The sequence below is a fragment of the Actinotalea fermentans genome, from assembly GCF_007991475.1.
GTDB classification, from domain to species: Bacteria; Actinomycetota; Actinomycetes; order Actinomycetales; family Cellulomonadaceae; genus Actinotalea; species Actinotalea fermentans.
Map to the genome: position 1 here is coordinate 1 of NZ_BJYK01000005.1, position 56,760 is coordinate 56,760.

54 protein-coding genes and 2 pseudogenes (1 of these 56 only partly in view) are annotated in these 56,760 nt (G+C 76.0%); 37 read left to right on the plus strand and 19 right to left on the minus strand.

Annotation, left to right across the window (positions count from 1 at the left end; all coding sequences use genetic code 11):
• Positions 1-27: 27 nt before the first annotated feature.
• Positions 28-1,095, plus strand: coding sequence for a PfkB family carbohydrate kinase (locus AFE02nite_RS09070; protein ID WP_146819499.1), 1,068 nt, complete (start codon positions 28-30; stop codon positions 1,093-1,095).
• A gap of 264 nt (positions 1,096-1,359) precedes the next feature.
• Entirely contained in the window at positions 1,360-2,979 is a 1,620-nt protein-coding gene (locus AFE02nite_RS09075) for an HNH endonuclease signature motif containing protein (RefSeq protein WP_146819500.1), read from the plus strand.
• A 69-nt stretch (positions 2,980-3,048) separates the two neighbouring features.
• Here the strand turns inward: AFE02nite_RS09075 and AFE02nite_RS17740 are convergent, their stop codons facing one another.
• The 4 genes and pseudogenes from AFE02nite_RS17740 to AFE02nite_RS09090 form a co-directional block, all read right to left on the minus strand.
• The gene (locus AFE02nite_RS17740; protein WP_261765559.1) at positions 3,049-3,171 is read right to left on the minus strand and encodes a hypothetical protein; all 123 of its coding nucleotides are present in this window, start codon (positions 3,169-3,171) and stop codon (positions 3,049-3,051) included.
• A 47-nt stretch (positions 3,172-3,218) separates the two neighbouring features.
• A pseudogene (locus AFE02nite_RS18005) lies at positions 3,219-3,776 on the minus strand (2-phosphosulfolactate phosphatase); the annotation flags it as partial.
• Positions 3,777-3,884: 108 nt separating this feature from the next.
• Positions 3,885-4,643 carry a class I SAM-dependent methyltransferase gene (locus AFE02nite_RS09085; protein ID WP_222594374.1) on the minus strand — a complete coding sequence of 253 codons (759 nt, stop codon included), beginning with the start codon at positions 4,641-4,643 and terminating at the stop codon, positions 3,885-3,887.
• A gap of 131 nt (positions 4,644-4,774) precedes the next feature.
• Positions 4,775-5,839, minus strand: coding sequence for an iron-containing redox enzyme family protein (locus AFE02nite_RS09090; protein WP_146819501.1), 1,065 nt, complete (start codon positions 5,837-5,839; stop codon positions 4,775-4,777).
• Positions 5,840-5,989: 150 nt separating this feature from the next.
• Between AFE02nite_RS09090 and AFE02nite_RS09095 the strand changes: the two genes are divergently transcribed.
• Both AFE02nite_RS09095 and AFE02nite_RS09100 read left to right on the plus strand, forming a co-directional pair.
• Entirely contained in the window at positions 5,990-6,256 is a 267-nt protein-coding gene (locus AFE02nite_RS09095; protein WP_146819502.1) for a CDGSH iron-sulfur domain-containing protein, read from the plus strand.
• A gap of 90 nt (positions 6,257-6,346) precedes the next feature.
• Positions 6,347-6,850, plus strand: coding sequence for an NUDIX domain-containing protein (locus AFE02nite_RS09100; protein WP_034247791.1), 504 nt, complete (start codon positions 6,347-6,349; stop codon positions 6,848-6,850).
• A 22-nt stretch (positions 6,851-6,872) separates the two neighbouring features.
• On the opposite strand, the gene topA is transcribed toward AFE02nite_RS09100, so the two are convergent.
• Positions 6,873-9,662 (minus strand): type I DNA topoisomerase, encoded by a 2,790-nt coding sequence (topA, locus tag AFE02nite_RS09105; protein WP_034247793.1) that lies wholly within the window; start codon positions 9,660-9,662, stop codon positions 6,873-6,875.
• A gap of 100 nt (positions 9,663-9,762) precedes the next feature.
• A complete protein-coding gene (locus AFE02nite_RS09110; protein ID WP_052113909.1) occupies positions 9,763-10,686 on the minus strand; it encodes a phosphatase PAP2 family protein in 924 nt (307 codons plus the stop codon).
• Positions 10,687-10,851: 165 nt separating this feature from the next.
• On the opposite strand from AFE02nite_RS09110, the gene AFE02nite_RS09115 reads away from it, so the two are divergent.
• The 4 genes from AFE02nite_RS09115 (at position 10,852) to AFE02nite_RS09130 (ending at position 16,500) form a co-directional block, all read left to right on the plus strand.
• Positions 10,852-11,628 carry a response regulator transcription factor gene (locus AFE02nite_RS09115; protein ID WP_052113910.1) on the plus strand — a complete coding sequence of 259 codons (777 nt, stop codon included), beginning with the start codon at positions 10,852-10,854 and terminating at the stop codon, positions 11,626-11,628.
• A gap of 1 nt (position 11,629) precedes the next feature.
• Positions 11,630-13,144 carry a sensor histidine kinase gene (locus AFE02nite_RS09120; RefSeq protein ID WP_034247794.1) on the plus strand — a complete coding sequence of 505 codons (1,515 nt, stop codon included), beginning with the start codon at positions 11,630-11,632 and terminating at the stop codon, positions 13,142-13,144.
• Positions 13,145-13,243: 99 nt separating this feature from the next.
• Positions 13,244-15,895 (plus strand): MMPL family transporter, encoded by a 2,652-nt coding sequence (locus AFE02nite_RS09125; RefSeq protein WP_146819504.1) that lies wholly within the window; start codon positions 13,244-13,246, stop codon positions 15,893-15,895.
• Entirely contained in the window at positions 15,892-16,500 is a 609-nt protein-coding gene (locus AFE02nite_RS09130) for a TetR/AcrR family transcriptional regulator (RefSeq protein ID WP_052114096.1), read from the plus strand. The genes AFE02nite_RS09125 and AFE02nite_RS09130 overlap by 4 nt, the downstream gene beginning before the upstream one ends.
• 10 nt (positions 16,501-16,510) lie before the next feature.
• On the opposite strand, the gene AFE02nite_RS09135 is transcribed toward AFE02nite_RS09130, so the two are convergent.
• Both AFE02nite_RS09135 and AFE02nite_RS09140 read right to left on the minus strand, forming a co-directional pair.
• Positions 16,511-18,079, minus strand: coding sequence for a DUF7059 domain-containing protein (locus tag AFE02nite_RS09135; protein WP_146819505.1), 1,569 nt, complete (start codon positions 18,077-18,079; stop codon positions 16,511-16,513).
• Positions 18,076-18,732, minus strand: a complete 657-nt coding sequence (locus AFE02nite_RS09140; RefSeq protein WP_146819506.1) for an endonuclease/exonuclease/phosphatase family protein — start codon at positions 18,730-18,732, stop codon at positions 18,076-18,078. The genes AFE02nite_RS09135 and AFE02nite_RS09140 overlap by 4 nt, the downstream gene beginning before the upstream one ends.
• A 104-nt stretch (positions 18,733-18,836) precedes the next feature.
• Here AFE02nite_RS09140 and AFE02nite_RS09145 point away from each other — a divergent pair, with 104 nt between their 5' ends.
• Positions 18,837-19,520, plus strand: a complete 684-nt coding sequence (locus tag AFE02nite_RS09145; protein WP_034248793.1) for a hypothetical protein — start codon at positions 18,837-18,839, stop codon at positions 19,518-19,520.
• Between the two features lie 89 nt (positions 19,521-19,609).
• Here AFE02nite_RS09145 and AFE02nite_RS09150 read toward each other — a convergent pair whose 3' ends face one another.
• Entirely contained in the window at positions 19,610-21,904 is a 2,295-nt protein-coding gene (locus AFE02nite_RS09150; protein WP_034248791.1) for a sodium-translocating pyrophosphatase, read from the minus strand.
• Between the two features lie 203 nt (positions 21,905-22,107).
• On the opposite strand from AFE02nite_RS09150, the gene AFE02nite_RS09155 reads away from it, so the two are divergent.
• The 23 genes from AFE02nite_RS09155 to AFE02nite_RS09265 all read left to right on the plus strand — a co-directional run bounded on the left by AFE02nite_RS09155 (position 22,108) and on the right by AFE02nite_RS09265 (position 41,990).
• The gene (locus AFE02nite_RS09155) at positions 22,108-22,680 is read left to right on the plus strand and encodes a sigma-70 family RNA polymerase sigma factor (protein ID WP_034248790.1); all 573 of its coding nucleotides are present in this window, start codon (positions 22,108-22,110) and stop codon (positions 22,678-22,680) included.
• A complete protein-coding gene (locus tag AFE02nite_RS09160; protein WP_146819507.1) occupies positions 22,677-23,594 on the plus strand; it encodes a hypothetical protein in 918 nt (305 codons plus the stop codon). Before AFE02nite_RS09155 ends, AFE02nite_RS09160 begins: the two co-directional genes overlap by 4 nt.
• Positions 23,570-23,977: a hypothetical protein gene (locus tag AFE02nite_RS09165; protein WP_146819508.1), complete on the plus strand. Its 408-nt coding sequence runs from the start codon at positions 23,570-23,572 to the stop codon at positions 23,975-23,977. Before AFE02nite_RS09160 ends, AFE02nite_RS09165 begins: the two co-directional genes overlap by 25 nt.
• Before the next feature lie 166 nt (positions 23,978-24,143).
• Complete coding sequence (locus AFE02nite_RS09170) at positions 24,144-24,686, plus strand: sigma-70 family RNA polymerase sigma factor (protein WP_052113856.1); 543 nt, start codon at positions 24,144-24,146, stop codon at positions 24,684-24,686.
• The gene (locus AFE02nite_RS09175; RefSeq protein WP_034247527.1) at positions 24,683-25,942 is read left to right on the plus strand and encodes a hypothetical protein; all 1,260 of its coding nucleotides are present in this window, start codon (positions 24,683-24,685) and stop codon (positions 25,940-25,942) included. The genes AFE02nite_RS09170 and AFE02nite_RS09175 overlap by 4 nt, the downstream gene beginning before the upstream one ends.
• A gap of 146 nt (positions 25,943-26,088) precedes the next feature.
• Complete coding sequence (locus tag AFE02nite_RS09180; protein ID WP_146819509.1) at positions 26,089-26,931, plus strand: hypothetical protein; 843 nt, start codon at positions 26,089-26,091, stop codon at positions 26,929-26,931.
• 26 nt (positions 26,932-26,957) lie between these two features.
• Positions 26,958-27,680: a hypothetical protein gene (locus AFE02nite_RS09185; protein WP_034247530.1), complete on the plus strand. Its 723-nt coding sequence runs from the start codon at positions 26,958-26,960 to the stop codon at positions 27,678-27,680.
• Between the two features lie 93 nt (positions 27,681-27,773).
• Entirely contained in the window at positions 27,774-28,352 is a 579-nt protein-coding gene (locus AFE02nite_RS09190) for a sigma-70 family RNA polymerase sigma factor (RefSeq protein WP_034247531.1), read from the plus strand.
• The gene (locus AFE02nite_RS09195; RefSeq protein WP_034247532.1) at positions 28,349-29,638 is read left to right on the plus strand and encodes a hypothetical protein; all 1,290 of its coding nucleotides are present in this window, start codon (positions 28,349-28,351) and stop codon (positions 29,636-29,638) included. Before AFE02nite_RS09190 ends, AFE02nite_RS09195 begins: the two co-directional genes overlap by 4 nt.
• A gap of 73 nt (positions 29,639-29,711) precedes the next feature.
• Positions 29,712-30,428 (plus strand): HAD family hydrolase, encoded by a 717-nt coding sequence (locus tag AFE02nite_RS09200; protein WP_034247534.1) that lies wholly within the window; start codon positions 29,712-29,714, stop codon positions 30,426-30,428.
• Positions 30,429-30,492: 64 nt separating this feature from the next.
• Positions 30,493-31,383 carry an SDR family oxidoreductase gene (locus AFE02nite_RS09205; protein WP_034247536.1) on the plus strand — a complete coding sequence of 297 codons (891 nt, stop codon included), beginning with the start codon at positions 30,493-30,495 and terminating at the stop codon, positions 31,381-31,383.
• Between the two features lie 122 nt (positions 31,384-31,505).
• Positions 31,506-32,054, plus strand: a complete 549-nt coding sequence (locus AFE02nite_RS09210; protein ID WP_034247538.1) for a sigma-70 family RNA polymerase sigma factor — start codon at positions 31,506-31,508, stop codon at positions 32,052-32,054.
• Positions 32,051-33,289, plus strand: a complete 1,239-nt coding sequence (locus tag AFE02nite_RS09215) for a hypothetical protein (RefSeq protein WP_146819510.1) — start codon at positions 32,051-32,053, stop codon at positions 33,287-33,289. Before AFE02nite_RS09210 ends, AFE02nite_RS09215 begins: the two co-directional genes overlap by 4 nt.
• A gap of 150 nt (positions 33,290-33,439) precedes the next feature.
• Positions 33,440-33,994 carry an RNA polymerase sigma factor gene (locus tag AFE02nite_RS09220; RefSeq protein WP_034249813.1) on the plus strand — a complete coding sequence of 185 codons (555 nt, stop codon included), beginning with the start codon at positions 33,440-33,442 and terminating at the stop codon, positions 33,992-33,994.
• Complete coding sequence (locus AFE02nite_RS09225; RefSeq protein WP_146819511.1) at positions 33,991-34,776, plus strand: hypothetical protein; 786 nt, start codon at positions 33,991-33,993, stop codon at positions 34,774-34,776. The genes AFE02nite_RS09220 and AFE02nite_RS09225 overlap by 4 nt, the downstream gene beginning before the upstream one ends.
• Positions 34,777-34,859: 83 nt before the next feature.
• Positions 34,860-35,420 (plus strand): SigE family RNA polymerase sigma factor, encoded by a 561-nt coding sequence (locus tag AFE02nite_RS09230; RefSeq protein ID WP_034249153.1) that lies wholly within the window; start codon positions 34,860-34,862, stop codon positions 35,418-35,420.
• On the plus strand, positions 35,417-36,658 hold the full coding sequence (locus AFE02nite_RS09235; protein ID WP_034249152.1) for a hypothetical protein: 1,242 nt from the start codon (positions 35,417-35,419) through the stop codon (positions 36,656-36,658). The genes AFE02nite_RS09230 and AFE02nite_RS09235 overlap by 4 nt, the downstream gene beginning before the upstream one ends.
• A 108-nt stretch (positions 36,659-36,766) precedes the next feature.
• On the plus strand, positions 36,767-37,366 hold the full coding sequence (locus AFE02nite_RS09240; protein WP_146819512.1) for a sigma-70 family RNA polymerase sigma factor: 600 nt from the start codon (positions 36,767-36,769) through the stop codon (positions 37,364-37,366).
• Complete coding sequence (locus AFE02nite_RS09245; RefSeq protein ID WP_146819513.1) at positions 37,363-38,499, plus strand: hypothetical protein; 1,137 nt, start codon at positions 37,363-37,365, stop codon at positions 38,497-38,499. Before AFE02nite_RS09240 ends, AFE02nite_RS09245 begins: the two co-directional genes overlap by 4 nt.
• A 73-nt stretch (positions 38,500-38,572) precedes the next feature.
• Positions 38,573-39,109, plus strand: coding sequence for an RNA polymerase sigma factor (locus tag AFE02nite_RS09250; protein WP_034248326.1), 537 nt, complete (start codon positions 38,573-38,575; stop codon positions 39,107-39,109).
• Entirely contained in the window at positions 39,106-40,329 is a 1,224-nt protein-coding gene (locus AFE02nite_RS09255) for a hypothetical protein (RefSeq protein ID WP_034248328.1), read from the plus strand. Before AFE02nite_RS09250 ends, AFE02nite_RS09255 begins: the two co-directional genes overlap by 4 nt.
• A gap of 81 nt (positions 40,330-40,410) precedes the next feature.
• Positions 40,411-41,121 (plus strand): hypothetical protein, encoded by a 711-nt coding sequence (locus AFE02nite_RS09260; RefSeq protein ID WP_034248331.1) that lies wholly within the window; start codon positions 40,411-40,413, stop codon positions 41,119-41,121.
• Between the two features lie 32 nt (positions 41,122-41,153).
• Positions 41,154-41,990 (plus strand): hypothetical protein, encoded by an 837-nt coding sequence (locus AFE02nite_RS09265; RefSeq protein ID WP_146819514.1) that lies wholly within the window; start codon positions 41,154-41,156, stop codon positions 41,988-41,990.
• A gap of 35 nt (positions 41,991-42,025) precedes the next feature.
• On the opposite strand, the gene AFE02nite_RS09270 is transcribed toward AFE02nite_RS09265, so the two are convergent.
• Positions 42,026-42,388: an STAS domain-containing protein gene (locus AFE02nite_RS09270; RefSeq protein ID WP_034248335.1), complete on the minus strand. Its 363-nt coding sequence runs from the start codon at positions 42,386-42,388 to the stop codon at positions 42,026-42,028.
• 112 nt (positions 42,389-42,500) lie between these two features.
• Entirely contained in the window at positions 42,501-43,139 is a 639-nt protein-coding gene (locus AFE02nite_RS09275; RefSeq protein ID WP_052113978.1) for an anaerobic ribonucleoside-triphosphate reductase activating protein, read from the minus strand.
• A 211-nt stretch (positions 43,140-43,350) separates the two neighbouring features.
• On the opposite strand from AFE02nite_RS09275, the gene AFE02nite_RS09280 reads away from it, so the two are divergent.
• Positions 43,351-45,756 carry a DEAD/DEAH box helicase gene (locus AFE02nite_RS09280; protein ID WP_261765560.1) on the plus strand — a complete coding sequence of 802 codons (2,406 nt, stop codon included), beginning with the start codon at positions 43,351-43,353 and terminating at the stop codon, positions 45,754-45,756.
• Between the two features lie 47 nt (positions 45,757-45,803).
• On the opposite strand, the pseudogene AFE02nite_RS09285 reads toward AFE02nite_RS09280, so the two are convergent.
• From AFE02nite_RS09285 to AFE02nite_RS09315, 7 genes and pseudogenes are all read right to left on the minus strand, one after another.
• Positions 45,804-46,271 (minus strand): annotated as a pseudogene (locus AFE02nite_RS09285) (Rv3654c family TadE-like protein); the annotation flags it as partial.
• Positions 46,256-46,633, minus strand: a complete 378-nt coding sequence (locus tag AFE02nite_RS09290) for a TadE family type IV pilus minor pilin (RefSeq protein ID WP_261765561.1) — start codon at positions 46,631-46,633, stop codon at positions 46,256-46,258. The gene AFE02nite_RS09290 and the pseudogene AFE02nite_RS09285, both read right to left, overlap by 16 nt.
• Complete coding sequence (locus AFE02nite_RS09295; protein WP_146819516.1) at positions 46,630-47,046, minus strand: DUF4244 domain-containing protein; 417 nt, start codon at positions 47,044-47,046, stop codon at positions 46,630-46,632. Before AFE02nite_RS09295 ends, AFE02nite_RS09290 begins: the two co-directional genes overlap by 4 nt.
• A gap of 148 nt (positions 47,047-47,194) precedes the next feature.
• Positions 47,195-47,650, minus strand: a complete 456-nt coding sequence (locus tag AFE02nite_RS09300; protein WP_146819517.1) for a type II secretion system F family protein — start codon at positions 47,648-47,650, stop codon at positions 47,195-47,197.
• A complete protein-coding gene (locus tag AFE02nite_RS09305) occupies positions 47,647-48,291 on the minus strand; it encodes a type II secretion system F family protein (protein WP_222594375.1) in 645 nt (214 codons plus the stop codon). Before AFE02nite_RS09305 ends, AFE02nite_RS09300 begins: the two co-directional genes overlap by 4 nt.
• 2 nt (positions 48,292-48,293) lie before the next feature.
• The gene (locus tag AFE02nite_RS09310) at positions 48,294-49,364 is read right to left on the minus strand and encodes a TadA family conjugal transfer-associated ATPase (protein ID WP_146819519.1); all 1,071 of its coding nucleotides are present in this window, start codon (positions 49,362-49,364) and stop codon (positions 48,294-48,296) included.
• Positions 49,357-50,034 carry a nucleotide-binding protein gene (locus tag AFE02nite_RS09315; protein ID WP_186814516.1) on the minus strand — a complete coding sequence of 226 codons (678 nt, stop codon included), beginning with the start codon at positions 50,032-50,034 and terminating at the stop codon, positions 49,357-49,359. Before AFE02nite_RS09315 ends, AFE02nite_RS09310 begins: the two co-directional genes overlap by 8 nt.
• A gap of 358 nt (positions 50,035-50,392) precedes the next feature.
• Here AFE02nite_RS09315 and AFE02nite_RS09320 point away from each other — a divergent pair, with 358 nt between their 5' ends.
• Positions 50,393-51,178, plus strand: coding sequence for an HAD family hydrolase (locus AFE02nite_RS09320; RefSeq protein WP_034249026.1), 786 nt, complete (start codon positions 50,393-50,395; stop codon positions 51,176-51,178).
• 325 nt (positions 51,179-51,503) lie between these two features.
• Here AFE02nite_RS09320 and AFE02nite_RS09325 read toward each other — a convergent pair whose 3' ends face one another.
• A complete protein-coding gene (locus AFE02nite_RS09325) occupies positions 51,504-52,601 on the minus strand; it encodes an NADH:flavin oxidoreductase/NADH oxidase (protein WP_034249027.1) in 1,098 nt (365 codons plus the stop codon).
• Positions 52,602-52,734: 133 nt separating this feature from the next.
• Between AFE02nite_RS09325 and AFE02nite_RS09330 the strand changes: the two genes are divergently transcribed.
• The 3 genes from AFE02nite_RS09330 to acs form a co-directional block, all read left to right on the plus strand.
• Positions 52,735-53,616: a formate/nitrite transporter family protein gene (locus tag AFE02nite_RS09330; protein WP_261765562.1), complete on the plus strand. Its 882-nt coding sequence runs from the start codon at positions 52,735-52,737 to the stop codon at positions 53,614-53,616.
• Between the two features lie 137 nt (positions 53,617-53,753).
• Complete coding sequence (locus AFE02nite_RS09335; RefSeq protein ID WP_146819521.1) at positions 53,754-54,704, plus strand: hypothetical protein; 951 nt, start codon at positions 53,754-53,756, stop codon at positions 54,702-54,704.
• 165 nt (positions 54,705-54,869) lie between these two features.
• Positions 54,870-56,760: the 5' portion of an acetate--CoA ligase gene (acs, locus tag AFE02nite_RS09340; protein ID WP_034249208.1), read on the plus strand. Its footprint extends 116 nt past the window's final position; only the first 1,891 of its 2,007 coding nucleotides appear in the window; it begins with the start codon at positions 54,870-54,872; its stop codon lies beyond the right edge, outside the window.

Consider the following 56,760-nt stretch of genomic DNA (forward strand, 5'->3'; position numbering starts at 1 on the left):
CGGGCGCGCCGGGCCTACCCTCGGCGCGTGGGCGAGCGTGCGGGCGGACGGGTGCTGGTGTGCGGGCTGGCGACGCTCGACGTCGTGCAGACGGTCGAGCGCGTGCCGACGGCGAACGAGAAGGTCGTCGCCGCCGGGCTGGCGGTCGCGGCGGGCGGGCCGGCCGCGAACGCGGCGGTGACCTGCGCCGCGCTGGGCGTATCGGCGCGGCTCGTGACGCGGATCGGCGGCGGGGCGCTCGGCGGCGTGGTGCGCGAGGACCTGGCGCGGGCCGGGGTGGAGGTCGTGGATCTCGCCGCCCCCGGGGCGAGCCCGCCCGTGTCGACGGTGCTGGTCACGCGCGCGACGGGCGAGCGGGCCGTCGTGTCCGTGAACGCGACGGGGGTCGCAGGCTCGGCCCCGCACCCCGTCGAGGTGCCGGCGGAGGTGTGGGACGGCGTCGGGCTGGTGCTCGTGGACGGGCACCACCTGGACCTGGGCGTGGAGGTCGCGGCCGAGGCGCGGCGGCGCGGGGTGCCGGTGCTGCTCGACGGCGGGTCGTGGAAGCCGGGGCTCGAGGCGCTGCTGGCGCGGGTGGACGTCGCGGTGGTGTCGGCGGACTTCGCGGTGCCCGACGGCGTCGCGGGGGGCGGCGATGTGACGGGGCCCGACGGCGTCGCGGGGGGCGGCGATGTGACGGGGCCCGGCGGCGGGACGCGGCCAGCGCTGGGTGACGCGCTCGACGCCGTGCTGCGGCTCGGACCGTCGGTGGGGGCGCGGTCGGCCGGGGGCGGGCCGATCGACGTGGCCGTGGGCGACGGCCGCGCGTCGGTCCGGGTGCCGGCCGTGCCGGTCGTGGACACGCTGGGGGCGGGCGACGTCCTGCACGGTGCGCTGGCCGCCTGGCTGGCGACGCGAAGGAGCGCCGACGGCGCCCCGGGCGGTCAGCTGGACGAGGTCGTGACCGCGCTGGCGTGGGCGGCGGGCGTCGCGTCGGCGTCGTGCGCGGCGGCGGGGGCGCGCGGGTGGGCGGCGGACGACGGGCTCGTGCAGCGGCTGCGGACGGAGCTCAGGGCGGAGCTCGGGGCGGAGCCCGGCGCGGAACTCGGGGCGTAGCTCGGGGCGGAGCCCGGCGCGGAGCTCGGGGCGTAGCTCGGGGCGGGCGCCGACCAGCGGTGAGGCCGCGCGCGCGGGAGGCCGCGCGGGCGGGGGCCGCGCGCGGCCCGTGGGAGGCCACGATGGCGGTGCGGACAACGCCGCCGGACGCGTCACGCCCGACGCAACGAGGCCGCCGGCGGCAAGCATCCGTGCAGGTCACGGCATCTGTGGACAACCCTTCCCCGGCCACCGCATGTCGGTGCCCGCCGATACTCTGTACTGGTGTTCGAACAGCGCGCGACCGTCCTGAGCCCCGAGGTGCGGCTCGACGTCCGTGCGCCCGGGCCTCGCGTGGAGAAGTCCTTCGCGGCTGCGGTCGAGCGCGCGGTCGCGGCCGCGGCGGAGGCGGACGACGCGCGTCGTGAGGCCCTCGACCGGGCGCCCGGGCCGGAGCTCGCCGGGCTCCTCGCTCGACTGGAGGTGCCCGTCGAGCCGGACGCCGTGCTGCTCGAGGCGATCGACGCGTTCGACCGGCTCGCCGCGTGGGCTGCCTCCCGCCAGGCGGTCGCGGTGAACGAGCTCCGCCGCCGGCGCCAGGCGCAGGGCCGGGCCGGCTTCGTGGCGGACGAGGTCGCCGCCCGACTGGGCACCACCCGCGCGGCCGGGCAGCGCCTCGTCGGCGAGGCGATGGGGCTCGAGCAGGTCCCGCAGGTCTGGGACGCGCTCGACCGGGGCGCCGTCGACCCGCGCAAGGCCGCGATGCTGTGCGACGAGCTGCTCGCACTGCCCGCGCTGCTGCGGTTCGACGTCGCGGCGGAGGTCGTGCCGCTGGCCGGCGGGCTGACGATCCCGGCGCTGCGGGGCCGGATCCGCCGGCGGGCTCTGGCCGCCGACCCGACCTCGGCCGCGCGCGCCCACGAGCGCGAGCGCCGCGGCCGCTACGTCTCCCTCGAGGCGGTGCGGGACGGCATGGCCTGGCTGCACGCGTACCTCCCGGCCCCTGACGCCATCGCGGTCCACGCCACGCTGACCGCGCTGGCCGACGCCACGGCGCCGGATGACCCCCGCGGCGTGGACGAGCGGCGGGCGGACGCGCTGGTCGACGTCGTGACGCGCTGGCTCGACGCCGGGACCTGCCCCGACGGCACCCCCCTGCCGCGCCGCCAGCGCCGCCGGCCGCACCTGCAGGTCACGGTGGCGGCGAGCACCCTCGCGGGCGACGACGACGCACCCGCCGACCTCGCGGGCTACGGCCCGATCAGCGCGGACATGGCCCGGGAGATCGCACGGGACGCGACCTGCACGGTCGTCGGCATCGACCCGCGCACCGGTGAGGCCCGGACGCGCGAGGGTCGCGACCACGGCTTGGGCCGGACGACGCGGGGCAGCGCACCGCCGGGCAACCGACCAGCGGACTCTCGACCAGCGGACTCTCGACCAGCGGACTCTCGACCAGCGGACTCTCGACCAGCGGACTCTCGACCAGCGGGCTACCGACCACCGGCAGCCCTCGCCGACGACGTCCTCGCCCGCGACCGCACGTGCACCTTCCCCGGCTGCCGCGTGCAGGCGATGCGGTGCGACCTCGACCACATCGAGCCCTTCGACCCGGCCCTGCCCGCCGACGACCAGACCGTCGGCGAGAACCTGCACGCCCTCTGCCGGCACCACCACAACCTCAAGACGCACGGCGGCTGGCAGGTGCGACGCGACGACGCCACCGGCCGCACGGTGTGGACCGCGCCGACGGGGCACGAGTACGCACGGGAGCCGGTGGAGGCGCCCGGCGCCGACACCTCGCTCGGCGGAGCGACGCTGACGGGCGAGTCGACAGCAGTCGGGGCGGCAGCCGAGCATGCGACCACCGGAGACGGTGGCGCCGAAGAGCCGCCGCCGTTCTGACGCCGTTCTGACGCGGTGCTGACCGACTGGTCACGCGCCGAGCCCAAGGCCGCTGCTGGGCACGTCGAGTCACACCTGCGCGACGAACGCGCCGTCCACCAGAACCGGCACGACCGGCGAGGCGTCCAACGCCGACGCGACCTCCACGTCGGCACCGAAGCCCGCCACCTGAAGCTCACGGCCGCCGAGCACTCGCGCAGGATCGCGGTCAGATCAGGCGCACAGGCGTCGAAGAGAGCGGCCGCGACCCTCGCCTCTGGGCTCGCGACGCCACCGGGGACGAGCCCACGGAGCCGGGACACGATCGCCCCGGCGCCGAGATGGTCCTCCAGCGCCGGGCGCAGCGACCCGTCCCCGGCCCGGCGCTCCCCGGCCGCGACGACGGCAACGGTGAGCCCCGCGTCGAGCCGCGGCGCGAGCCAGCGCGCGACCGCCCCGGAGTTCCGCAGGCAGCCGGCGACGACGACGGACCCGCTGGCCGCGGTCGCCGCGGCGATGGCGGAGCCGTTCGGCGACGGCAGGACCAACCGCTCGACCGGAGCCGCCTCGAGGAGGGTGGCCGGCGACAGTGACGGCGCGAGGACCGCACCCTCTCGCTGCGCCTCCGCGCGTCCGACGGCCAGGACCGCCTCCTGCTCAGAGGCGAGCGTCCTGGCTCGCTCGTCGTTCCACGGCGACGGGAAGACCCGCGTGCCGCGCTCGGCGGCGACCGTGACGGCCGTCGAGAAGCTCAGCACGTCGACGACCACCGTCACGTCGGCCAGGCACGCCAGGGCGCCCGCGCTCCCCCAGTCCATCCGGAGGGCGAACGCGGTCTGACCGAAGACGTCGTCCACGCACTCGAACGTATCGGCCGCAGGTCGAGGAGCGCGCGAACGGCCCGCTCTCGAGCACCGGCCTTCCGGTCACCCGCGCTTGCGCGCGAACCAGACCTCCTCGCACGGCCACTGCCGCGCCCACTCGGCGGTGACGTACGGGAACGACGTCTGCGCGTCCTCGGGCACCTGGACCTCGATGAGGTCCTCGAGCACCATCCCGCACGAGGCGAGCAGCCGGACCATCTCCCCGTGCGGGAGGTTGAACTCCACGCACCGACCCTCGGGGTCGTCCCACTCCAGGCGGTGCAGGCCGAACAGGGGCCGCAGCAGCTGCGCGGCCACCGTCCCCTCCTGCGGCTCGCAGAGCGACATGAGCACGCCGGTGCGCAGGAACACCAGGCGCCCGCCCGGCCGGAGCACGCGCACCGCCTCGGGGATCCACCGGTAGGGATCGCACCAGGTCACGGCCCCGTACTCGGTGATCGCCAGGTCGAAGGACGCGTCCGGGAAGGGCAGCTCCTCCGCGTTGCCGTGCACCAGGGGGAACTCCAGCCCGAACTCCTCCTGGAGCGCCCGCGCGGTCGCGAGCTGCTCGACCGACACGTCGATCCCCACGGGCCTGGCGCCCCGACGCGCGAGCCACGCGGACACGTACCCGGTGCCGCAGCCGAGCTCGACGACGTCCAGCCCGTCGACGTCCTCCGGCAGCACCGGCACCACCGACTGCGGGATGCCGAAGACGCCCCACTGCGGCTCCTGCGCCGCCCAGTTCACCCGCCCGGCGTCGACCCAGTGCGGGGCCCGTCCGTCCCAGTAGGCAGCGTTCGTCGCCACGTGCGTGTCCACGGGCAGGCAACCTATCCCCGTGCGCGCCCGCGGGCACGGGGATTGCGCGACCCTGCTTGCGACTGCGGCGACCCGGCCTCCGGCCGCAGCGCTCGCCGGGCACGGGGACGGCGCGACCCGCCGCTCAGCGCTCAGGCGGCGGCGACCGCCGTCGGCGTCCGCAGCGCGCTGCGCCCCGCCTCCCACGCGTCGAGCATCTGCGCCCCGGCCAGGCCGTCCACCGCGAGGTACGCGGCCGCGCCCCACAGGACGTCGTCGCGCACCTGCGGTTCGGCCTCCGCGAGCGCGCCCGCGAGGTCACGGCCGGCGATCTGCTCGTGCACCGCGTCCGCCTCGACGTGCTCGTCGAAGTACCGCGTGACGTCCTCGCCGTACCCGAGCCGGCGGAAGCCGTTGCCGTACATGCGGCACGGGATCGAGGACGTCATCTCGAAGGCCGCGAGGTGCCCCGCGATCGCCCCGCGCAGCCGCCGGTGCAGCCCGAAGAGGCTCATGAGGTTGACGTTCGCGAGCGTCGGCGCCGGCACCGCGTCGACGTACGCGCCGTAGGTGTCGTCCAGTCCCAGCGCCCGCATGGTCCCGGCGAACAGCTCGGAGTGGATGTACCCGGGCCGCCCGCCGCCGTACTCGTCGGCCTGCACCTCGATGAGCGCGGACTTCGCCCGCCCGGTCAGCCGCGGCAGCGCCCACGAGTGCGGGTCCGCCTCCTTGAGGTGGTAGATCGACCGGTGCACCACGAACTCGCGCAGCTGCTCGTCGCTGGCCCGCTTGGCGACGTACCCGGACAGGCTCGGCCCCGCGTCGTCGGAGGTGAGCTCGAACAGGGCCTCGGCGACCTCGTCCGCGGTCCGCGCCGCCGTGTCGGGCACGGGCACGAGCTCGCGCACCGCCGCCTCGAACGCCTCCTCGAGCACGGCGCGCGCCGCGAGCAGGTCGGGCGCCCACTCCCACGCCTCGTCGACGCCGTCGAGCCCGCGGTAGTGCAGCTCGTACATGCACAGCAGGGCGAGCTGGACGTCGTCGTCGGCGAGCACACCGCCGGCACGGGCATCGGCGCCCGCACCGGCCCGGCCGACGGCGGCCCGCGCGACGGCGGCCTCCGCAGCCGCGCGCACCTCGGGCACCGGCCCCGGGATGCCGCGCAGAGCGGTCGCCAGGGCCGAGCTCAGCGGGCCGCGTGCGGCGGGAACGCGCATGGTCCTCCTCGTCCGGGCGCGCGCTCGGCCGGTCGGGACGCCCCCGCGGCCGACGACGCGCGTCGCTCCGGCGAGGTTCGCACCTGCGGCCCACCCCCGCATCCGGAGGCCCGACGAGCGCCCCGGCCCGCCTCGGGTTTCACTGGCCTCATGACCGAGCCGCGCATGACCGAGCCGCGCACGACCGAGCCGCGCACGACCGACGGTCCGTGGGCCAGCGTCACCGCCTGCCCGCACGGTCCGCTGCTCGTCCGCGGCGACGTCGAGATCCTCCTGTCCGACGGCTCTCCCGCGCCCCGGCGGCGGTCCACGGTGGCCCTCTGCCGGTGCGGCGCGTCCGGCATCAAGCCGTACTGCGACGGCACCCACAAGGTCATCGGCTTCCGCACGGACGACGAGCAGCCGTCGGTCGCCTGACCCCCGCGCGCCAGCCCAGCACCCAGTCCAGCACCCCAGCCGAGCACCCGAGCCCAGCACCCAGCCCAGTACCCTCACTACCCTGGCCCGATGGCGTACACCGACGACCCGGCCGATCGCGCGCTCCTGGTGGCGGCCGCGTACGTCGTCCTCCAGCGGCGCGACCCCCAGCGGGGCGACGAGGTGCTCCTGCAGCTTCGCCGCGGCACCGGCTACATGGACGAGCACTGGGCGGTCCTCGCGGGCCACCTCGAGCCCGGCGAGACCATCACCGCGGCCGCCGTCCGGGAGGCCGCGGAGGAGTCGGGCGTCGTCGTCGCCGAGGCGGACCTCGAGCCGCTGACGACCCTGCACCGGTTCATCCCGGGCGGGCCGCCGATCGAGCAGCGCGCCGACTTCTTCTTCCGGGCCCGCCGCTGGGCGGGCGAGCCCACGCCGCTGGAGCCGGACCGCTGCGCGGACATGCGCTGGTTCCCGCTCGCCGCGCTCCCGACGCCCGTCGTCCCGCACGAGCTCACGGTCCTGCGCGCGCTGACCGACGGCGGTCGGCCGCCCGCCGTCATCGCGATGCCGCTGGTCACCGGCCAGCCCTGACCGGGCCGGACCAACCGCACGCCTACTTCTTCGCTGCAGGCTTCCGGGTCGTCTTCGCCGCGGGCTTCCGTGCCCCGCCGCGCGCCGAGGTCCGCTTGACCGGCCCGCGGGCCCGCTTCTCGGCGAGCAGCTCGGCCGCGCGCTCGAGCGTCACGGACTCGACCTCGTCGCCCTTGCGCAGGGTCGCGTTGGTCTCGCCGTCGGTGACGTACGGCCCGAACCGGCCGTCCTTGACGACGATGGGCTTGGTCGACACCGGGTCGGGCCCGAGCTCCCGCAACGCCGCCGCCGAGGCGGCCTGGCCCCGCCCGCGCTTGGGCTGCGCGTAGATGGCGAGCGCCTCCTCGAGCGTCGTGTCGAAGATCGCGTCCTCGCTCGGCAGGGTCCGCGAGTCGGTCCCCTTCTTCAGGTAGGGCCCGTACCGCCCGTTCTGCGCGGTGATCTCCTCACCCGTCGCCGGGTCCACGCCGACGACGCGCGGCAGCGAGAGCAGGCGCAGGGCGTCCTCGAGCGTCACGGTCTGCAGCTGCATCGAGCGGAACAGCGACCCGGTGCGGGGCTTGGGCGCGGCCGCGAGCCGCCGCTTCTTCTCGGCCGCCGACAGTCCCTCGGGGATCTCGGGCTCGGGCAGCACCTCGGTGACGTACGGCCCGTACCGGCCGCTGCGCGCCACGATCGTCGTCCCGGTCGCCGGGTCCTCGCCGAGGACGCGGTCGCCGTCGGGCTGGGTCTCGAGCAGCTCGCGCGCCTTCGCGACGGTCAGCTCGTCGGGCGCGAGGTCCTCGGGCACCGACGCGCGGCGAGGGCTGCCGTCGTCGCCCGTCGGGGCAGCGGCGTCCTCGAGGTAGGGCCCGTACCGGCCCACGCGCAGCACGATGCCGTCGCCGATCTCGATCGAGTTGACCTCGCGCGCGTCGATGTCCGGGTGGTTCTCCACGAGGTCGCGCAGGCCGAGCGCGTCGGCGGTCGTGGCCCCCTCGCCCCCGCCGAAGTAGAACCGGCTCAGCCAGGCGACCCGGTCCTTCTGCCCGGCGGCGATGGCGTCGAGGTCCTCCTCCATCGCGGCGGTGAAGTCGTAGTCGACCAGCCGGTCGAAGTTCTCCTCGAGCAGGCGCGTCACCGCGAACGCGAGCCAGCTCGGCACGAGCGCCTGCCCACGACCCGTCACGTACCCGCGGTCCTGGATCACGCCGATGGTCGCCGCGTACGTCGACGGTCGGCCGATCCCCCGCTCCTCGAGCGCCTTGACCAGGCTCGCCTCGGTGTAGCGCGGCGGCGGCGAGGTGCGGTGCCCGTCGGGCGTGAGGGCCACCGCCGTGAGCGGGTCGCCGGCGGCCATCTGCGGCAGCCGCGCCTCGCGCTCGCCGCGCTCGCCACCTGCGCCAGCGCCCGCGCCGCTGTCGTCCGCGTACCGCTCGGCGTCGCGCGACTCCTCGTACGCCGCGAGGAACCCGCGGAACGTGATGACGGTGCCCGACGCCGCGAACACGGCCCGCGTGGGCGCGTCGCCCGCCGCGAGCGCCGCGTCGGCGCCGAGCCGCACCGACGCGGTGGAGCCCCGCGCGTCGGCCATCTGGGAGGCGATGGTGCGCTTCCAGATCAGCTCGTACAGCCGGAACTGGTCACCGGAGAGCTCGCGCCCCACCTGGCCGGGCGTGCGGAAGTGGTCGCCGGCGGGCCGGATGGCCTCGTGCGCCTCCTGCGCGCCCTTGTTCTTCGCGGAGTACACGCGCGGGTGATCGGGCACGAACTCCGGCCCGTACAGGTCGGCGGCCTGCCGACGCGCGGCGTCCGTCGCCTCGCGGCTCAGCGCGGGCGAGTCGGTCCGCATGTAGGTGATGTAGCCGTTCTCGTACAGCGCCTGGGCGACGCGCATCGTCTGCCGCGAGCCCATCCGCAGCTTGCGCGCGGCCTCCTGCTGCAGCGTCGAGGTGGTAAAGGGCGCCGCCGGCTTGCGGGTGTACGGCTTGGTCTCGACCTCGAGCACCGAGAAGGCCGCCGCCTCGAGCGCCGAGGCCCACGCACGCGCCTCGGCCTCGCCCAGCTGCACGACGTCGCCGCGGCCACGCAGCGCTCCCCGGTCGTCGAAGTCGCGGCCGGTCGCCACGCGCGTGCCGCCCAGGGACAGCAGCCGCGCGTCGAACGCGGTGTCGTCGGCCGCCGCCGCCCCGTCGACCAGCCGGAACGTACCCTTGACGTCCCAGTACTCGGCCTCCCGGAACGCCATCCGCTCGCGTTCGCGCTCGACCACCATGCGCGTCGCCACGGACTGCACGCGCCCCGCCGACAGGCCCTGACGCACCTTGCGCCACAGCACCGGCGAGACCTCGTAGCCGTACAGCCGGTCGAGGATGCGCCGGGTCTCCTGCGCGTCGACCAGGCGCTCGTCCAGGTCGCGCGGGCTGGCCAGGGCCCGCTGGATCGCCTCGCGCGTGATCTCGTGGAAGACCATCCGCTTGACCGGCACCTTCGGCTTCAGCTCCGCGAGCAGGTGCCACGCGATGGCCTCGCCCTCGCGGTCCTCGTCGGTGGCGAGATAGAGCTCGTCGGCGTCCTTGAGGGCCTTCTTCAGGTCGGCGACCTTCTTCCGCTTGTCCGGGTCGACGACGTAGTACGGCTGGAAGCCGTTGTCGACGTCGACGGCGAACTTGCCGAAGGGGCCCTTCTTCATCTCCGCCGGCAGCTCGGACGGCTGCGGCAGGTCGCGGATGTGCCCGACGGACGCCTCGACGGTGAAGCCCTCGCCCAGGTACGCAGCGATCGTGCGCGCCTTGGCCGGCGACTCCACGATGACGAGCTTGCGACCTGGCACGGTGGTGGGACCTCTCCTCGGATGGTCGACGAACCGACCGGTCCGTCGGAGGCGCACTCTACGACCTCGCGTCAAGCCCGCGGGCGACGGGCCGTCCCGATCATGGCACCGGCGCGGGCTCCGTGATCCTCAGCACCACCAGCACGACGCCGAACACGGCGGCGCACACGGCCACGATGCCGAGGGACCCGCCGGCGTACGCGGTGAAGAGCGCCTCGCGCGTCTCGAGGCCCGTGCAGTGGTGCTGGCCCTCCACCTGGCCGAGGGCCTCGAGCGTCCGCATCAGCGCCAGTCCGGCAACGCCGGCCGCGACGACGCCGGCCCCCAGGAGCAGGCTCGCGGCCGTCGACTCCCGGCGGTGCTGGGCCCGGGTCCCGCGCGAGCCGCTCGGCCCGAGGGCCCGCGCCAGGCAGGTCCAGGCGAGCACCAGCAGCACCGCCGCGACCACGTCCCCCGGCCGGTGCCACGCCCCGATCAGCGTCGACACCCCGGTGCCCGCCGCGTACAGCCCGCCGACGACGGCGACCCCCGCCCGCCAGGCGCGCGGCACCACCAGCACCAGGGCGACGGCGCACGACGTCGCCGCGATGGTGTGCCCGCTGGGCAGCGTGTTGGCGAGCCGGTCGCCGACCTCGAGGTCGGGCCGCTCGAAGACCCCGTACTTCAGGAGCTGCCCGGACGCGTTGGCGCCCGCGATGAGGAGGACGACCTGCGCCGCCAGCAGCCACCGCCGGCGCACCAGCGCGACGATCACCGCGATCGCGAGCACGGCCGCGATGAACGGCACGGAGATCACGTCGAGCACCGGCTCGGCGACCCGCCAGAGCTGGTTGCGCCCCAGCTCCGCGCCCTCGAACGCGGCCTGGTCCAGCAGCTGCCCCTCGTACGTGCCGACGAACACGCGCCACGTCGCCCACACCGCCGCCGCCGCGAGCAGCCCGACCACGACGACGGCCGTCCGCACGACGACCTCGCGCCGCACCGACGTCGGCGGCGCGGGCGCAGGGTCGAGGTCGGCTGCCACGCGCCTTACGTTAAGCGACCGGCCCACGAGCCGCCGTGCGCCTGCGGTCGGACCACCGGGGCGCCGTCTCCATCCCAGGATGGGCTCGGCAGAAGGTCACCGACCCACAGGTCGCGCACAGGTTTCGCACAGCGCGCGGGCACGGCGCGGGCCGACAATGGCCGCATGGATCACGGCGCAGACCCGCGCACGACCGACCGGACGACGAGCCGCGCCGGCGGCCCGCCCCGCCTGGTCCGCGAGGACGGCTCGCCCGTGCGCGTCCTGGTGGTCGACGACGAGCCGATGCTCGGCGAGCTGCTCTCGACGGCCCTGCGCTACGAGGGCTGGCAGGTCGAGTCCGCCCTCACGGGCCGCGCCGCGGTGAAGACGGCCGCCGCGCTCGACCCCGACGTCGTCGTGCTCGACGTGATGCTCCCGGACATGTCGGGCTTCGACGTCCTGCGGCGCCTGCGCGACGCCCGCCCGCGCGTCCCGGTCCTCTTCCTCACCGCGCGCGACGCCGTCGAGGACCGCATCGCCGGGCTCACCGCCGGCGGCGACGACTACGTCACCAAGCCGTTCAGCCTCGAGGAGGTCGTCGCCCGGCTGCGCGCCCTGCTCCGGCGCGCGGGTGCCGCGACGGCCGAGGAGGACGCGCGGCTCGTCGTCGGCGACCTCGTGCTCGACGAGGACAGCCACGAGGTCTTCCGCGGCGGCGAGGAGATCCGGCTCACCGCGACCGAGTTCGAGCTGCTCCGCTACTTCATGCGCAACCCGCGCCGCGTGCTGTCGAAGGCGCAGATCCTGGACCGGGTGTGGCACTACGACTTCGGCGGGCAGGCGAACATCGTCGAGCTGTACGTCTCCTACCTGCGGCGCAAGATCGACGCCGGCCGCGCCCCGATGATCCACACGCTCCGAGGCGCCGGCTACGTGCTCAAGCCGGCCGACCAGGGCTGACGTGTCGGCGAACCAGCCGCAGCAGGCGCAGCCGCGCGCCCGCTGGAGCCTGCGCCAGCGACTCGTCGCGCTCGTGCTGGCGCTGCTCGCGACGGTTGCCACGGTCATCGGCGTCGCCTCGACGCTGGCGCTGCGCTCGTCCCTCGTCGACCGGCTCGACGCCGAGGTGTCAGCGGCGGCCGACCGCTCGCTCAGCTACTTCACGCGCTGGCCCCTGCCGGGCGGCAACCGCGGCGTCGACATCCCCGGCCAGGCCGCCGGGACCGTGACCCTCGCGACCGACGGCTCCGTCGGCGTGGCCTGGCACATCACCGACACGGGTGGCCGCGCCGCTCTGGACGACGAGCAGCGCGACGTGCTGCTCGACCTGCCGCTCGACGGCGCGGTGCACACCGCACGTCTGGGCTCGCTGGGCGAGTACCGCGTGACGGCGGTGGCGGGCGACGGCGTCGTGACGGTCGCCGGCCTCTCGCTCACCGAGGTGGCTGCGACGACCCAGCAGCACATCGCGACGACCGCGGCCGTGACGCTCGCGGGCCTCCTCATCGTCGGGCTCGCGGGCACCTGGCTGGTCCGCCGCGAGCTGCGTCCGCTCGAGCGCGTCGCCGGCACCGCGGCCCGAGTCGCGGCCACGCCGATGGCGCGGGGCGCCGTCGTGCTCGCCGACCGCGTGCCCGAGGCGGACACCGATCCCGGCACCGAGGTCGGCCGCGTGGGCGCCGCGCTCAACCAGCTCCTCTCGCACGTCGAGGACGCGCTCGCGGCCCGGCACCGCTCCGAGACGCAGGTGCGCCAGTTCGTCGCCGACGCGAGCCACGAGCTGCGCACGCCGCTCGCGTCGATCCGGGGGTACGCCGAGCTGGTCCGCCGGCTCGACAGGGGCCCCGAGGACGTGCCACCGGACGTCGTGCGGGCGATGGACCGCGTGGAGTCCGAGGCCCGCCGGATGACGTCCCTGGTCGAGGACCTGCTGCTCCTCGCGCGCCTCGACGCGGGCCGGCCGATCAGCCGCGGCCCCGTGGACCTGGCCTCCCTCGCGGCGGACCTCGTCGCGGACGCCCACGTCGCCGGCCCGGACCACGCCTGGCGCCTGGAGGTCCCGGAGACCGCGGACGACGTCGTGGTCACCGGCGACGACGGCGCCCTGCGACAGGTCCTCGCGAACCTCCTGTCCAACGCCCGCCTGCACACCCCGGCCGGGACCACGGTCACCACGTCGGTCACGTCGAGCGGCTCCGGCGGCTCGGGGAGCGTGACGATCGCCGTGCGCGACGACGGCCCCGGCATCGACCCGGAGCTCGTCGGCCGCCTCTTCGACCGCTTCGCCAGGGGCGACGCCGCCCGCTCCCCCGGCACGGGCACGGGGCTGGGCCTGTCCATCGCCAAGGCTGTCGTGGACGCCCACGGCGGCACGATCGCCGCCGACGGGACCCCCGGGGCCACGACGATCACGGTCACCCTCCCGGTCGCGGGCCCGGCGCCCCGGCCGCCGGACGAGGGAGACCCGACGGCCTGACGCGGAGCGCCCGCACGCATTGCCTGACAAGCAAAATTGCTCATTGCGCAAGATTCTGTCTACCGTGGTGACCTCACCACGACGGACGGAGCTCAGGACATGTCGCGTTTCCTCTACCGGTGGGGGCGTCTCGCCGCCACACGCCCGTGGCGCGTCCTGGGGGTCTGGGCCCTCGTCGTCGCCGGCGTCGCCGCCCTGCTCGCCACCCAGACGCCGTCCATCGCGACGACCCTGACGCTCGACGACGCGCCCGCCCAGGAGGTGCTCGACGACATCGCCGCCGCGCTGCCCGAGGCGGCCGGGACCCAGGGCGTGATCGTCTTCACCGCGACCGACGGCGGGCGCGTGGACTCACCCGCCCGGGCGTCCGCCATCGGCGCCGCCCTCGACGGCGCGCTGACCAGCGGCATCGTCGTCGACCGCGAAGCGCGGCTCGCCGAGGAGCGCGCCCGCGTCGAGGCGACCGTGCGCGCGCGGGTCGAGGCCGGCGTGGCCGACGAGGTGTCGGCCCGCCTGGAGGAGCTGCTCGCGGGACTGCAGCAGGCCCGGACCCAGGCGACCCCCCCGAGCGCCGACGTCCCCGCCGAGCGGCGTACGGCGCTCGCGGCGGCCTCCGCCCGCCTCGACGACCTGGCGGCACGCGCGGAGGCGCTGCTGGCCGCCGACGACCGGGCCCGCATCGAGGGCACGGGAGCGCTGTTCGCCGACGCCGGCACGCTCCAGGCCGACCTGGCCACTCTGGCGCCGACCGGTGTCACGCTCCCCCAGGCCGACCCCGCCATGTCCGACCCCGTCGCCGCCGTGGAGTCCGCTGTCGCGGAGGGCACGGCCACCGCGCTCGACCGCATGGCAGCGCTCACGGCCGGCACCTCGCCGCGGGGCGAGCCCCTGCGCACGCCGGACGGCCCCCGCCCGGGCGTCGTGGTCTCCGCGGACGGCACGACGGCGGTCGCGACCCTCCAGCTCACCGAGCAGGCGTCCGACCTGCCCGACGGCGCGCTGGACGACCTGCTCACCGGTATCGAGAACACCGTCGCACCCGCCGGTCTGGACGCCGCCGCGAGCAGCGCGCTCCAGCCGCTCGAGGCGCCCCTCGGCGGGACCGAGGTCATCGGCCTGGCCGTCGCGGCCGTCGTGCTCCTCCTGACCCTCGGCTCGCTCGTCGTCGCGGGCCTGCCCATCCTCACCGCGCTGCTGGGCGTGTTCATCGGCGTCGGCGGCGCCTACGCGCTGTCCGGCAACTTCCTCATGACCACGTCGACCCCGGCCCTCGGCCTCATGCTCGGGCTCGCGGTCGGCATCGACTACGCCCTGTTCCTCGTGCACAAGCAGCGCTCGCTGCGCTCCCGGCTCGGGCTCGACCCGGTCGAGGCCACCGCGCGCGCGACCGCGACGGCCGGCGGCGCCGTGCTGTTCGCGGGTTCCACCGTCGTCATCGCCCTGCTCGGCCTGCTCACCCTGGGCATGGGGTTCGTGACCACGATGGCCGTCACGGCGGCCGTGACCGTGGCGCTCGCGGTCGCCCTGGGGCTGACGGCCGTGCCGGCGCTCCTCGGGCTGGTCGGGTCCCGGGGCCGGGCGCCGTCGCACGCCCCGACGGCCGACGGCGCCGCCCACCACGGCCGGTTCGGGCGCGCGGCCGAGCGCTGGGTCAGGACCGTGACGGCGCGGCCCGCCGCCACGATCACCGCCGTCGTCATCGCACTCGGCGCGCTCGCGGTGCCCGCGGCCGCCATGGAGCTCGGGATGCCGTCGGGCGCCACCGCGGAGCCCGGCTCGCCGTCGCGCGTCGCCTACGACGGCGTCACCCGCACGCTCGGCGAGGGCGCGAACGCCCCGCTCGTCGTCGCGGTGACCCCCGCCGACCCCGCGGGCGGCAACCTGGACCAGCTCGAGACGTGGCAGGGCGAGCTCGGGGACCGGGCGGACGTCGCCGACGTGCGGCTCATGGGCAGCTCGCCCGACTCGGGCCTCGTCCTGTTCACCGTCGTCCCGGACGGCGGCCCCACCGACCAGGCCACCGCGGACCTCGTCACCGACCTGCGCGACGCCGAGCTGACCGGCGCCGACGCCGTGGGCGTGACCGGGCTCACCGCGCTGAACATCGATCTGTCGTCGGCGCTCGCGGCGGCGATTCCGGTCTACGTCGTGCTCGTCGCGGGGCTCTCGCTCGTCGTGCTGCTGCTGGTGTTCCGCTCCGTCGTCGTGCCGCTGGCCGCCACCGCCGGGTTCCTGCTGTCGATCGGCGCCACGATGGGTCTGGTCGTGGCCGTGTTCGGCCACGCGGACCTGTCCCGGCTCGTCGGCGTCGACCGCGCCGGGCCGATGCTCAGCTTCCTGCCGATCATGGCCACCGGGATCCTGTACGGCCTCGCGATGGACTACCAGGTGTTCCTCGGCACCTCCATCCGCGAGGAGCACGTGCACGGCGCGCCCGCGCGCCGTGCCGTCGTCGCGGGGTTCCACCACGCCAGCAGGGTCGTCGTCGCGGCGGCGGTGATCATGATCGCGGTCTTCGGCGGCTTCGTGCTGAGCACCGACACGACGATCCGCCAGTTCGGCTTCGCGCTCTCGGCCGGCATCCTCATCGACGCGTTCCTCGTCCGGATGACCCTCGTCCCCGCCGTGCTGCACCTGGCCGGCGAGCGGGCGTGGTGGCTGCCGCGGTGGCTCACGCGCGTGCTGCCCGAGGTCGACGTCGAGGGCTCGCACCTCGACCTGCCCGCCGCACGTGAGACGCTCAGGCCGTGAGCCCGGGACTGCGCGAGGCCAAGCGCGCCGCCATGGAGCAGCGCCTGGCGGCGATCGCGTTCGACCTCGTCCGCGAGCGGGGCTTCGCCGAGGTGACCGTCGACGACATCGTGCAGGAGGCGGTCGTCTCCCGACGGACCTTCTCCAACTACTACGCCTGCAAGGAGGCCGCCGTCGCCGCGGTCGTCGGACACCGCGCGCGGGCCGCGCTGGACTCCTGGGTCCCGCCCGACGGCGCGGACGTCCTGGAGGTCGTCGGTCACCTCGTCGACCACCAGGTCGAGCGGGGGACGCTCGAGGTGCTGCAGCAGGTCGCCGGCCTCGCCGTCGCGCACCCCCAGCTGCGGCCGTACGTGCACGAGGCGCAGTGGCAGGTCTGGGAGGGCGTCGGCGAGCGCGCCCGGGCGGCGACGGGTGCCCGGGACGCCGGCCGCGCCGAGACGGTGGACCTCGTCGTCGGCGCGCTGTTCGGCCTGGTCAGCGCCGGGCTCGGCGCCGATGGTCCCGCCGGGACCGAGGCGGCAGGTGACGCGGCGTCGGTCCACGACCGGGTCCGCGGCGCGCTGGGACGGCTCCGCGCCGGGCTGGAGGACCCGGCGGGCTAGGCGACGACGCTCAGGGCGCCCCCGCGTCGTCGGCGCGCACGAGCAGGCCGTCGCGGACGAGGTCGCGCAGCGGGCCCGTCACCTCGGCGGTGACCAGCTCCGCCGGGAGGTCGAGCAGGGCGGTCATCGCCGCGAGCACCTGGCCCACTGCGAACTCGCCGTCCAGCGCCCCGACCAGGGCGGCAACCGTCGGCGACACTGTGACCGCCCGCTCGAACCCGGAGTTCTGCCGCAGCCGGACCACCATCGGCTCGGCCGCGCCCGGGGTGTGGTGCCGGTCCTCGACGACGTCGGGCGCCGGGACCAGGCGGGTCCCGGCGAGCTCGGCGTCGTCGGCCACCGCGAGCCAGTCGTGCGCCGCGAGCGCCGCCGCCAGGTGCGCGCCGAGCGGCTGGTGCATCGGCCCGGTCTGCTCCTCCAGCCGGCGCAGGGTCGGCACGCCGCGCGTCGGTCGGCGCAGCACGACCAGCCCGAAGCCGACCGCCTCGACGTCGCGCGTCGCGAAGTCGTCGAGCCACGCGTCGACGCCCGCGCGCCAGGCCGCCGGGTCGCGGTCGGGCGAGGTGCCGCCGTCGCGCAGCCAGGTCTCCGCGTACTCGGCGGGATCCTGCACCTCGCGCTGGACCACCCAGGCGTCCAGACCCGCGCGGTCCACCCACTCCCCCACGCGCTCGCGCCAGTCCTGCCCGCGCCGGTGCTCCCAGTTGCCGAGCAGCTGCGCCACCCCGCCCGGCGCGAGCACGTCGCCGGCCCCGAGCACCAGGTCGCGCACGACGTCGTCCCCGCTCGCCCCGCCGTCGCGGTACACGTAGCGCTGGTCGGGCCCGGCGGCGTCGGACGAGCGCGGCGTGATGACGAACGGCGGGTTGGACACGACGAGGTCGAAGACGCCCGACCCCCGCACCGGCTCGAGCATCGAGCCCTCGCGCAGGTCGAGCGTCACCCCGGCGAGCGCGGCGTTGAACGCGGCGTAGGCCAGGGCGCGCGGCGCGAGGTCGGTCGCCACCACGGTCTGCGCGTGCCGGGAGGCGAGGAGCGCCTGGATGCCGCACCCGGTGCCCAGGTCGAGCACCCGGCGGCGCGGGCTGCGCATCGTCACCCCGGCGAGCGTGAGGGACGCGCCCCCGACGCCGAGCACGTGGTCGGCCCGCAGGCGCCGCCCGGTCGCCAGCTCGCCGGGGTCGGAGGCCAGCCACCACTCGGCCCGGCCGAGCGCGTCCTCCACGACGACCGGCTGCAGGTCGGCCAGGGGCCGGACCTCGTCGTCGGGCCCGGTGCCGGCGGCCTCGACCAGACCCAGGGCGACGCACCCGCCGGTCCCCGCGCGCGGCAGCGCCCGGTCGAGGTCGGCCCGCCGCACGGGCACCCCGAGGACGAAGGCCCGCACCAGCACCGCCGCGGGCTCGGGGCGGCCGGCAGTGTCACGCAGCGCCGGCACCGCCTGCTCGCGCCCGAGCGCGGCGCGGGCCACCGGCCCGAGCACCGCCTCGACGTGCTCCGCCGTGAAGGCGTCCGCCAGGTCCGCCCGCAGGCCGTCGAGCGCCTCTGCCAGCGCCGGCCCGACGCGCGGCGTGCTCATGACCACCGCACGTCGACGACGACGGGCAGGTGGTCCGACGCCCGGGCCGTGTGCTCGTCGCTGACGACGCGCGCGCCGGATGCGACGACCCCGCGGCTGCCGAGCACCGCGTCGATCCGCTTGACGGGCGCGGTCGCCGAGTAGGTCGGGCCGGCGTGGGCCGCGAGGTCGCGCAGGTTCATGCCCAGGCGGCGCCAGCTCGGCCCGTCCGGGAGCTCGTTGAGGTCCCCGAGGACGAGGCAGTTCGGCGCGGCGGCGACCAGCGGCATGATCCGCACGACCTGCCGCGACCGCTCGTGCGCGGACAGGCCGAGGTGGACCGAGATGATCCGCAGGCCGGCGTGCTCCGCGATCGCCAGCCCGCGCAGGGTGCGGCCCGGCGCCGAGGGCAGCCGCATCCCGCGCGCGCCCGTGATCGCGAGCTCCGGGCGGGCGAGCAGCGCCGTCGTGCGCGCGCCCTCCCCGGCGACGACGACCTCCAGGCCGGCCTCCGCGGCGAGCCGCCGCAGCCGCCACCGGCCCACGACCCCGCCGCGCGGCGGCTCCTGGATCGCGACGACGTCCGGCGCGCACGCGCGCAGCACCGCCACGACCGCCGCCCGGTCGTCCTTGAGCATGCGGATGTTGTAGGTCATCACTCGCAGCGTCGTCACCCGGCCATTCTTGCCCGCCCTGGTCCGGTTCTCACCGGCCGTGCCACGATGGCCGCTCCGAGCGGCGCTGTCGCAGGGGCGGCGCCCGACGCGAGGAGACCCACGTGCGCGCCATCCGCCGCCAGACCCGTCCCGCGGTGCTCGTACCGCTCGCCGCCGCCGCGCTGCTGCTGGGCGCGTGCTCCGGCGGCGGGGGCGACGCCGAGGAGCCGACCGCCACGGCGTCGGCGGCCGAGGAGACCGACGAGCCGACCGCAGAGCCCACCGAGGACGACGGCGGCGACGCCGCGGCGTCGGGCGGTGCCGGCTGCGTCGAGGGCGTGTGGGTCTCCGACGCCGAGGAGCAGGCCGCCGCGACGACCTCCGCGCTGGGGATGTCCGACCTCGGGGCGCAGGCCACGGTGTCCGGGGACTCCCTGACCACCATCGCCGACGGCACCATGACCACGCAGTACCGGGACCAGGTGGTCGAGGTCAGCTGGGAGATGGAGGGCCAGGAGTTCCGGATGGTCAACAGCTGGTCCGGCACCCTGACGGCGGCCATCGAGGTCACCAACGAGCAGGTGGTGATCTCCGCCGTCGACTCGAGCGCGCTCGAGATGACCTACGAGACGTACGTCAACGGCGAGCAGCTCGACGTCCCGGGCCTGGAGGACATCCCGCTCAGCGGCATGGCCGCCGGCGGGACCAGCACCTACACGTGCTCCGGGGACGAGCTCCGGCTGACCCCGGTCGTCGAGGGCATGGACACCAGCGCGATGGTGACGGTGCTCCACCGCGAGGGCTGACGGGGCCGAGGCCCCGCCCGCCCCGGCGTGCCTACGCCGGCGTGACCTGCGCCGACGGACCCTCCCCGGCGTGACCTGCGCCGCCGTGCCTACGCCGCCTGCGCCTCGCGCTCGAGGCGCCCCTCGCGGTCCACGCGCGCGGCGCGCAGCCGCGACACGATCACGGCGCCGAACGCGACGAGGGCCGCGACCGTGGCGATGGTCAGGCGCAGCGGGTGGTTGGCGTCCACGCCCAGGCTCACGGTCACCACGGCGGGCGCGATGAGCAGCGCGACCAGGTTCATCACCTTGATGAGCGGGTTGATCGCCGGCCCAGCGGTGTCCTTGAACGGGTCACCGACGGTGTCGCCGATGACGACGGCCGCGTGCGCCTCGGAGTTCTTGCCGCCGTACCGGCCGTCCTCGACGATCTTCTTCGCGTTGTCCCAGGTGCCGCCCGAGTTCGCGAGGAACACGGCCATGAGCACGCCGGCGCCGATCGAGCCGGCCAGGAACCCGGCGAGCGGCCCGACGCCGAGGCCGAAGCCGACGGCGATCGGCGCGAACGCGGCGAGGAGTCCGGGCGTCGCGAGCTCGCGCAGCGAGTCCTTGGTGCAGATGTCGACGACGCGGCCGTAGTCGGGCCGGACCGTGCCCTCCATGATCCCGGGCATGGTGTGGAACTGGCGCCGCACCTCGAACACGATCGCGCCCGCGGCGCGGGTCACCGCGTCGATGGCCAGGCCGGAGAACAGGAAGACGGTCGCCGCACCGAGGATCACGCCGACGAGCGTGATCGGCGAGATCACCTCGTAGGAGATCATCGCGACGGCCAGACCGGAGTCGTCCATCGCCTGCCCCAGCGAGGCGACGGCCTGCCGGACGGCGTCGGTGTAGGAGCCGAAGAGCGCGGTCGCGGCCAGGACGGCCGTCGCGATCGCGATGCCCTTGGTGATCGCCTTGGTGGTGTTGCCGACGGCGTCGAGGTCGGTGAGCACCTGCGCACCCGCCGCGTCGACGTCGCCGGACATCTCCGCGATGCCCTGCGCGTTGTCGCTGACCGGCCCGAACGTGTCCATCGCGACGATGACGCCGACGGTGGTCAGCAGGCCGCAGCCCGCGAGCGCGATGAGGAACAGGCTCAGCACGATCGAGCCGCCCGAGATGAGGAACACGCCGCAGATCGCGGCGGCGATGATGCCGGCCGTGTAGACGGCGGACTCGAAGCCGACCCCGATGCCGGAGAGCACCACGGTCGCCGGGCCGGTGAGCGAGGTGCGCGCGACGTGGATCGTCGGCTTGCTCGTGGTGCCGGTGAAGTAGCCGGTCACCCACAGGATCACGCCCGCGAGCACGACGCCGATCGCGACGGCCAGCGTCGCCACGACGCGCGGGTCGGCCACGTGGTCCGCGAGCGCGTCGCCGACGCCGTTCAGCTCGGCGAACGTCGACGGCAGGTAGACGAACGCGGCGATCGCGGAGAGCACGACGCCGGCCAGCGCGGCCAGGTAGAAGCCGCGGTAGATCGCGCGCAGACCGCTCTCGGTGCCGCGGACCCGCGTGAGCAGGACGCCGAGCACCGCGGTCACGGCCCCGACCGCCGTCACGATGAGCGGGAACACGAGCCCCTGCTCGCCGAACGCGACCTTGCCGAGGATGAGCGCCGCGACCAGCGTGACCGCGTACGACTCGAACAGGTCGGCCGCCATGCCGGCGCAGTCGCCGACGTTGTCGCCCACGTTGTCGGCGATCGTCGCGGGGTTGCGCGGGTCGTCCTCGGGGATGCCCTTCTCGACCTTGCCCACGAGGTCCGCGCCGACGTCGGCCGCCTTGGTGAAGATGCCGCCGCCGACGCGCATGAACATCGCCAGCAGCGCCGCGCCGAAGCCGAAGCCCTCGAGCACCGCGGGCGCGTCGCCGCGGTAGATGAGCACGACGACGGCCGCGCCCAGCAGGCCCAGGCCCACCACGGACATGCCGACGACGCCGCCGGTCCGGAACGCGATCCGCGCGCCCTCGCTGCGCCCGTCCGGCGCCATCGCCGACGCCGCCACCCGCACGTTGGCGCGCACGGCGAGCCACATGCCGAGGTAGCCGATCGCCGCGGAGAACCCGGCGCCGACCAGGAAGAAGATCGAGCGACCGACCCGCACGCCCGCGTCGCCCGGCAGCAGGAAGAGCAGCCCGAAGACCACGGCGGCGAACAGCACGAGGGTGCGGAACATGCGGCTGAGGTACGCCGCGGCGCCCTCCTGGACCGCCTGCGCGATCGTCTGCATGCGGGTGGTCCCCTCGGCCGCCGCGAGCACCTGGCGACGCAGGTACACGGCGAAGCCGAGTGACGCCACGGCGATGAGGGCGATGACGGCGACGGTCACGAGGCTCGACGAGGCGAGCGAGGGCATACGTCCTCCATGGTCCGGTCGGGTCGCCGGCTCCGTTACCGACGGCGCGCGGCCCCCTAGCCGCAGGCGGGAAGTCTACGCGGGACCAAAGGCCCACAGAACCATGATCGTCTGCGGCCCGCCTTCGCCGGTACCCCCAACGTTCGAAGGGCCGCCGGCGTCATGCTGGGTGACGGGGGTCGAAGGGGCACGAGGGAGAACACATGGCCGCGGCGGCCAAGAGCTGGGAACGCGACCTGCACGAGCTGGTCGTGGCACGAGGTCCGGCGCTGGTCGGGTACGCGTTCCTGCTGTGCGGGGACCGGCGCGAGGCCGAGGACCTCGTCCAGGACGCGCTCGTCAAGACCTTCGCGCGCGCCCGCACGGGCACCCAGCTCGACAACCTCGAGGGCTACGTCCGGCGCGCCGTGCTCACCACGTTCCTCGACGGGTTCCGCCGGCGGAAGCGGTGGGCCGCCGTCCGGCACCTCGCCGGGGGCGAGGACGTGACGGCGGGCCCGGAGACCGACGTCGGGAACCGCGTGGCGGTGCGGCAGGCGCTGGGCGAGCTGGGCGCGCGCGAGCGGGCCTGCGTCGTCCTGCGCTTCTACGAGGACATGACCGTGGCACGGATCGCCGACGAGCTCTCCATCTCCGAGGGGGCGGTGAAGAGGTACCTGTCGGACGGCGTCCGGCGGCTCGAGGGGTTGCTGGGGCCGGTCCGGCCCCCCGCGGCCGAGGCGATCGACGCCGCACAGGCCTCCGTCCGGCTCGTCAACACCAGGAGGAACCGATGAGCATCGACCTGCAGCACTCGCTCGCCGACCTGGCCGGCTCGGTGCACGACGACGCGCTCACCGCGCGCCTGACCGCACAGGTCGGGCCGATGGTGGGCCGCATCCGCCGCCGCCGGGCGGCGCGGACGGCAGCCGTCGGCAGCCTGAGCATGGGGACCGTCGCGGCGATGGCCGTCGGCGCCGTCGCGCTCGCAAACCGCGGCGACGGCCCGACGCCGGGCCCGGCCACCCAGGCGCCCGAGCCGCCCGCACCCGTCGCGCACGACGGCGAGGCGCTCGAGTGCGGCGACGCCGTCCCGGACGCGCTCGTCAGCGACGACGCGCTGGCGCTGGCCGGCGAGACGCCGACCACCGTCCCGTACGGCGGCGACCTCATGACCACGCTGCGCTGGTGGGCCCCCGGGGCGGAGGAGGTCACGTACGCCGAGGCGCGCATCGACCTCGCGGTCGCGCAGGACGGCGTCGTCGTCGGGGTCGCGTCCGACGAGTGGCCGGTCGAACCGCCGGCCTCCGAGACGCCGCTGAGCAGCACCGAGACCGGCACGCTCGGTGCGTTCGCGTCGCGCCTGCCGGTAGCGGCCTGCGGCGGGGACACCCCGCTCGACCCCGGCGACTACCAGGTGGTCGCCACGGTGACGCTGACCTCGGGCGACGGGGAGACGTGGCGCGCGAGCACCGGGCCGCGGGGGCTGTCGATCGGCAGCGTCGAGGACGCGGTCGCCGCCGCCCCGGCCCAGGCCGAGGCCGAGGCGGCCGTGCAGGAGATCATCGACGCGTCGACGCAGGTCAGCGCCACCCAGCCCTTCGGGACGTGCGGCACGGTGGTGCCCGAGCGCGGCGCCGACGAGCCGCTGCCGGAGTCGAGCTCGACCTCGACTCCGGCAGCGGCATGCAGTACGCGCCGGGCGACCTGATCGACGCCGTGACGATCCTCCTGCCGACGGGTGGCCGGACGTCGGTCGTCGCCGCCATGCCCGAGACCGGCGCGACCGTCGTGCTCACCCGCGACGGCGTCGTCGTCGGCCGGGGCGCTCAGCTCGACGACACGTCCACGCCCGTCGAGACGACCCCCGACGCCCAGGTGTTCTACGGCACCGGGGAGGTGCTGCTGTGCAGCCTGCCGGGTGCCGACGCCCCCGAGCTCGACCTGCCCCCGGGCATCTACCAGGCCTACGCGGTGCTGCCGGTCACGCTCCAGCAGGTCACCGAGGCCGACGGCACCACCCGCGCGGTGAGCGACACGCTCGTCCTGCGCAGCCAGCCCGTGGACGTCATCGTCGAGGCGCCCCGGGACTGACCCCAGAGCCGCCGTCCGACTGCCGACGGACGGCGTAGGGTCGGCGCCCCGCTGACCGCCAACAGCGGGGCGCCGGCCGCCCCGTGCCCGTCGACCAACGATCCGACCACCCCACCCGTCATGGTTGTCGTCGGGAGTCGGTACGGGAGTGGGGACGGAGGACGCCGTGGGCGAGAGCGCGTGGGCGCCGGTGCTGGACCGGCTCGTCCGCGAGCGCCGCCCCGCCCTGGTCCGGTACGCGGCCCTGCTCACGGGCGGCGACCTGCGCGACGCCGACGACCTGGTCCAGGAGGCCCTCGTCCGCACGTTCAGCCGGGGCCGGCCCCTGCGCGAGGTCGCCGCGGCCGAGCAGTACGTGCGCCAGGCGATCCTGCGCGTCTTCCTCGACGGCTACCGCCGGCGTCAGCACTGGCACCGGCTGCAGCACCTCGTCGGGGCGCCCGACGCGGTGCCGTCCGCGACGGCGTCGGCGGACACGGGGATCGACGTGCGCGCCGCCCTGGCCACCCTGCGGCCGCAGCCGCGGGCGTGCGTCGTCCTGCGCTTCTACGACGACCTGACCGTCCCGGAGATCGCCGACCGGCTCGGCCTCGCGCAGGGGACCGTCAAGCGCTACCTGTCCGACGCGGCGAGCGCCCTCGAGGCGCTCCTGGGCCCGCTGCCCGACGCGCGGACCGAGATCGAGCTCGTGCACGAGGAGGAGCGATGACCGACCTGCGCAGCCGCCTGCACGACGTCGTCGACGGGCCGGGGGACCCCCCTGCGGTGCTCGCCGACCGGGGCGCGACCGCGCTCGACGACGTGCTCGTCGGCGCCCTGACCGCCCGGGTGCGCCGCCGTCGGGCCGTGCGGACCGGGGCCACGGGCGCCCTCGGCGCACTGACCGTGGTGGCGGTCGCCGTCGGCGCGACGGCCCTGACCAACGGGCGCGGGGCCGCTCGCCACCCCGCGGCCGACGCCGACGACGCCGCGCTGCACTGCGGCGACGTGGTCCTCACCGACACGATCCGGCCCCGGGGCGAGGGCCTGACGCTGGCCGCCCCCGCGCTCGCCAACTCGACGGTCGTGGCGGGCGAGCCCGTCGACGTGACGGCCGCGCTCACCTACGAGGGCACCGTCCGCCTCGAGTGGGACGTCGAGCAGTACCTCCAGCTCGCCGTGCTGCAGGACGGCACCGTGGTCGCCACGGGCATGCTGCCCTTCATCGAGGCCATGTCGCCGGGCAGGTACACGACCGAGGACACGGTCCCCCTGTGGCCCTGCGCGGCCGTCGGTGAGCTCGCCCCGGGCGCGTACGACCTCGTCGCCACGGTCGCCCTGGCGAAGCCCGACGACGCGAACCCCGGCGCCGATGCGCTCGAGCTCTCCGCAGGACCGGCGCCCTTCCGGATCGTCGCCGCCCCGGCGAGCGCCGAGGAGGCGGTCCGGCAGGCCGAGGTCGCCCTGGCCGAGGTCGTCGCCGCCGCCGACGCGGCGCGGGCGGACGCGGCCATCGGCACCTGCGGGACGCGGATGCCGGAGGTGACGGACCCGTACCTCGGGCTCGACGTCGAGCTGGGCGCGTCCGCGCAGGCCGGCGAGCCGGTCTACGGCACCGGCTCGCTCACGTCCCGCGACGGGCTGACGGTCGTCGGCGACGCCCCCATGAGCGCGGTGCGGCTCGTGCTGACGCGCGACGGCGTCGTCGTCGGGCGCGGGCAGTACGACGCGGACTACGCGAGTCGGCTCGTCGTCGACGGTCACGAGCCGCTCGAGCTGCCGGCCGTCGGCGACGCGGTCATCTGCCGGCTGCCGGGCGCCGAGGGCCCCACGCTGCCGCTGCCGCCCGGCACCTACCAGGCGTACGGGCTCCTCGAGGTCACCGTGAGCGAGGTCCAGGCCCCGGGCGACGTCTTCCCCACCCCGGTCACCGGGACCCGCACGGTCGTGACCGAGCCGGTCGACGTCGTCGTCGGTGACGGGTGAGGGCCTGCCGGCGAGGGCGCGCGAGGCTGCACGGCGCGGGACGCGCGGCGCTGGGCGCCCTCCTGCTCGTGGGGTTCGCCGGGTGCGGCACGGACACGTCCACGGAGCCCGTCCCGTCGCCCGGCGAGGCAGGCGAGGCAGGCGACGTGCCGACGCCCGGGCCGCTCGAGGTCTACCTCGGCGACGCCGTCGGGGCCCGGACGCAGCGGGAGGTCGCCGCCGAGCTCGCCCAGACCGAGGAGGCGATCGCCGCCTGCATGGCGACCGAGGGCTTCGAGTACACCCCGGTCGTCATGGTCCCGGGCTCGTTCGAGGCGTCCGACGACCCGCTGCGCGGGACCCGCGCGTTCGCCGAGGCCTACGGCTACGGCCTGTGGCGCCAGCCGGAGATCGAGCCGGGGCAGTACACGTACATGCTCGACACGAGCGCGAACACCGCGTACCGCGAGTCGCTGAGCCCCGAGGCGCAGCAGGCGTACGACGTCGCGCTCCTGGGTCAGCCGACCGACCTGGGCGACGGCCAGGTCAGCTACGACGGCACCGGATGCACGGCGAGGGCGGAGCTGCGGGACGGCGCCGAGGCCGAGTACCTGCGCGGCGTGCAGGAGGAGGTCGCGGACTACCTGCAGTCGCTGTGGGAGGGGGACGACCCGCGGCTGGCGGAGGTCGACGCGGCCTGGGCGTCCTGCATGCGCGACGCCGGCTACGACGACGACTCCCCCCAGGCCGCCGAGAGCCGCCTGCTCGACGAGATGCTGGCGGTGTTCGAGGCCGCACCCGATGCGCCCGTGGCGGCAGGCAGGGTCGACGCGGGGGCCGAGGCCGAGCGCCGCGTGGCGCTGGCCGACCAGGACTGCCGCGACGCGACCGACTGGTCCGCCCGGCGCCGGGCGGTCGAGCACGAGCTCCAGCGGGAGTACCTCGACGCACACCGCGCCGACCTGGACGCCCTGGTCGCGGCGCTCGGTGGCACCGGCGTGCTTGACTGACGCCCGTCCGACGGGAGGGGTGCCGGGTGACCTGGTTCGACGACGCATCGGCCGACGGCGAGCGCAGCGCCGAGGCCCCGATGCCCGAGCGGCGGCGCAGCCGTGGGGTGCTAGTGGCCTGGCTGCTCGTGGGCGGGCTCGCCGTCGGGCTGCTGGTCGCGGGCGCGGTGTCCGCGGTCGCGCACTTCGTCGGCAACCAGAGCGGCGACCCGGACGCGACCGAGGGGCCGCGGGCCGAGGCGGCCCTCGCCGCGCTCGCGTGCGGCGACCCCGCTCCCCCGGCCGACACCGACGGCACCGGCCGGCGCACCCTCACCGCCCAGGTGGACGTCAACGACCCCGACCTCGCGGGGACGTACGCCGCCGGCGCGGACCTGCCCGTCATCGCCGGGCTGGTCAACGTCGGCGACGAGGTCGAGGTCCGCATCGAGTCCGACCTCGCGGTGGTGGTGGCCCGCGACGGCGTCGTCACCGGGGAGCCGGCCGTCGTCGACGTGCGCGACCCCGACCGCGCCGACCCGTACCGGATGACCGTGCCCTCGGGCATCGGCGTGACCGTCGAGACGTCCGTCCCGCTGGTCGGGTGCGACGGCGAGCCGCTGCCCGCCGGCGAGTACACGCTCGTCGTGGGCGTACGGGTGGCGACGCTCGAGGGGGACACGACGCTCGAGGGGGACACCGAGGACGCCGGGGCCGACGCGGGCGCGACCGAGCTCGTCGGCGAGTCGCTCCCGTTCCGCGTGGAGTGACGCGCCGCTGACCGCCCGACGCCCCAGGACAACCCCCGCGGCCGGCCGTTCGTCCTTGGGCTGACGGCACACGATCGACGGAGGGGGTGGCCCGTGGCGCTGGGCGACGGCTCGCGGCGCGACGACGCGCTGGTCGCGCTCGTCGCCGACCGCTGGCAGTCGCTCGTCGGGTACGCCTACCTCCTGGCCGGGGACCGCGCGTCGGCGGAGGACCTCGTCGCCGAGGCCGTCGTGCGCACGTTCACCGCCCGCCGCCGCGTGGACCCGGGCGCGGTCGAGGGCTACGTGCGTCGCGCGATCCTCACCATCTACATCGACGGTCACCGCCGCCGCGGACGCTGGCGCGAACGCCTGCCGTTCATCGCGACGCCCGACCACCGCGACGGCCCCGAGGCCGCCGTGGGCGAGGCCGACGAGGTGCGCGCCGCGCTCGCCCACCTGCCGCGGCGCCAACGCGCGTGCGTCGTCCTGCGCTTCTACGACGAGCTGTCGATCGCCGAGGTGGCGGCCGCGCTCGGGCTCGCCGAGGGCACCGTCAAGCGCTACCTGAGCATGGCCATGCACGACCTGCAGCAGCGGCTCGGCGCCCTGGCGCCGGGCGCGACCGCCGAGCCGGTCCTCGTCCGCGCCGAGCCGGTGGCGACCCCCATCCCCACAGGAGACCTGCCATGAGCCTCGACCTGCACGACGCCCTCACCACGCTGGCCGCGACCGCCCCGCGCTCCGAGCCGCCGACGACGGCGCTGCTCCGGCGCGTGCACCAGCGCCGCGCGTCGCGCACGATGGCGACCTCCGCCGTCGGCGTGGTGGCCGCCGGGGCGGCCGCGACCAGCAGCCTCGGCTGGTGGCCGGACCTGTCCCGCGGCCCGGCGGCCGTGAACGACTACCACGCGACACCCGCGACCGACGCGCCCGTGCCCGTCGGCAGCACCGCCCCGTGGGACCTGTACCCGGGGGCGTCCATCGACGTCGCCACGGTGCCGACCCGCACAGTGACCGAGGCGCTCGCCGCCCTGACGGTCACGGTGCCGATGGCGGGCGCGGACGACGACGAGGAGCAGATCCTCCTCATGGATGCGGCCGACGGCGCCTGGGTCCGCCCGGAGTGGCCGGCCGACGGCCGGCCCCTGCAGGTCTTCGCCCTGTCGCCCGACGGGCGCACGGTCGTGGCCTGGGTCTTCCGGGCCGACCGCACCCCGGGCGTCGACCTGGTCGACGTCGCGAGCGGCACCCGCACCCCCGTCACGGGCCTCGCGGTCGACGGACGGCTCTGCTACCCCGGCGCGGCGGACGTCGAGCCCGGCGGCGCGACGATCGCCGTGCTCGCCAACTGCGGCCTCGACGAGGAGACGCCGGGCGAGACAACGCTCTTCCGCGTCGACCCGGACACGGCCGAGGCCACGACCGTCCTCACGGTCGAGGGCACCGACCTCGCCTCCGGCGGGAGCGTCGAGTACTCCCCCGACGGCTCGCTGCTCGCCCTCAGCGCGGTCGACGTCGCCGAGCCCTACACGTCTCGCGCGGTCGTGGTGGACGCGAGCGGCGCCGTCGTGCGCACCTGGCCGGCCGCGCTCCGATCGGAGACGGCCTGGTACGGCAACGACGCCCTGCGCGCCAGCGAGCTGGAGCAGACCGCGGACGGCGAGTGGAAGGGCTGGCTGATCCCGAGCACGGGCGCGACCGTCGGCGAGGTCCGCTCCTACGACGAGCAGCCGTGGGAGTACGGTCCCGCCCCTGCGCTCGTGGGCGCCACGCACGGCCAGGAGATCCGCTCCCACACGGCGACGGTCGAGGAGGCGGCGAACCCGGGCGACGCCCAGCCGTGGGCGTTCGACATCGAGGACACCGCCACGGGCACGGTGCGGTCGTGGCTGCCCGTGCTGGACTCCACGGCGCCGGCCGACCGCCAGCCGATCGTCGTCTTCGGTTCGACCGCGCTCGCGATCCGCACGCGCTGACGGCACCACCCGGCGCGGAGGCCGGTCACGCCTCGCCGCGCGCTCCCCGCCCCGCCGGGTGAGGGTGGGAACCATGACGCCCACCTCCTCCGACGCGCGCGACGCCGCCGGCGCGGTCCTGTTCGACATCGACGGCACCCTCGTCGACTCGACCTACCTGCACGTGCACGCCTGGATGCGGGCCTTCGCGGACCTCGGCGAGGAGCTCACCCGGCCCGTCGACGCGTGGCGCGTCCACCGCGGTATCGGCATGGGGTCCGCGCTGCTCCTCGCGGACCTGCTGGGCGACGACGCCGACCGCCTCGCCGACCGTGCCAAGGACGCCCACGCGGCCCACTACCGCGAGCTCGCGGACCTGCAGCGCCCCTTCGACGGCGCCCGTGACCTGGTCCGGGCCGTGGCCGAGCGCGGGGCCCGGGCGGTCCTGGCGACGTCGGCGGCCCCGGCCGAGCTCGAGGAGCTGCTCACGGTGCTCGACCTCGACGACGTCCTGACCGGGGTCACGTCGGCCAAGGACGTGGACAACGCCAAGCCCGAGCCGGACCTCGTGCAGGCCGCCCTCGACATCGCGGGCGTGCCGCCCGAGCGGGCCGTGCTCGTCGGCGACACCGGCTGGGACGTCGAGGCGGCCGCCCGGGCGGGCGTGCCGTGCGTCGCCGTCCTGACCGGCGGCGTCAGCGAGGCCGAGCTGCGGGAGGCGGGCGCGGCCGCGGTCTACCGCGACGTCGCCGCGCTGCTCGCCGACCTCGACCAGAGCCCGCTCGCGCTCGCCTGGCACGTGGAGGACTGAGCACGCAGAGGACTGAGCGACCGCCGCCTGAGGCCGCAGGCACCACTGACGAAGGGGGCACCACATGACCGACCAGACCACCCCGACCGACCCGACCCGCGAGTACGGCCAGCCCGGCCCCGAGCCGCGCGTCGAGCACCCGGGGCACACGCAGGACATGCGCACCGAGCCGGACCACGGCGAGGAGTCGTACGTGGGCTCGGGCCGGCTCGAGGGCCGCCGCGCGGTGATCACGGGCGGGGACTCCGGCATCGGGCGCGCGGTGGCGATCGCCTTCGCGCGCGAGGGCGCCGACGTCGCCCTCTCCTACCTGCCCGAGGAGGCCGACGACGCCGAGGTCACCGCGGGCCACGTGCGCGACGCCGGACGCCGCGTCGTCCTGGTCCCGGGCGACCTCCGCGAGGAGGCCGCCTGCACCGCCCTGATCGAGCGCGCCGTCGCGGAGCTGGGCGGGATCGACGTGCTGGTCAGCAACGCGGCGTACCAGATGGCGCAGGAGGGCGGCCTGCTCGACATCACCACCGAGCAGCTCGACCGCGTGCTGAAGACGAACCTCTACGCGATGTTCTGGCTGTGCAAGGCGGCCGTGCCGCACCTGGCGCCGGGGTCCTCGATCATCACCACCTCGTCGATCCAGGCCTACCAGCCCAGCCCCCAGCTGCTCGACTACGCGACCAGCAAGGCCGGCATCGTGAACTTCACCAAGGGCCTGGCGCAGCAGCTCGCCGAGCAGGGCATCCGCGTCAACACGGTCGCGCCCGGGCCGGTCTGGACGCCGCTCATCCCGGCCACGATGACCGGCGACGCCGTCGAGGGCTTCGGGGCGGACACCCCGCTCGGCCGCCCCGCCCAGCCCGCCGAGCTCGCGCCCGCGTACGTCTTCTTCGCGTCGGCCGAGTCGAGCTACGTCACCGGCGAGCGCCTCGGCGTCGCCGGCGGCAAGCCCATGCCGTAGCGGGTCGGCCGGCCCCCAGGGCGCCCGGCCCACGGGGGGCAACGGTCCCGGGCCGTCGCCCGTCCTTGTCTGCGAAGGTGGACTTCCCACCGGGCAGGCGGGCACGGGTCACGGGAGACGGCATGGCGGAGGCATGGCGCCGACGCGCGGACGAGGCGATGACGACCCTCGCCCGCGAGCGCGGCAAGGCCCTGACCGGCTACGCCTACCTGCTCACCGGCAACCTGCGCGACGCCGAGGACCTGGTCCAGGACGCGCTGATCAAGACGTTCGTCCGGCGCCGGTCGGGCCTGGTGCTCGACAACGCCGAGGCGTACGTCCGACGGGCCATGCTCACCACCTACATCGACGGCGTGCGCCGGGCCCGCCTGTGGGTCGACGCGCGGCACCTGCTCGCCCGCTCCGAGCGCGCCGAGAGCCACGAGGCGCACGTGAGCGACCGGACCGACGTCGAGGCCGCGCTGCGGGTCCTGTCCCCGCAGCAGCGGACCTGCGTGGTGCTGCGCTACTACGACGACCTGACCGTCCCGGAGATCGCGGACCGGCTCGGGCTGTCGGACGGCACGGTCAAGCGCTACCTCAGCGTGGCCGTGCACCGCCTGGAAGGCCTGCTAGCCGCCGTCGAGGCCCCCACCGTCGACGTCGACATCCTGGAAGGAGGACGGCCGTGAGCGACCTGCACGCCGCCCTGGGCCACATCGCGACGCACGCGTGCGCCGCGGCCGCGCCCGTCGCCGTCGACCGCCTCCTGCGTCGCACCCACCGCCGGCGCGCCGCCCGGGCGGTCGCGGCCTCCGGCCTGGCCGCCGTGGCCGTCCTCGGCGTCGCCCTGACCGCGACCGCGTTCGGCGACGGGCGGACCGTCCCGCCGGCGCAGACCACGACGCCGGCCCCCGACGACACGGCCCAGCCGAGCCCGACCCAGGCGCCGACCCCGGCGGAGGACGAGCCGTGGCCGCCCGCCGCGCGCCTCACGGCCGAGCCCACGTGCGGGGCGCCCCTGCCCGCCGTCGAGGACCCGGACCCGGAGGGATCCCGGGACGTCAACCTCTTCACCTACGTCACGGCCTGGCCCGCCGTCGCGGGGGAGCCGGTCGAGCTCACGACGTCGGTCGCCATCGGGCTCGACGGCGTCGAGCTCCACGGCCGGCCGCTCGCCGTGCCGCAGCTGCTCGTGCTGCGCGACGGCGCCGTCGTCGCGCAGGTCGACCTCGGTACGCAGGTGCCGCCGACGCTCAGCGCCCGGGTGCCCGACGGCGGCGGGCCGGCCACCGAGACGGCTGTCGTCCTCGAGGCGTGCGACGGCAGCGGGCCACTGCCCGCAGGCGACTACGCGATGCTCGCGTGGCAGCCGTTCGCCCCCGTCCCGGGGGCCGAGGTGGGCCGCGACGACGTCGGGACGTTCGGCGGGCCCGGGGACCTGTTCCTGGTCGGCGAGCAGCAGGGCCTGCGCATCGAGCCCGCGGGGACGCGCCCCATGCCGGGCTGCGGCCACCTGTTCACACTCGACCCGGTGGACGACCCTGGGACGCAGATCACCGCCGAGGTCCTCCTCGGCCGCACCGACGGTGGCGGCTTCGTGGCCGACCCTGCGGGCGACGCGCTGTGGACGACCACCACCGTCAGCCCGGAGGGCGAGCTCCGTCCCGTGAACGGCAACCTCGTCACGCGGACCTACCTCGTGGACGCCGACGGCGCGGTCGCGTTCTGGGACGACCCCGACACCATGGTGGGCGACGGGTGGACCTGGACCTGGCAGCCGCTGGACTGCCGCACGGGCGAGCGGCTCGTCGGCACCTACCGGGCGTTCACGCAGGCGATCCTGTGGCCCTGGCCGGGCATGCCCGCGACGCCGGTCACGGAGGTCGTCGAGCTGCCGTCGGTCACCGTGGCGCCGGAGTCGTAGGGCGTCAGCGCCAGTTGAGTCGGCCCCTCATCCCGAGGCGTCGTCCGGCCGATGAGGACAAGGCTTGACGACTACAACGTTCCGCGCGGCTCGCCCGTCAGTGGGGCAGGTCGGCGCACCGGGCGCCGGGCGCGGTGGGACGGGGACGTGATGGCGGAGCGCCAGGGGGACCGCACGCTGGAGGTGCTGGCCCGCGACCGCGGTGCGGACCTGCTCGCGTACGCGACGCTCATCACCGGCGGCGACCGCGCCGCCGCGCAGGACCTGGTCCAGGACGCGATCGTGGCGGTCTTCGGGCGGATGCGCACCGGGTTCACCCCGGACGTCGCCGAGGCCTACGTGCGCCGCGCCATCGTCAACGGCTACGTGGACTCCTTCCGCAAGCGGCGCGGGTTCACGCAGCGGCGGCACCTCGTCGCCGTGCGCGACGACGCCCCCGCGTCGCCCGACGCCGCGGCGGCCCTCGACCTGCGGGCCGCCCTGCGCACCCTCGCGCCGCAGGAGCGGGCCGCCGTCGTGCTCCGCTTCTACGAGGACCTGACGGTTCCCGAGATCGCCGAGCGCATGACGCTCGCCGAGGGCACGGTCAAGCGCTACCTGTCGAACGCGCTCGGGAAGCTGCAGGACCGCCTCGGCCCGCTCACCCTCGACCACGACGCCGTCCCGGTCACCCGGACCGCCACGACCACCGGGAGCATCCGATGAGCCCCGACCAGCAGAGCTCGCGCGACCTGCACGCTCCCCGCGACCTGCACGACCTGTTCGCCGCCGCCGGCGCCGCCGAGCGCGCGGCCGCCGACGCGCTCGACGTCGCAGCCCTGCGGCGCCTCGCGCACCGCCGCCGCGCGGTCCGCGGCACCACCTACTCCGCCGTGGGCGTGGCCGCCGCCGCCGCCATCGCGATGGGCGTGCTCGGCCCCGGCGGCCTCGGGGACGACCGGCCGTTGCCGCCGGCGGACTCCCCCACGGCGACGCCGACCCCGGGCACCTGGCCCGCCGCGGTCACGCTCGACGGCCCGGTGCCGGCGTGCGGCGACCCGATGCCCGCGCTCGTGACGCCGGACGGCGAGCCCGAGCTCACCATCGAGCAGATCACGCAGGGCGCCCCGCTCGTGGCCGGCGGCGTCGCCCAGCTCGACGTGACGATCCACGCGCCGGAGGGTGTCGCACTGCAGAGCTCGCTGCCCCGCCCCCTTCTCGTCCGCGACGGCGTGGTGGTCGCCACGCTCGACAGGGATGTCGACCTGAGCTCGACCTACGGTGGTTCGGGCGACCTCGGCTTCCCGCCCGTGCTGCTCGAGCTGGTGCGCTGCGAGACGCAGGGCCACGGCGCCGTGCCCCTCGACGGCGGCGACTACGACCTGGTCGTCCTCCAGGTCCTCACACGCGCCGACGCCACAGGTGCGATCGAGCAGCTCACGCTCGCCGGCGGGCCGTACCCGATCACCCTCGAGTCGGCCGCGACCGACGAGTCGCCCGGTTCGTGACCGTCGGGGTGCAACCGGGGACGCCCCTGGCGCGTCACACTCCTTGACAGCGGCCACCGGCCGCCCCGGCGCAGGAGGCACGCATGGCGCGCACGCAGGACGACGAGGTGGTCACCCGCCTCCTCGCCGAGCGCAGCCGGGCCCTGACCGGGTACGCGTACCTGCTGTGCGGCGACGTGCACGACGCCGAGGACCTCGTCCAGGACGCCCTGGTCAAGACGTTCGCGCGGCGCCGGGCCGGGCTCGCGCTCGACTCCGCCGAGGCGTACGTCCGACGCGCGATCCTCACGCTCTACCTCGACGGCTGGCGCAAGCGGAAGCGCTGGTCGGGCCGGCTGCCCGCCGCCGCGGACCCGGCCGAGCGCGCCGGCCACGCGGACGCCGTCGGCGACCGGGTCGACGTCGTCGCCGCGCTCGCGGCGCTGCCCCGCCAGCAGCGGGCGTGCGTCGTCCTGCGGTTCTACGAGGACCGGACCGTCGCGGAGATCGCCGACGCCCTCGGGGTCGGCGACGGCACCGTCAAGCGCTACCTCTCCCTGGCCACGCACCGCCTCGAGGCGCTGCTCGGCCCCATCCCCCCGCACGACGTCGAGCTCGTGCAGACCACCTCCGATGTCCGAGCGATGGCGAAGGACCGACGATGAACGACCTGACGCTCGCCCTCTGGAAGGCCGCCGACCACGCCACGGCCGGTCGCGAGCCGCTGCCCGCGTCCCCCGTCCTCACCCGCATCCGACGACGCCGGACCGTCCGCTACGCCTCCCAGGGCGCGGTCGGGGTGGCGGCAGCCGGGGCGGCCGTCGTCGGCGGGGTGCAGGTCGCGAGCCGCGCGCCCGAGCCCACCCCCGCAGCGACGGACCTGGCGGACGCCATGACCATCCGGTGCGGCGCATCGATCGACGAGTTCGCGCAGCCGGACGGCGCGCCCGACGTGACCTTCAACCTCGACGCCTCGATCGCGATGGTCGAGCCCGCGGATGCCGAGATCCCCTTCTTCGCCTTCGCGGAGGCGACGCCGGAGGTGGCCGAGCAGACGGGCTCGACGCTCACGTTCGCCCTCGTCGACGACGGCGTCGTCGTGGGCCTGCCCGCAGACCGCTGGACCGGTGGGGAGACGCCGGGGTTCGACGAGCAGACGGACCCCCGTCAGCTGACCGCCTGGACGGACGTCCCGTTCGCGGCCTGCCAGGCCGACGGCTCCCTCGCCGGCTCGCCCGCGCCGGGCACGTACGCGGTGGTGGCCTACCTGCTCCCGGACGGCCCGACGGACTGGCCGATCCCCTTCCGCTCGACGACGGTGGTCCTGCACCTGGGCGACACCGTGGACGAGGCGGGTCGCCGTCCGGAGCTCGACTCGCTCGTCGTCTCCAGCGAGGGACTGGGTCCGATCCAGCTGGGCGGGGCGCCGCCTGCGCAGGCACCCGGAGCGATGTTCGAGGTCTGCGTGAACCCGAGCGACACGTCGACGACGACGTCCGCCTGGGTGTCGACCTACCCGTTCACGCCCGGCATCTACGGGACGTACACCAAGTCGATCGCGGTCCGCACCGACGGCGGCGTCGTCACCCGGCTCGAGGTCGTCGCGCCGGGGCCACGCACCACCGCCGGCATCCAGGTGGGCGACACGCTGGCCGACCTCCAGGCCGCGCACCCGGACGTGCAGCTCATCGGGCACGTCGAGCACTCCGGCTCGATCCCTGGGCGGGACGTGTGGGCGCTCGTCGGGAACGACCGGCTCCTGGCGTTCGAGGTGACCACCGACGAGCCGGCCGGCGCGCCGCAGTTCGACATCGGGCCGGGCACCGTCGCGGCCATCGTGGCCGAGCTCGGCACGACGTACCAGGGCGAGGAAGCGGCCATCGGGATGGGCTGCGACTCGTGAGTCAGTGCCGCGCACCGCACGCGCGGCACTGACAGCTCACCCGCGCCCAACGGTTCGGCGCCCCACCTCGTCTGGGAGGGTGACACCGGGCCGACAGGGAGGCGCGCGATGGCGTGGGGGGACGACCTCGCCGAGCCCGCGAGGACGCGAGGCTCCGCGCTGGTGGGCTACGCCCACCTGCTGACGGGCGACCTCGACGCCGCGCAGGACCTGGTCCAGGAGGCCCTGGCCCGCGCGTACGGCCGGCCGCGCGCGGGCGGCGACCTCACCTGGGCCGAGGCGTACGTGCGCCGGGCGGTGCTCAACGCGTTCCTCGACGGCTACCGCCGCGACCGGCTGTGGGGCCGGCGGCGCCACCTGTTCGCGGTGACCGACGACGCCGGCCCGGCCCCGGCCGACGCGCTCGCCGCCCGCACCGCCGACCACGTGGACGTGCAGGCGGCCCTCGCCACGCTCCCGCCGCGCGAGCGGGCCTGCGTCGTCCTGCGCTTCTACGACGACCTGACCGTGCCGGCGGTCGCCGAGCGCCTCGGCATCAGCGAGGGCGCAGCCAAGCGCTACCTGTCCGACGGCGTCCGGCGGCTCGAGACGCTGCTCGGCGAGGTCGAGCCGATCGAGCCGCCGCACGCGCCGGAGACGGCGGACGCCATCGGGAGCGTCGAGACCGTCGAGACCGTCGAGGTCCAGACCGTGAGGAGCCGGCGATGACGACACACGACCACCGTCCGCTCGGCCGGGCGCTCGAGCAGGCCGTCGAGGACGCCGCCCGCGCGCACGACGCGCGCACCGCCGCGGGCGCGGGCCTCGACCTGGGCGCGGCCCGCGCGTCGGCCCGGCGCCGCCGGACGCGGTTCGACGCGGGCCTCGGCGCGGCGGCGGCGGCCGTCGTCGCCGTGACCTTCCTGGCGGCGGGCGCCCTGCAGCGCGACGACGCCGTCGCGCCGCCCGCCGAGACCGCCACCCCCACGCCGACCTCGGTCACGCCCGAGCCCCGCGCGGGCGTCGGGTGCGGCACCCGGCTCGACGCCTTGCCCGAGCAGCCCGACGGCGCGCCCGACGTGTCCGTGCAGGTCGAGGTCGCGCAGCCGACGGTGCGCGTCGGCGACCCGATCGAGGCCACCGTCACCACCACCGTGGTGATGGACCCCTCGCTCCCGCACAGCTACACGTTCGGCGTGTGGCTGGTGCGCGACGGCGTCGTCGTCGGCTGGCCGAAGCCCGGCTGGACGGACGAGGGGCGCCCGACCGGGTCGCGGGAGGACGCGAGCGTCGAGACGCGGGAGGTCCGCGCCCAGTTCTTCGAGTGCGTCGCCGAGGCACGGACGCCGATGGGCCCGGCGGACTTCGACCTGGTCGCGGTCATGGAGGACGTGCAGGTCGACGGGGGTCCGGCGTCCGCGCCCGCCGTGAGCAACCTCGTCGTCGTGCACGTCGGCGAGGGGACGACCGACCAGGGCGACCAGGGCGACACGGCGAACCAGGAGTGGTTCGCCCGGTTCGTCGGCGACGAGGGCTGGGCGGACGTCGATCCGGCCTCGGTCCCGGGCGACCTGCCCCTGTCCCTCGACGACGGCGACAGGGTGATCCGGAGCCAGGCGTACGAGGACGGCTTGCACTGGCGCGTCACGCTGTCCTACGCGCACGGCCTGGACGCGTACGAGCGGGCCCGGGGCGCGCTGGCCGCCGCGGGGTACGTCCTCGAGGAGGAGCGCACCGACCCCGACCGGCCCTTCTGGACCGCGGGCACGTTCACGCGCGGCGCCGTCACCGTGCACGTCGACACCTCCAACGAGACCGGTGAGGGCTTCTACACCGACTTCTTCGTCGAGGCCTCCTGGTAGTCCCGCCCCAACCGATCCGAGGTCCCCGGTGTCCTAGCTGGTGAAGGATGGCACCGGCGATCGCGGAGGACCCATGAGCTGGGAACACGAGCTGACGGCGCTGGCCCGCGACCGCGGGTCGGCGCTCGTCGCGTACGCCTACCTGCTCACGGGCGAGCAGGCCTCGGCGCAGGACCTCGTGCAGGACGCGATGGTCGCCACGTTCTCCCGCAGGCACCCGTCCCAGGTCGAGCACCTCGAGGCGTACGTGCGGCGGGCGATCCTCAACGCCTTCCTCAACACGCGGCGGCGGCGCGACCGGTGGGACGGCATCGCCTGGCTCGTCGCCGACGACGAGCGGGTGGCCGGCGCGGGGCACGCGGCGCCCGACGCCGTCGCGACCGCCCGCGCCGACGTGCACGCCGCCCTCGCCCGGCTCACGCCCCGCGAGCGCGCGTGCGTCGTCCTGCGCCACTTCGAGGACCTGCCCGTGCGCGACATCGCGGACCGGCTGAACGTCTCGGAGGGCGCCGTCAAGCGATACCTGTCCGACGCGCGTCGTCGTCTCGCACCGATGCTCGGGGCCTGGGACGACGCCGATATCCACCTCGTGGGAGGGGGGAACCGATGAGCGAGCAGTTCGACGCGGGCCTGCGGGACCTGTACGCGGCGGCGGAGATGGCGCACGACGCGCGGCCCGGGCTGGCGGTGGGCGCCATGATCGCCCGCACAAGGCGCACGAGGCGCACGCGGGTAGCGGCGGTCACCCTGGCGACCGCGGCCGCCGTCGTCGGCGTGGCCGTCGCGGGGACGGCCGTCGTGAGCAACCTCGACGCGACGCCCGCGCCGCCCGCGGACGGGCCGACGGCCACCGACGCCCCGGACGACGCGGTCACCGACCCCGCGGCCGCGCTCGCGTGCGGCTCCCTGCTCGGCGACGTGGCGACCGTCCCACCGGACGCCGGCCTGACCCTGAGCATGGGCCTGGAGACCCCTGAGCTCTCGGCCGGCGACCTGCTCGCGTGGCTCGGCACGAGCACCGGCGACGGCGCGGCCGCCGATCAGGCGACGCAGAACTGGCTCCCGGCCGAGGGCGGGGGCATCCCGGCGGGCTACGGCTTCGTCGTCACGCAGGACGGCGTCGTGGTCGGCACCACGCTCGCGTCCCTGAGCGAGGTGGACGCGCCCGACGGCGACCCCCGCACGCACGAGGCGCGGCTCGCCGCCGTCGGGTGCGACGGCCGGGCGCTCGCCCCGGGCGCCTACGAGCTCGTCGCCTACCTGCCCCTGCAGCTCGAGACGGGCCCCGACGCGTGGACGCCCGCGACGCTGCTCAGCGGGCCGGTCGCCTTCACCGTGCCCGACGCCGGCCCCTTGCCCCCTGCGGACGCGCACTACCTGCCGGACGGTGCCTCCGCCGTCCCGCCCTCCGACCCGGCCGCACCGCTGCCCGACGGCAGCTACCTCGCCCACGTCAGCGACATCGACGCCGCCGCCGGGACGGTCTCGGCCGACGTGGTCGTGCTCTACTTCGGCTCCGCGGCCGAGGAGTGGGTGGCGGCGAACGCGCCGGGCACCGAGATCCTCGACGACTACGTCAGCGACGACCCCGACGGGCAGACGGACCGGGTCATCCCCCTCGCGACCGACACCCCGGTGTGGGAGGTGTGCTGGGGGCCGAACGAGCAGAAGGTCCGGCGCACCGGCGGCGTCGCCGAGTGGGCCACCGCACCGATCGAGGACGGGGAGAGCCTGTGCTCCGACACCTCGACCATCCCCGTGGGCGGCCTGTACTGGCTCGACGTCCGCGGCGGCGTGATCGCGCAGGTGGTCGGCCAGTTCGTGCCCTGAGCCCGATGCCCTGAGCGCGTGACGCGCCCGGCCCCGCGGGAGGATGATCATCGTGGGGCCGGGCGCGAAGGAGCGTGCGTCATGGGCGGGTCACGTCGACTGCCGTGGGTGCTGGTGGCGCTGCTGCTCATGGTCGTCACCGCGCTGGTCGTCGTCCTGGTCATGCGCGACGACGACGCGGCCGACGACGCCCCAGCCACCTCCCCGCCGGCCGAGACCCCCAGCGCGACGGCGACCGCCGAGGTCGAGCAGGCGGAGACCGGTGAGGGCGACGAGGCGGACGAGGGCGACGACGACCCGTCGGCGGGCGACCTGCCGCTGCTGGACCCGGGCGAGCACCTGCCCGCCGACGGCGTCTCCGACATCCCCGCGGTCGGCACGGACCTCGTCAACGGCGACTACGTCGCGCACGTGACCGACGCGGACCTGAGCACGATGGTCCTCGGCGCCGACGTCGAGGTGCTCTACATCGGCGCGGCCGCCGACGAGTACCTCCTCGAGCACGACCCGACCGCGGAGATCCCCCCGCCGAACGGCTTCGTGCTCGTCAACGACTCCACCGACGTCCGGCAGGTCCCGATGGCGGACGACGTCCGCATCTGGGACTGGTGCTCGGGCGACGACGGCCAGCTCACCTTCCTCGAGCGCACCCCCATGGACTGGTGGCTCGCCCCCGCGCCCGGCTCGCAGCAGTGCTCCGCGGGCGCGGGCCTCGGGCACGCCGGGAACCTCTACTGGCTGCAGGTGCGCGACGGCGAGGTGAAACGCCTCATCGGGCAGTACTTGCCCTAGCAGGACGGGCGCGACGCGAAGGAGCGTGCGTCATGAGGAGATCGGATCAGCTGCCCTGGGTGATCCTGGGCGTGCTCGGCGTGGTGCTCACGGCCTTGGTCACGATCCTGGCGATGCGCGGCTGCCGCGGCTCGCCGGACGACGCCGACGCCACCGACGACGTCGGTGCGGTCGATGCCGCCGCGACGGACGCCGGGGCCACCACCGCGACCCGCAGCGCCACGTCCGCCGTCAGTCCCGGCTCGACCGACGCCCCCGGGCCCGCGGGCGCGGCCGACGACACCGAGGGCGACGAGGGAGCGGCAGCGGACGCCGGTGACGTGCCTGCGGACGAGGGCGGGCCCGGCGAGGAGGGCGCGGCCGCAGGTGCCGGCGACGTGCCGACCGAGACGCTGCCGCTGTGGGACCCCGGCGAGCGGCCGGACAGCGTGTCCTCCGACGTCCCGATGGCCGGCGAGGACCTGGTCGAGGGCGACTACTTCGTGCAGGTCACCGGATTCCATCCGATCGAGAGGTTCGTCTCCTTCGACGTCCAGCAGCTCCTCCTCGGAGAGGCGGCGGTCCAGTACCTCCTCGTGCACGACCCGACGGCGGAGATCCCGCCGCCGAACGGGTACGTCCTCGTGAACGAGTCCGATGCCATCCGCTCCCTGGACCTGGCCGATGACGCCCGCCTGTGGGACTGGTGCTACGACGGCGGCGCCCTCTCCTACGCCGAGCGGACCTTCGACGAGTGGGTGGACGCGTTCTTCGACGGGTGGTCGCAGGAGTGCTCCGCCGGGGCCGACCTCGGCCACGGCGCATACCTCTTCTGGCTCCAGGTGCGCGAGGGCGAGGTGCAGCGCGTCATCGGGCAGTACCTGCCGTAGCGCTCCGCAGGGGAGCCGAGAGGGGCGTCAGGCCGTCAGTCCTCGTCGGCTGCGACGGCCTGCTCGGCCGCGAGCGCCTCGTCGAGCGTCGCGTGGATCTGGAAGACCTGCGTGAGCGCGGTGATGCGGAAGACCTTCAGCACCTTCTCCTGGTCGATGACGAGCCGCAGGTCACCGCCCGTCGTGCGGGCGCGCTTGAGGGCGCCGACGAGGACGCCGAGGCCCGTCGAGTCCATGAACGGGACCTCGGTGAGGTCCACGACGAGGTGCACCGGCGCACCCTCCTGCTGCGCGGCGAGCTCCTCGCGCAGCGCCGGCGCCGTGTAGACGTCGATCTCGCCCACGACGTGCACGACCGTGCGGTCGCCGCTGCGCCGGCTGGTGACGGACACCTCCACGAGAGCCTCCTCAGGACGTCGGGCGCAGGTCGCCCGCCGGTCCATTAGACCAAAGCCTGCGCCCACCCACCCGGGAGGGCACGTCGAAGGTCAGGAGGCGGTGGGCCCAGGGTCAGGAGGCGGTCGGGTACACGATCACGTGGTCGCGGACGCCCATCTGCGCGAGGTTCTCCTTGAACGCCTCGAGCACCTGCGGCGTCAGCACGGCCGGGTCGACGACCGTGCGGACCTGCAGGTCCACGCCGGCGTCGAGGCACAGCCGCAAGCTCGCGTAGGCCTTGTGCGCGCTGGCGCCGACGCCGGTGATCGCGCGGTAGAGGGTCGCCGGGGCCTTGACCTCGAGCACCACGCGGTCGGCGAGCGAGAGGACGGCGGCGAGGCGCTGCGGGTAGGAGCCCGAGGTGTGCAGCCCGACGGGCAGGCCCAGCGCGCGGACCTGCTCCATCGCGTCCGCGAGACCGTCCTGGCGGGTCGGCTCGCCGCCGGAGAAGACGACGCCCTCGAGCCCGCTGCGTGAGCGGACGAGGATGTCCCGCACGTGCCGCCACGACACCGCACCGGGGATCAGCGGATCGCGCAGGTCCGGGGTGTCGCACGACGTGCAGGACCACGGGCAGCCCTGCATGAGGACGGTGAGGACGGTCCGGCCGGGCCAGTCGTCAGCGGCCGTGGCGGTCCACCGGTTGATCTTGAGCGTGTCGGCGGACCAGAGCACCTCGGGCGGGATCGCGTGCAGCGATGTCGGTGACATGGTCGGTCCCCTCATGAGGCACGTCCCGGGAGGACGTGCACGGCCGGTTCCAGTCTCGGTTCCGCGGCTCGGCGTGCCTTCGGACCTACGTCCCTGAACAGGGAGCCCGCGGGACGAGGGCGGCGGCGGAGCGCCGACGAGGGCGGCGGCGGAGGCTCGCGGCACGATCTGCGGCCGCGTGCGCGTCGGTCGCCGGTGCGAGGATCGACCCGTGCCCGACCTCCTCGACGTGCTGCTCGCCGGCGGCCGGCGCGCCGACCGGGTGACGCACGTCGAGCACCTGCCGCCGCGGGAGGGCACGGTGGCCGACTGGCCGTCGTGGGCCGACCCGGACCTGGTCGCGGGCTACCGCGCGCTGGGCGTGACCAGACCGTGGCGCCACCAGGTGACGGCCGCCGACGCCGCGTGGTCGGGCCGGCACACCGTGCTCGCGACGTCGACGGGCTCGGGGAAGTCGCTGGCGTTCTGGCTGCCGGCCCTGAGCGCGGTGCGGGCGGAGGCGGCCGCGGCCGGCCGGCCGGGCCAGGTCGCGGCATCCCGGCGCGCGACGACGCTCTACCTGTGCCCGACGAAGGCCCTCGCCGCGGACCAGCTGGCCGGGCTCGAGCGGCTGCTCGTGGCCGCGGGGACGCGGGACGTGCGGGTCGCGACCTGCGACGGGGACACGGACCAGACGGAGCGGCGCTGGGTCCGCGACCACGCGGACGTCGTGCTCACCAACCCGGACTTCCTGCACTGGTCGCTCCTGCCCCAGCACGCGCGGTGGGACCGGCTGCTGCGCGGCCTGCGCTACGTCGTCGTCGACGAGGCGCACGCGTTCCGCGGGGTGTTCGGCGCGCACGTGGCCGCCGTGCTGCGGCGGCTGCGGCGGCTCGCGGAGCACCACGGCGGCTCGCCCACGTTCATCCTGGCGTCGGCCACGACGGCGGACCCCGCCGCGAGCACGGCGCGCCTGGTGGGGGTGCCGCCCGAGGACGTCGTGGCGGTCGCGGACGACGCCTCGCCCGCGGGCACGCGCACCGTGGTCCTCTGGGAGCCCCCGCTCATGCCGGGGCGCGACCCGTTCGCGCCCGACGACGACGTCGACGGCACGGAGGGCGGGCCGGGCGCGGGCGGGGACGCCCCGATGTCCAGCAAGCACCGGACGGCCACCGCCGAGACGGCGGACCTGCTCGCCGACGCGGTGGCGGCCGGTGCCCGCGTGCTCGCCTTCACACGGTCGCGTCGCGCCGCCGAGTCGGTGGCCGCGACCGCGCGCGAGCACCTCGACGAGGTGCAGCCCGGGCTGGGCCGGGGGGTGGCGGCGTACCGGGGCGGGTACCTGCCGGAGGAGCGTCGCGCGCTCGAGGCCGGGATCCGCGGCGGGGACCTGCGGGCGCTGGCCACGACGAACGCGCTCGAGCTCGGCGTGGACATCTCGGGGCTGGACGCCGTGCTCATCGCGGGCTGGCCGGGCACGCGCGTGTCCCTCTGGCAGCAGGCGGGACGCGCGGGACGCGCCGGGGGCGACGGCCTCGTCGTCCTCGTCGCCCGGGAGGACCCGCTGGACACCTACGTGGTGCACCACCCCGAGGCGGTGTTCGGCGCGCCCGTCGAGGCGACGGTCTTCGACCCGGAGAACCCGTACGTGCTCGGGCCGCACCTGTGCGCGGCGGCCGCGGAGCTCCCCCTGCGCAGCCCGGACCTGGCGTTGTTCGGCCCGTCGACGCGCGGCCTGCTCGACGCGCTCGTGGAGCAGGAGTGGCTGCGCCGTCGGCAGTCCGGCTGGTACTGGACGCACGCGGAGCCGGCGTCGCGGCTGACCGACCTGCGCGGCGCGGGCGGCGAGCCCGTGCGGGTGGTGGAGGCGGCGACGGGGCGGCTGCTCGGCACCGTGGACGCGGGCGCCGCCGACGCGAGCGTGCACGAGGGCGCCGTGTACGTGCACCAGGGCGTGACGTTCGTCGTCGACGCGCTGGACCTGGAGGCCTCGGTGGCCCTGGTCAGCGCCCGCGACGTCGACTACCGCACGTGGTCGCGCTGGCTGACGACGGTCGACGTCGTGCAGGTGCGCGCCGAGCGCCGGGCCGGGCCGGTGACCTGGGGGTTCGGCGACGTCGACGTCACCAGCCAGGTGCTCGACTACGCCAAGCGGCGGGTCCCCGACATGAGTCCGATCGGCGGGGACGTGCTCGACCTCCCGCCGCGCACGCTGCGCACGACGGCCGTCTGGTGGACCGCTCCCGAGCCGGTGCTCGCCGAGGCCGGGCTGCTGACGGGCGGCGACGTGCCCGGTGCGCTGCACGCGGCGGAGCACGCCTCCATCGGGCTGCTGCCGCTGCTGGCGACCTGCGACCGGTGGGACCTCGGCGGCGTCTCGACGGCGATGCACGCGGACACCGGCTGCGCGACGGTGTTCGTGCACGACGCGTACCCGGGCGGGGCCGGCTTCGCCGAGCGGGGCTTCGCGCTCGGCGCGGACTGGCTGCGTGCGACGCGCGAGGCGATCGCGTCCTGCGGCTGCGCCGGTGGCTGTCCGGCGTGCGTGCAGTCCCCGAAGTGCGGCAACGGCAACAACCCGCTCGACAAGACCGGCGCGGTCGCGGTGCTGGACGCGGTCCTGGCCCACGAGGACTGACCGGCGGTCGAGCGCTGCGTCGTCCGCGCGGTTGACGGGCCCGCCCGCGCCCGCGCGGTGGCCGTCACCCCGAACGGGCCACGGGCTCGCTCCGTGGCGACGCCCACCTCGACGACCCCGTCGGGCGCGACGGCGCACGACGTCACGCGTGCCCCGTTGCGCCCGGCAACGGCAACCGCGACCGCGCACGGGTCGGCTGCGCGGATCGCCGCATCGGCGGCGGTCACGCCCGCGGGAAGGGCCAGCAGGTCCGCGGCGGCGAGGGCCGCGAGGTCCGCAGCCGCCTGAGCCCGCCCGCGCGCGACGTGCGCGCCACCAAGGGCTCCGACGGCGGCCGCCAGCACGAGAGCCACCGCGAGGAGCCCGACGACCAGGACCGTCCCGGACCCCTCGTCCCGCCCGGACCCCTCGTCCCGCCCGGACCCCTCGTCCCGCCCGGACCCCTCGTCCCGCCCGGTCCCCGCCCGTCCGCCGGGACGCGCGCGCACCCACGCGCTGCTCACGGCTCCGCCCACGCCGTCGCGGAACCGGAGGCCGCGAGCGAGCCGCCCGTGAACCAGGCACCCCCGACGTCCGTCGTCACGGTGACCTCCATCCAGGGCGGATCGCGCACCAGCGTCACGCGAGCCCCCGGGACGACGCGCTGCGCCGCCGCGACCACCTCCCCGTCCGCGACACCGAGGGCCGCGACCCGCGCCGCCGTCCTGGCGGCGTCCAGGCAGCGCATCCGCGCCGAGGCAGCGGCGGTCGTGACCAGCAACGCGGCGAGGACGAGCGTCACGGCGACCAGACCGAGCGCCAGCTCGGCGGTCACCGTCCCGTCGTCCCCGCGGAGGCGACCCCGGCGGTCCACGGCCGCGCCCGACCAGGCGGTCACATCGACAGGGCCGTGCGGACGAGCCCGGCCAGGAGCCCGCGAACCTCGTCGCTGCGCAGCACGACGACGAGCAGCCCGGCGAACCCCGCCGCCGCGATCGTCGCGATCGCGTACTCCGCCGTGGCCATGCCGGCGTCGCCCGCGACGCGGATCTCGTCGCGCGTCGCCGCGAACCGCCCCGCGGCCGCCCGACGCACCGCGCCACCCAGGCCCGCCGTCCATCGGCCGAGCCGCCACGCCCGCGATCGCGGACGCGGGTGCCGCCGGCCGCGCGCCCGCAGGCCGGGCCCGCCGACCTGCGCTCCGCACGCCGTCGCGGGGACGTCGACCGCCATCGGCCCGCACGCCGTCCCGGCAGCATCCACCGCCACGCACTCCGCCTGCGGACCGTCCGCGATCACCTGGGTCGTCATGGCCACCTCCTCCTCCCGGGTGTCCGCCGGGGACGGGCGGCGCCCGCCGGCCCCGCCGTTCCACCCTCGCGGCCGAGCACGTCGACCGTCGGCCGGGCCACTGCCCGCGGTGCACGGCGGGTGCGGCCGGGGCCTGTGGACGGGGCGCTCACCGCAGCGTCGCCCCACCGACAGAGATCAGCACCGGCACCAGCCCGACCAGGACGAACGCCGGCAGGTGGCAGACCGCCAACGGCAGCACGAGCCGCACGCCGAGCCGACCTGCGGCATCGAGCGCGGCCGCCTGACGCTCCCGGCGCAGGTGGGCGGCCGTCACCCGCAGGGCCCCGCCGGGCGCCACCCCGTCCTCCCAGCTCGGGCGCAGGGCCACGGCCACCGGCGCCAGCGCGGGATCCGTGCCCGCCCACGCCTCGCGCCACGACGCGCCCTGCCCCAGCCGTCGGCCGGCCGTCATGAGCCCAGCCCCTCGGCGACCGTCCGCCGCGGCACCCACGGCGTCGAGCGCGCCCGGCACGCTGGCGCCGGCCGCGCAGGCAGCCTCGAGCAGGCCGAGCAGCATGGCGACGCCCACCTCGGCGCCGGCCGCACCGGCCGCACCGGTCACGGGTCCACCCCAGCGCCACGGGCCGCTGCCACCAGACGGCCGCTCCAGGCGCGTCCGGCCCAGGTCAGCAGGGCGGCGCCGGCCAGCAGCGCTGTCCCGCCCCCACCGTCCAGCAGCACGGCGACCGGGTCGGCCCCGAGTGACCAGCCGAGCCCCACCCCGGCCAACGGCAGCCAGCTGAGGACCCGCACCGTCGACCGCGGACCGGCGAGCGCCGCCCGCCGCTGCACCTCGACGGCCTCGTCGTCGGCGAGCGCGGCGCCGACCCGCTCGAGCACCACCGCGAGCGAGGCGCCCGTGCGCGCCGCGAGTCGCGCCCCCGCGACCACCGCGGCGGCGTGCCGCGGGTCGCCGCAGCGCGCGGCGACGTCCGCGAGGGCAGGGATGCCGTCCGGGGCAGCGATCCCCCAGCACCGGTCCCAGGCGACGGACGGCGACGCGCCCGCGCGCAGCGCCGCCGCCACGCCGAGCACCGCGCCCCCGACGCCGCCCGCACCGCCCGCACGCCCCACGACGCCCGCGCCCCCGACGCCCCTCGCACCCCCGACGCCCCCCGCCCTGCCGACGCGGCCCGCACCGCCCGCGGGTCGCGGACCCGCCGTGGCGCCCAGGCCCCGCACCGCGGCCAGACGCGCGCTCACGCTCACCGACGCACCCCCGCACTCACGCGCGCACCCCCGAGCTCCCCCCCGCCGGCCGGATCGACCGGCGCCCATCGCCTGGCGAAGGCCGCCCACCCGGGGGCCGCCACCACGGCCCCGCCGGCGTCGACCGCCAGCACGGTCTCGACGGCCCAGCCGTCACCCGCAGCGGAGCGACGGACGGTGCCCAGCTCCGCGACCCACCGCCGTCCCCCGTCGCGCCGCAGGTGCACGACGGCGTCGAGCGCGCTGGCGGCCTGCGCGGCGACCGCGGCCCGGTCGAGGCCGGCCAGCGCCCCGAGCGCCTCGAGCCGCGCCGGCAGGTCCGCGACGGCGTTCGCGTGCACGGTCGCCCACCCGCCCTGGTGGCCGGTGTTCAGGGCCGTCAGGACCTCGCGGATCTCCGCGCCCCTGGCCTCGCCGAGCACGATGCGGTCCGGGCGCATCCGCAGCGCGTGCCGGACGAGCGCCGCCTGGCCGACCTCGCCGGCACCCTCGACGTTCGCCCGCCGCTCGACGAGGTGCACGACGTGCGGGTGGGCCGGCGCCAGCTCGACCGCCTCCTCGATGCACACGATCCGCTCCGAGCCGCCCACGAGCGAGAGCAGCGACGACAGCAGCGTCGTCTTGCCCGTGCCCGTGCCGCCCGTGACCAGGACGTTCGCGCGCCGCTGCACCAGGCCGCGCAGCACTCCCGCCACCGCCGCGTGCACGCTCCCCGCCGCGACGAGCTCCTCGAGCGCGAACGCCCGACGGCGCAGCGTGCGCAGGCTGACCAGCGCCCCGTCGGCCGCCACCGGCGGGAGCACGGCGTGCAGGCGCGTGCCGTCGGGCAGGCGGGCGTCGACCACGGGCACCGCGTCGTCGAGCCGGGCGCCACCGGCGGCCGCGAGCCGGACGGCGAGCCCGCGCACGTCGCCGACGTCGCACTCGACGCGCTCCAGGCCGGCGCCCCGATCGACCCACACCTCCCGGGGCCCGTTGACGAGGACGTCGCTGACCGCCGGGTCGGCGACCAGGGCGGCGACCACCCCGGCCCCCCGCACGTGCGCGAGCCCACCGGCGTCAGCCATCCTCGAGACCCCGCGCGATCCGGGCGACGGACCGCGCCAGCCGCGACCATCCGGCGACGGCCGGCCCGAGGCCCCGGTCCACCGCTCCGGCGACCCGACGGTCGGCGGGGAGCAGCCCGAGCAGTCCGAGCCCGAGCGTCGACGCGACCTGGGCGGGTGCCACGCGCGCCGACGCGCGGCGCCGGAGCACCAGGCGGGGCTGCGGCGGCAGGCATGCGCACGCGAGGGAGGCGGTGGCCACCCCGAGCACGTCCTGACCTGTGACGAGGACGACGTCGCCCGTCGCCGCCAACGGCGCCAGGCCCTCGCGCCCGAGGGCTCGCGCGGGCAGGTCGGCCACGACCGTGCGTCCGCTGTCGAGCAGCCCTGACCAGACGGCCTGCACCGCCGCCGGGTCGAGGACGTCGGTCCGCCGGTCCGACCCGAGCACCTCGACCGGGCCCCACCTGGGCAGCAGCCCGTGCAGCTCGGCCGCGCCCACCGGTCCGCGGGCACCCGCCAGGTCGGGCCAGCGGGCGCCGTCGGCCCCCTCGATGCCCAGCAGCACCTCGATCCCGCCCGCGCGCGCGTCCAGGTCCACGAGCGCGACCCGACGGCCGTCCGCCGCCCAGCGCGCCGCGAGCAGCGCAGCGAGCGTCGAGGCGCCGACGCCGCCGGCCGCCCCGACCACCACGACCGCCCGCCCGGGCCCGCGAGCCCGACCCCGCCCTGAACCCCGCCCTGAACCCCGCACCGAACCCTCCGTCCCCCGCGCCCCGGTCCTACCGCCCCGGTGCCGCCCCGCCGCCGCCACGCCGACGCCACGCCTGGGACCACCGTCGCGGCCCGACCGTCCGCCGCGACGGACCGGCCGCCCGGGCTGGGGACGACGCCGTCGGCCAGGTCGCCTGGGGACGACGCCGCGCGGGGGCTCGTGCGGCGAGGCGCGACCCACCGGCGGGCACCCGACGCGTTCCCGCTAGGCTCGACCGAACGGTCGGCACCGACGGCGCGCGACCGGGACCGGACCGGGCCGAGAGGAGGGGGCGATGTCGCCGGCGGCCGCGTTCTTCGACCTGGACAAGACGATCATCGCCACGTCCTCGGTCACCGCGTTCTCGCGCCCGTTCTTCGCGGGCGGCCTCATCACCCGCCGCGAGGTGCTCCGCACGGCCTACGCCCAGTTCCTCTTCCTCCTCGGCCGCGCCGACAGCGAGCAGACGGACCGGCTCCGGGAGTTCCTCTCGTCGATGGTCAAGGGCTGGGACGTCGCGCAGGTGTCGCAGATCGTCACCGAGACCCTGCACCTGCACATCGAGCCCACCGTGTACGCGGAGGCGATCGCGCTCATCCACGAGCACCACCTCGCCGGCCGCGACGTGGTCATCGTCTCGGCGTCGGGCTCGGAGGTGGTCGAGCCGATCGCCCAGATGCTCGGCGCCGACCACGTCATCGCGACCCGCATGGAGGTCGTCGACGGGAGATACACCGGCGAGATCGCCTTCTACGCGTTCGGGGAGAACAAGGCGACGGCGGTGCGCGAGCTCGCCGAGGAGAAGGGCTACGACCTGGCGGCGAGCTACGCCTACTCCGACTCCCTGACCGACGCGCCGATGCTCGACCTCGTCGGTCACGGGCACGTCGTCAACCCCGACCGCACGCTCCGCAAGATCGCCGTCGAGCACGGCTGGGAGACCCTGACCTTCGTGCGCCCGGTCGCCCTCCGGCCGTCCTTCCCGCCGCCGCGGCGCACCGTCCCCGCGGCAGCCGTGATCGCAGCCGCTGCCGTCGGGCTCGTGCTGCTGGTGCGGCACCGGCGTCGCCGGCAGGCCTGAGGACGCCGCCCGCGGTCGCACGAGCGGGTCACATGGTGAGCGGGAACGTCCCGCCTGGCGACCCATCTGCCGCGCATCTGCGCAGGTCAGAGGCCTGTATGGGTGAACTCGGCGACAACGCTTCCGCATTGCCGACCCGTGGCGTAGAAAGGAATCACAACAGCACATCGGGTACGAGAACCCACGCGCGACCAGTCCTCGAGAGGACCTGCCGACCGGGCTAGCCCGTTGCGGTACGTATCGAGCAGCGCCTGATACCTCGTTCACCAGTGCTGTCGACGACGGCGCCCCTGCAGGGGCGCCGTCGCCTTGTGTACGGGTCCGCTCAGACCCAGGCGCCGCGCACGTACTGCGGCGGCCACGGCGCGCCGCCGTCCAGGCCGACCGGCACGCCCAGCTCGTGCGCCGCACGCAGCGTCCAGGCCGCGTCCGCGAGCGCCGGCCGCCCGATCATCACGACGTCGGCGCTCCCCGCGGTCAGCACGGCCTCCGCCTCCGCGCCGGACCCGATCAGCCCGACGGCCGACGTCGCCAGCCCCGACGCCTCGCGCACGGCACGCGCGAACGGGACCTGGTAGCCCGGCCCGACGGCGACCGGCGCGAGGACGTTCCCGCCCGACGAGACGTCGACGAGGTCGACCCCCAGCGGGGCCAGCCACGTCGCGACGGTGGCGACGTCGTCGACGGTCAGGCCGCCGTCCGTCCAGTCCGTGGCCGACAGGCGGACCAGCAGCGGCCGGTCCTCGGGCCAGGCCGCCCGCACGGTCCGGACCACCTCGAGCAGCAGGCGCGCCCGTCCGGCGAGGTCGCCGCCGTAGCCGTCGGTCCGCTCGTTGGACAGGGGCGAGAGGAACTGGTGCAGCAGGTAGCCGTGCGCGGCGTGCACCTCGACGGCGTCGAACCCCGCCGCGAGCGCCCTGCGCGTCGCCGCCGCGAACGCGTCGACCACGCCGGCGATGCCGGCCGCGTCGAGCTCGGTGGGCGGCGCGTAGCCGGGGAACGGCAGGGGCGACGGCGCCACGGTGGCCCACCCGCCGTCGTCGGGCGGGACCGTGCCCTGGGCCGCCGACCACGGCCGGTACGTCGAGGCCTTGCGGCCCGCGTGGGCGAGCTGGACGGCGACGAGCGCGCCGCGCGCGTGCACGGCGTCGACGACGGGCCGCCACGCCAGGGCCTGCTCGTCGGACCACAGGCCGACGTCCTGCGGCGTGATGCGCCCCTCGGGCACGACGGCCGTCGCCTCCGTGACCAGCAGGCCGAAGCCGCCCGACGCGCGGGCCGCCAGGTGCACGAGCTGCCACTCGCCCGGCATCCCGCCCTCGGCCGAGTACTGACACATGGGCGCCAGCCACACGCGGTTGCGGGCGGTGACCCCGCGCAGGGTCAGGGGCGTGAACAGGGCCGGGTGCGTCGTCGTGGGCATGGGGGCAGGAGCGGCGGAGGGGGTCACCGATCCACTGTGCGCCATGATCACCGGGACCAGCGGCGCCTTTCGTCCCATGTCCGCCGGGCTTTCGTCCCATGTTTGACCCGGCCGGTCCAGGGACAGTGGAGCAGTGCTGAGCCTCACCGACACCATGACCGCCCAGGCCGCCACCGCCGCGACCAAGGCCCGCGGCACCGCGCGGCCGCTCGCCTACCTCGTGCAGTCGATGTACGGCGGGGCGTTCATCGGCGTCGCCGTGGTGCTGATGTTCAGCGCCGCGGGCCCCCTGCGCGCCGCCGACTCCCCCTGGGCGCCCCTCGTGCAGGGCCTCGTGTTCGGCGTGGCCCTGACGCTCGTGGTGGCGGCCGGCGCGGAGCTCGCGACGTCCAACATGATGACGCTGACCCAGGGCGCGCTGCGCCGCGAGCTCGGCTGGGGCCGCGCGGGCGGCACCCTGGCGTTCTCCTTCCTCGGGAACATGGCCGGCGCCTTCGTCTTCGGCACGATGGTGCACCTCACCGGCCTGACCGCACCGACCACCGCCGCGGGGCAGATGCTCGCCGGCGTGCTCGAGGCGAAGGGCCACGAGACCGTCGGCCAGCTGTTCTGGCGCGGCGTCCTCTGCAACGCGCTCGTCTGCCTGGCGATCTGGGCCGGCGCCCGCATGCGCTCGGAGGTCGCCCGGCTCATCGTCATCTTCTGGTGCCTGCTCGCCTTCATCACCAGCGGGTTCGAGCACGTCGTCGCGAACATGACCACGTTCGCGCTGGGCCTCGTCGGCGCGCTGCCGGAGACGTCGTGGGCGGCCTTCGCGGAGAACATGGTCGTCGTCGGGCTCGGGAACCTCGTGGGGGGCGCCGTCGTCATCGGCGCCGGCTACGCCTACGCGGCGGGCCGCCCGACGCCGGTCGCCGCGCCGGTCGCTGCGCCCGTCACCACGCCCGTCACCGCGCCCGTCACCGCGCAGGCGGCGCAGCCGGCACCCGAGGCCGTCGGGGCGCCCCGCGCCTGACCGTCCCGAGACGGCCGTCGGGCCACGCACGGCCCGACGCACGGCGCCGCGGCGAGATGGGCACGCACGCTCCCCTCGTGCCCGAAGATCGTCGGCGCTAGGTTGAGGCGCAGGCCATCCGCGACAGGAGGGGACGCATGTCCACGACGCCCCGCGACAGCCAGGACGACCCGACGACGCCCGCCCCGCAGGGCCCCGAAGCACCGCCCGCCGACGACGCGCCCGTCGTCGAGGCCGCACCGCCGGTCGACGACGACGCACCGGTCGTCGACGACGCACCGCCGGCCCCCGCGGCTGCGACCGTGCCGGGCGCGCACGCCGCGCCGCGCCCGTACCCGCCGAGCGCGCCCGAGCCCCGCGACGAGGCACCGCTCACGCCGGCGCCCGCACCGCTCGGCACGACGCCGCCCCCGCCCGCCGGCTTCGCACCCACCCCGGTGGCCGCGCCCACGCCCACCCCCGCGGCCGTGCCGACGCCCGCGGCCGTGCCCGCGCCCGCGTACGCACCGGAGCCCGCGCCCACGCCGATCCCTGCGCCGGTCCCGGCGCCGGAGGACGCGCCGGCGCCGGAGTACCGCTCCCGCCGCGACGTCCCCGAGGCGCCGGCCAAGCCGGGCGCGTGGCGGCACGTCCTCGCCGCCCTGCTCGGCGTGCTGGTGACGCCCGTCGGGCTGCTGCTGGTCGGGGTGGGCATCGCGCGCCTCGCGGACATCGCCGGCACCGACGACATGGGCACGGACGCGCTCGGCGTCGGGCTCCTCGTTGGGGGCCTCGTGCTGCTCGCGGCCGTCGCGGTGCTCGGCATCTGGAGCCCGGCCCTGCCGATCACCGGCGGCGCGCTCTGGGGCGTCGGGCTGGGCATCGCGTACCTGGCCGTCCCCGACGCCATGGAGGACCTCGTCGCGTCGATCACCGGCGACGTGCCCGCGCCCGCGGACCAGCTCGCGCAGACGGCGATGAGCGGCTACCTCGTCGTCGTGGGCACCCTGCTGCTCGCCGGCGGCATCGCGACGGCGGTCGCGCGGCGTCGCGGCCGGCGCTGGGCCGAGCAGGTCGCGGCCGCCGAACGCATCCGCGCACCGCGCTGAGCGGGCTCCCCCGACCGACGCGGACGGCGTCCGGCCGGCGTCCCACGGCCGCGCCTCCGACAGGACTTAGGTCCCAGGCCCGGCTATAGTCCGCAGCACGCACCGGTCCGGTGAGACCCCCCTGCTGCCGGACGTTCCGCATCGACGACGCTGCCGGAGGCACCTGTGACGACCGAGACGCCAGGGACGAGCACCCCGCTGGAGAACCTGCTGGCCGAGGAGCGGCGCTTCCCGCCCGCCCCGGAGTTCGCGGAGCAGGCCAACGCGCGGCACGAGCTCTACGCCTGGGCCGCCTCGGACCGCCTCGGCTTCTGGGCCGAGCAGGCCCGCGCCCTGGTCAGCTGGGACACGCCGTTCACGCAGGTCCTCGACTGGTCGGACGCCCCCGTCGCCAAGTGGTTCCACGACGGCACCCTGAACGCCTGCTACAACGCGGTGGACCGGCACGTCGAGGCCGGCCACGGCGACCGCGTCGCCTTCCACTTCGAGGGCGAGCCCGGCGACGAGCGCACGCTCACCTACGCCGACGTCCTGCGCGAGGTCTCCCGCGCCGCCAACGCGCTCGAGGCGCTCGGCGTGGGCAAGGGCGACCGCGTCGCGATCTACCTGCCGATGATCCCCGAGGCGGTCATCGCGATGCTCGCCTGCGCGCGCATCGGCGCGGTGCACTCGGTGGTCTTCGGCGGCTTCTCCGCCGAGGCGCTGCGCTCGCGCATCGAGGACGCCTCCGCGGTGCTGGTCATCACGGCCGACGGCGGCCACCGGCGCGGCAACCCGTCGGCGCTCAAGCCGGCCGTCGACGCCTCGCTCGAGGGCGGGACCACGGTCCGCAACGTGCTCGTCGTCCGCCGCACCGGGCAGGAGGTCGCCTGGACGCAGGGCCGCGACCTCTGGTGGCACGAGGCGCTCGAGGCCGCGTCCGACCAGCACACGCCGGTGCCCGTCGAGGCCGAGCACCCGCTGTTCATCCTCTACACGTCCGGGACCACCGGGAAGCCGAAGGGCATCTTCCACACCACGGGCGGCTACCTCGTCCAGACCGCCTACACGCACCTGAACGTCTTCGACCTCAAGCCCGAGACGGACGTCTACTGGTGCACCGCCGACGTCGGCTGGGTCACCGGCCACAGCTACATCGTCTACGGCCCGATGACGAACGGCGCCACCCAGGTGATGTACGAGGGCACGCCCGACACCCCGCACAAGGGCCGCTGGTGGGAGCTCGCCGCCAAGCACGGCGTGACCATCCTCTACACGGCGCCGACGGCGATCCGCACCTTCATGAAGTGGGGCGCCGACATCCCCGCCCAGCACGACCTGAGCGCGCTGCGCCTGCTCGGCAGCGTGGGCGAGCCGATCAACCCCGAGGCGTGGGTCTGGTACCGCCGCACCATCGGCGGCGACCGGACGCCCGTCGTCGACACGTGGTGGCAGACCGAGACCGGCGCCATCATGATCTCCCCGCTGCCCGGCGTGACGGCAGCCAAGCCCGGCTCGGCGATGACGCCGCTGCCCGGCATCGCGGCGGACGTCGTCGACGAGATGGGCGAGCCCGTGCCCAACGGCTCCGGCGGCTACCTCGTCCTCACCGAGCCCTGGCCGGCGATGCTGCGCGGCATCTGGGGCGACCACGAGCGGTTCGTCGAGACGTACTGGTCGCGGTTCGACAGGCAGTACTTCGCGGGCGACGGCGCCAAGAAGGACGACGACGGCGACATCTGGCTGCTCGGCCGCGTGGACGACGTCATGAACGTCTCGGGCCACCGCCTGTCCACGACCGAGATCGAGTCGGCGCTCGTGTCGCACCCGATGGTGGCCGAGGCCGCCGTCGTCGGCGCGAGCGACGAGACCACCGGCCAGGCCGTGGTCGCGTTCGTCATCCTGCGCCAGGAGTACCTCTCGCAGGTCGACGAGCCGGGCGAGGGCGCCGACGTCGCCGCGACCCTGCGCGCGCACGTGACCAGCCAGATCGGCCCGATCGCCAAGCCGCGGACGATCCTCGTGGTGCAGGAGCTGCCCAAGACGCGCTCGGGCAAGATCATGCGCCGCCTCCTGC

Coding starts and splice junctions, on each gene's coding strand:
- AFE02nite_RS09310 (WP_146819519.1), bottom strand. CDS start 49,364: ATGGCTGACGCCGGTGGGCTCGCGCACGTGCGGGGGGCCGGGGTGGTC.
- AFE02nite_RS09155 (WP_034248790.1), top strand. CDS start 22,108: ATGGCCGCGGCGGCCAAGAGCTGGGAACGCGACCTGCACGAGCTGGTC.
- AFE02nite_RS09335 (WP_146819521.1), top strand. CDS start 53,754: ATGTCCACGACGCCCCGCGACAGCCAGGACGACCCGACGACGCCCGCC.
- AFE02nite_RS09275 (WP_052113978.1), bottom strand. CDS start 43,139: ATGTCACCGACATCGCTGCACGCGATCCCGCCCGAGGTGCTCTGGTCC.
- AFE02nite_RS09165 (WP_146819508.1), top strand. CDS start 23,570: ATGCAGTACGCGCCGGGCGACCTGATCGACGCCGTGACGATCCTCCTG.
- AFE02nite_RS09265 (WP_146819514.1), top strand. CDS start 41,154: ATGAGGAGATCGGATCAGCTGCCCTGGGTGATCCTGGGCGTGCTCGGC.
- AFE02nite_RS09135 (WP_146819505.1), bottom strand. CDS start 18,079: ATGAGCACGCCGCGCGTCGGGCCGGCGCTGGCAGAGGCGCTCGACGGC.
- AFE02nite_RS09160 (WP_146819507.1), top strand. CDS start 22,677: ATGAGCATCGACCTGCAGCACTCGCTCGCCGACCTGGCCGGCTCGGTG.
- AFE02nite_RS09205 (WP_034247536.1), top strand. CDS start 30,493: ATGACCGACCAGACCACCCCGACCGACCCGACCCGCGAGTACGGCCAG.
- AFE02nite_RS09230 (WP_034249153.1), top strand. CDS start 34,860: ATGGCGCGCACGCAGGACGACGAGGTGGTCACCCGCCTCCTCGCCGAG.
- AFE02nite_RS09295 (WP_146819516.1), bottom strand. CDS start 47,046: ATGACGACCCAGGTGATCGCGGACGGTCCGCAGGCGGAGTGCGTGGCG.
- AFE02nite_RS09125 (WP_146819504.1), top strand. CDS start 13,244: ATGTCGCGTTTCCTCTACCGGTGGGGGCGTCTCGCCGCCACACGCCCG.
- AFE02nite_RS09100 (WP_034247791.1), top strand. CDS start 6,347: ATGGCGTACACCGACGACCCGGCCGATCGCGCGCTCCTGGTGGCGGCC.
- AFE02nite_RS09255 (WP_034248328.1), top strand. CDS start 39,106: ATGAGCGAGCAGTTCGACGCGGGCCTGCGGGACCTGTACGCGGCGGCG.
- AFE02nite_RS09175 (WP_034247527.1), top strand. CDS start 24,683: ATGACCGACCTGCGCAGCCGCCTGCACGACGTCGTCGACGGGCCGGGG.
- AFE02nite_RS09150 (WP_034248791.1), bottom strand. CDS start 21,904: ATGCCCTCGCTCGCCTCGTCGAGCCTCGTGACCGTCGCCGTCATCGCC.
- AFE02nite_RS09220 (WP_034249813.1), top strand. CDS start 33,440: ATGGCGGAGCGCCAGGGGGACCGCACGCTGGAGGTGCTGGCCCGCGAC.
- AFE02nite_RS09245 (WP_146819513.1), top strand. CDS start 37,363: ATGACGACACACGACCACCGTCCGCTCGGCCGGGCGCTCGAGCAGGCC.
- AFE02nite_RS09325 (WP_034249027.1), bottom strand. CDS start 52,601: ATGCCCACGACGACGCACCCGGCCCTGTTCACGCCCCTGACCCTGCGC.
- AFE02nite_RS09095 (WP_146819502.1), top strand. CDS start 5,990: ATGACCGAGCCGCGCATGACCGAGCCGCGCACGACCGAGCCGCGCACG.
- AFE02nite_RS09250 (WP_034248326.1), top strand. CDS start 38,573: ATGAGCTGGGAACACGAGCTGACGGCGCTGGCCCGCGACCGCGGGTCG.
- AFE02nite_RS09195 (WP_034247532.1), top strand. CDS start 28,349: ATGAGCCTCGACCTGCACGACGCCCTCACCACGCTGGCCGCGACCGCC.
- AFE02nite_RS09225 (WP_146819511.1), top strand. CDS start 33,991: ATGAGCCCCGACCAGCAGAGCTCGCGCGACCTGCACGCTCCCCGCGAC.
- AFE02nite_RS09240 (WP_146819512.1), top strand. CDS start 36,767: ATGGCGTGGGGGGACGACCTCGCCGAGCCCGCGAGGACGCGAGGCTCC.
- AFE02nite_RS09200 (WP_034247534.1), top strand. CDS start 29,712: ATGACGCCCACCTCCTCCGACGCGCGCGACGCCGCCGGCGCGGTCCTG.
- AFE02nite_RS09235 (WP_034249152.1), top strand. CDS start 35,417: ATGAACGACCTGACGCTCGCCCTCTGGAAGGCCGCCGACCACGCCACG.
- AFE02nite_RS09115 (WP_052113910.1), top strand. CDS start 10,852: ATGGATCACGGCGCAGACCCGCGCACGACCGACCGGACGACGAGCCGC.
- AFE02nite_RS09090 (WP_146819501.1), bottom strand. CDS start 5,839: ATGCGCGTTCCCGCCGCACGCGGCCCGCTGAGCTCGGCCCTGGCGACC.
- AFE02nite_RS09260 (WP_034248331.1), top strand. CDS start 40,411: ATGGGCGGGTCACGTCGACTGCCGTGGGTGCTGGTGGCGCTGCTGCTC.
- AFE02nite_RS09320 (WP_034249026.1), top strand. CDS start 50,393: ATGTCGCCGGCGGCCGCGTTCTTCGACCTGGACAAGACGATCATCGCC.
- AFE02nite_RS09210 (WP_034247538.1), top strand. CDS start 31,506: ATGGCGGAGGCATGGCGCCGACGCGCGGACGAGGCGATGACGACCCTC.